50 protein-coding genes (2 of these 50 only partly in view) are annotated in these 57671 nt (G+C 65.5%); 21 read left to right on the forward strand and 29 right to left on the reverse strand.

What is annotated here, in order from left to right; all coding sequences use genetic code 11:
- A protein-coding gene (locus KZX42_RS02685) for a 1-acyl-sn-glycerol-3-phosphate acyltransferase (RefSeq protein WP_248116839.1) crosses the window boundary here: on the forward strand, nt 1–646 show its 3' portion. 107 nt of this gene lie to the left of the window's left edge; only the last 646 of its 753 coding nucleotides appear in the window; its start codon lies beyond the left edge, outside the window; it ends in the stop codon at nt 644–646.
- On the opposite strand, the gene KZX42_RS02690 is transcribed toward KZX42_RS02685, so the two are convergent.
- The 9 genes from KZX42_RS02690 to KZX42_RS02730 are packed head-to-tail and all read right to left on the reverse strand — an operon-like array spanning nt 639 to nt 7861.
- On the reverse strand, nt 639–998 hold the full coding sequence (locus KZX42_RS02690; protein ID WP_248116840.1) for a TfoX/Sxy family protein: 360 nt from the start codon (nt 996–998) through the stop codon (nt 639–641). The two genes, KZX42_RS02685 and KZX42_RS02690, sit on opposite strands and share 8 nt — an antisense overlap.
- 1 nt (nt 999) lies before the next feature.
- Nucleotides 1000–1389, reverse strand: a complete 390-nt coding sequence (locus tag KZX42_RS02695; protein WP_248116841.1) for an iron-sulfur cluster assembly accessory protein — start codon at nt 1387–1389, stop codon at nt 1000–1002.
- Complete coding sequence (locus KZX42_RS02700) at nt 1389–1778, reverse strand: SUF system Fe-S cluster assembly protein (protein ID WP_248116843.1); 390 nt, start codon at nt 1776–1778, stop codon at nt 1389–1391. Before KZX42_RS02700 ends, KZX42_RS02695 begins: the two co-directional genes overlap by 1 nt.
- Nucleotides 1779–1784: 6 nt before the next feature.
- On the reverse strand, nt 1785–3023 hold the full coding sequence (locus KZX42_RS02705) for a cysteine desulfurase (protein WP_248116845.1): 1239 nt from the start codon (nt 3021–3023) through the stop codon (nt 1785–1787).
- Entirely contained in the window at nt 3002–4024 is a 1023-nt protein-coding gene (gene sufD, locus KZX42_RS02710) for a Fe-S cluster assembly protein SufD (RefSeq protein ID WP_248116847.1), read from the reverse strand. The genes KZX42_RS02705 and sufD overlap by 22 nt, the downstream gene beginning before the upstream one ends.
- The gene (sufC, locus tag KZX42_RS02715; RefSeq protein ID WP_248116849.1) at nt 4021–4770 is read right to left on the reverse strand and encodes a Fe-S cluster assembly ATPase SufC; all 750 of its coding nucleotides are present in this window, start codon (nt 4768–4770) and stop codon (nt 4021–4023) included. Before sufC ends, sufD begins: the two co-directional genes overlap by 4 nt.
- A 9-nt stretch (nt 4771–4779) precedes the next feature.
- The gene (sufB, locus tag KZX42_RS02720) at nt 4780–6246 is read right to left on the reverse strand and encodes a Fe-S cluster assembly protein SufB (protein WP_248116851.1); all 1467 of its coding nucleotides are present in this window, start codon (nt 6244–6246) and stop codon (nt 4780–4782) included.
- On the reverse strand, nt 6246–7385 hold the full coding sequence (locus tag KZX42_RS02725) for a cysteine desulfurase family protein (RefSeq protein ID WP_248116854.1): 1140 nt from the start codon (nt 7383–7385) through the stop codon (nt 6246–6248). The genes sufB and KZX42_RS02725 overlap by 1 nt, the downstream gene beginning before the upstream one ends.
- Nucleotides 7382–7861: an Rrf2 family transcriptional regulator gene (locus KZX42_RS02730; protein WP_248116856.1), complete on the reverse strand. Its 480-nt coding sequence runs from the start codon at nt 7859–7861 to the stop codon at nt 7382–7384. The genes KZX42_RS02725 and KZX42_RS02730 overlap by 4 nt, the downstream gene beginning before the upstream one ends.
- A 158-nt stretch (nt 7862–8019) precedes the next feature.
- Between KZX42_RS02730 and KZX42_RS02735 the strand changes: the two genes are divergently transcribed.
- The 3 genes from KZX42_RS02735 to KZX42_RS02745 are packed head-to-tail and all read left to right on the forward strand — an operon-like array spanning nt 8020 to nt 10849.
- Nucleotides 8020–8670, forward strand: a complete 651-nt coding sequence (locus tag KZX42_RS02735) for an alpha/beta hydrolase (RefSeq protein ID WP_248116858.1) — start codon at nt 8020–8022, stop codon at nt 8668–8670.
- A 34-nt stretch (nt 8671–8704) separates the two neighbouring features.
- Entirely contained in the window at nt 8705–9979 is a 1275-nt protein-coding gene (locus KZX42_RS02740; protein ID WP_248116860.1) for an FAD-dependent oxidoreductase, read from the forward strand.
- Between the two features lie 57 nt (nt 9980–10036).
- On the forward strand, nt 10037–10849 hold the full coding sequence (locus tag KZX42_RS02745; protein ID WP_248116862.1) for a transporter: 813 nt from the start codon (nt 10037–10039) through the stop codon (nt 10847–10849).
- Nucleotides 10850–10968: 119 nt separating this feature from the next.
- Here the strand turns inward: KZX42_RS02745 and ahpF are convergent, their stop codons facing one another.
- The 4 genes from ahpF to KZX42_RS02765 all read right to left on the reverse strand — a co-directional run bounded on the left by ahpF (nt 10969) and on the right by KZX42_RS02765 (nt 15166).
- On the reverse strand, nt 10969–12555 hold the full coding sequence (gene ahpF, locus KZX42_RS02750; RefSeq protein ID WP_248116864.1) for an alkyl hydroperoxide reductase subunit F: 1587 nt from the start codon (nt 12553–12555) through the stop codon (nt 10969–10971).
- A 179-nt stretch (nt 12556–12734) separates the two neighbouring features.
- Entirely contained in the window at nt 12735–13298 is a 564-nt protein-coding gene (gene ahpC, locus KZX42_RS02755; RefSeq protein WP_248116866.1) for an alkyl hydroperoxide reductase subunit C, read from the reverse strand.
- Nucleotides 13299–13460: 162 nt separating this feature from the next.
- A complete protein-coding gene (locus tag KZX42_RS02760) occupies nt 13461–14663 on the reverse strand; it encodes a DUF1343 domain-containing protein (RefSeq protein ID WP_248116868.1) in 1203 nt (400 codons plus the stop codon).
- Nucleotides 14660–15166 carry a DOMON-like domain-containing protein gene (locus KZX42_RS02765; protein ID WP_248116870.1) on the reverse strand — a complete coding sequence of 169 codons (507 nt, stop codon included), beginning with the start codon at nt 15164–15166 and terminating at the stop codon, nt 14660–14662. The genes KZX42_RS02760 and KZX42_RS02765 overlap by 4 nt, the downstream gene beginning before the upstream one ends.
- A gap of 351 nt (nt 15167–15517) precedes the next feature.
- Between KZX42_RS02765 and tyrS the strand changes: the two genes are divergently transcribed.
- From tyrS to KZX42_RS02785, 4 genes are all read left to right on the forward strand, one after another.
- A complete protein-coding gene (tyrS, locus tag KZX42_RS02770) occupies nt 15518–16771 on the forward strand; it encodes a tyrosine--tRNA ligase (protein ID WP_248116872.1) in 1254 nt (417 codons plus the stop codon).
- Nucleotides 16772–16846: 75 nt separating this feature from the next.
- Nucleotides 16847–17194 (forward strand): GIY-YIG nuclease family protein, encoded by a 348-nt coding sequence (locus KZX42_RS02775; protein WP_348983608.1) that lies wholly within the window; start codon nt 16847–16849, stop codon nt 17192–17194.
- Nucleotides 17187–17648, forward strand: a complete 462-nt coding sequence (locus tag KZX42_RS02780) for a peroxiredoxin (protein ID WP_248116874.1) — start codon at nt 17187–17189, stop codon at nt 17646–17648. The genes KZX42_RS02775 and KZX42_RS02780 overlap by 8 nt, the downstream gene beginning before the upstream one ends.
- Before the next feature lie 113 nt (nt 17649–17761).
- A complete protein-coding gene (locus KZX42_RS02785) occupies nt 17762–18307 on the forward strand; it encodes a polymer-forming cytoskeletal protein (protein WP_248116875.1) in 546 nt (181 codons plus the stop codon).
- An 84-nt stretch (nt 18308–18391) separates the two neighbouring features.
- Here the strand turns inward: KZX42_RS02785 and prfB are convergent.
- Together prfB and KZX42_RS02795 are read right to left on the reverse strand one after the other, a co-directional pair.
- A protein-coding gene (prfB, locus tag KZX42_RS02790; protein ID WP_248116877.1) for a peptide chain release factor 2 occupies nt 18392–19514 on the reverse strand; the annotation gives its coding sequence in 2 pieces (ribosomal slippage) (nt 18392–19444 and nt 19446–19514; 1122 coding nt in all).
- A gap of 119 nt (nt 19515–19633) precedes the next feature.
- On the reverse strand, nt 19634–22012 hold the full coding sequence (locus KZX42_RS02795) for a penicillin-binding protein 1A (RefSeq protein WP_248117260.1): 2379 nt from the start codon (nt 22010–22012) through the stop codon (nt 19634–19636).
- A gap of 172 nt (nt 22013–22184) precedes the next feature.
- Between KZX42_RS02795 and KZX42_RS02800 the strand changes: the two genes are divergently transcribed.
- Nucleotides 22185–22613 (forward strand): organic hydroperoxide resistance protein, encoded by a 429-nt coding sequence (locus tag KZX42_RS02800; protein WP_248116879.1) that lies wholly within the window; start codon nt 22185–22187, stop codon nt 22611–22613.
- Nucleotides 22614–22672: 59 nt separating this feature from the next.
- Nucleotides 22673–23677 (forward strand): cobaltochelatase subunit CobS, encoded by a 1005-nt coding sequence (gene cobS, locus KZX42_RS02805; protein ID WP_248116881.1) that lies wholly within the window; start codon nt 22673–22675, stop codon nt 23675–23677.
- A 3-nt stretch (nt 23678–23680) separates the two neighbouring features.
- On the opposite strand, the gene KZX42_RS02810 is transcribed toward cobS, so the two are convergent.
- Nucleotides 23681–24040 (reverse strand): phage holin family protein, encoded by a 360-nt coding sequence (locus tag KZX42_RS02810; RefSeq protein ID WP_248116882.1) that lies wholly within the window; start codon nt 24038–24040, stop codon nt 23681–23683.
- Between the two features lie 107 nt (nt 24041–24147).
- On the opposite strand from KZX42_RS02810, the gene KZX42_RS02815 reads away from it, so the two are divergent.
- Entirely contained in the window at nt 24148–24585 is a 438-nt protein-coding gene (locus tag KZX42_RS02815) for an HIT family protein (RefSeq protein WP_248116884.1), read from the forward strand.
- Between the two features lie 4 nt (nt 24586–24589).
- Here the strand turns inward: KZX42_RS02815 and KZX42_RS02820 are convergent, their stop codons facing one another.
- From KZX42_RS02820 to cyoA, 7 genes are read right to left on the reverse strand one after another with little or no spacing between them, the layout of a single operon-like run.
- Complete coding sequence (locus KZX42_RS02820) at nt 24590–25138, reverse strand: response regulator transcription factor (protein ID WP_248116886.1); 549 nt, start codon at nt 25136–25138, stop codon at nt 24590–24592.
- Nucleotides 25135–26454, reverse strand: a complete 1320-nt coding sequence (locus KZX42_RS02825; protein WP_248116888.1) for an ATP-binding protein — start codon at nt 26452–26454, stop codon at nt 25135–25137. The genes KZX42_RS02820 and KZX42_RS02825 overlap by 4 nt, the downstream gene beginning before the upstream one ends.
- A complete protein-coding gene (locus tag KZX42_RS02830) occupies nt 26451–27167 on the reverse strand; it encodes an SURF1 family protein (protein WP_248116890.1) in 717 nt (238 codons plus the stop codon). Before KZX42_RS02830 ends, KZX42_RS02825 begins: the two co-directional genes overlap by 4 nt.
- A gap of 46 nt (nt 27168–27213) precedes the next feature.
- Nucleotides 27214–27609 (reverse strand): cytochrome o ubiquinol oxidase subunit IV, encoded by a 396-nt coding sequence (gene cyoD / locus KZX42_RS02835; RefSeq protein WP_248116892.1) that lies wholly within the window; start codon nt 27607–27609, stop codon nt 27214–27216.
- Nucleotides 27606–28232 (reverse strand): cytochrome o ubiquinol oxidase subunit III, encoded by a 627-nt coding sequence (gene cyoC, locus KZX42_RS02840; RefSeq protein WP_248116894.1) that lies wholly within the window; start codon nt 28230–28232, stop codon nt 27606–27608. The genes cyoD and cyoC overlap by 4 nt, the downstream gene beginning before the upstream one ends.
- A gap of 2 nt (nt 28233–28234) precedes the next feature.
- Complete coding sequence (gene cyoB / locus KZX42_RS02845) at nt 28235–30238, reverse strand: cytochrome o ubiquinol oxidase subunit I (protein ID WP_248116896.1); 2004 nt, start codon at nt 30236–30238, stop codon at nt 28235–28237.
- 13 nt (nt 30239–30251) lie between these two features.
- Nucleotides 30252–31469 carry a ubiquinol oxidase subunit II gene (gene cyoA, locus KZX42_RS02850; RefSeq protein WP_248116898.1) on the reverse strand — a complete coding sequence of 406 codons (1218 nt, stop codon included), beginning with the start codon at nt 31467–31469 and terminating at the stop codon, nt 30252–30254.
- Nucleotides 31470–31683: 214 nt separating this feature from the next.
- On the opposite strand from cyoA, the gene KZX42_RS02855 reads away from it, so the two are divergent.
- Entirely contained in the window at nt 31684–33036 is a 1353-nt protein-coding gene (locus KZX42_RS02855; RefSeq protein WP_248116900.1) for an MFS transporter, read from the forward strand.
- An 82-nt stretch (nt 33037–33118) separates the two neighbouring features.
- Here KZX42_RS02855 and KZX42_RS02860 read toward each other — a convergent pair whose 3' ends face one another.
- The 5 genes from KZX42_RS02860 to KZX42_RS02880 form a co-directional block, all read right to left on the reverse strand.
- Nucleotides 33119–34789: an alkaline phosphatase D family protein gene (locus tag KZX42_RS02860; protein WP_248116902.1), complete on the reverse strand. Its 1671-nt coding sequence runs from the start codon at nt 34787–34789 to the stop codon at nt 33119–33121.
- A gap of 10 nt (nt 34790–34799) precedes the next feature.
- A complete protein-coding gene (locus KZX42_RS02865; protein WP_248116904.1) occupies nt 34800–37322 on the reverse strand; it encodes a TonB-dependent receptor in 2523 nt (840 codons plus the stop codon).
- A gap of 119 nt (nt 37323–37441) precedes the next feature.
- A complete protein-coding gene (locus tag KZX42_RS02870; protein WP_248116906.1) occupies nt 37442–38782 on the reverse strand; it encodes a hypothetical protein in 1341 nt (446 codons plus the stop codon).
- A 14-nt stretch (nt 38783–38796) separates the two neighbouring features.
- Nucleotides 38797–41844 (reverse strand): TonB-dependent receptor, encoded by a 3048-nt coding sequence (locus KZX42_RS02875; RefSeq protein WP_248116908.1) that lies wholly within the window; start codon nt 41842–41844, stop codon nt 38797–38799.
- A 70-nt stretch (nt 41845–41914) separates the two neighbouring features.
- Nucleotides 41915–43267, reverse strand: a complete 1353-nt coding sequence (locus KZX42_RS02880) for a dicarboxylate/amino acid:cation symporter (protein ID WP_292046167.1) — start codon at nt 43265–43267, stop codon at nt 41915–41917.
- A gap of 243 nt (nt 43268–43510) precedes the next feature.
- On the opposite strand from KZX42_RS02880, the gene KZX42_RS02885 reads away from it, so the two are divergent.
- Entirely contained in the window at nt 43511–45340 is a 1830-nt protein-coding gene (locus KZX42_RS02885; protein ID WP_248116910.1) for a cache domain-containing protein, read from the forward strand.
- A complete protein-coding gene (locus KZX42_RS02890; RefSeq protein ID WP_248116912.1) occupies nt 45340–46671 on the forward strand; it encodes a sigma-54 dependent transcriptional regulator in 1332 nt (443 codons plus the stop codon). The genes KZX42_RS02885 and KZX42_RS02890 overlap by 1 nt, the downstream gene beginning before the upstream one ends.
- Before the next feature lie 5 nt (nt 46672–46676).
- Here KZX42_RS02890 and KZX42_RS02895 read toward each other — a convergent pair whose 3' ends face one another.
- On the reverse strand, nt 46677–50102 hold the full coding sequence (locus tag KZX42_RS02895; RefSeq protein WP_248116914.1) for a polysaccharide deacetylase family protein: 3426 nt from the start codon (nt 50100–50102) through the stop codon (nt 46677–46679).
- Between the two features lie 325 nt (nt 50103–50427).
- Here KZX42_RS02895 and KZX42_RS02900 point away from each other — a divergent pair, with 325 nt between their 5' ends.
- The 7 genes from KZX42_RS02900 to KZX42_RS02930 form a co-directional block, all read left to right on the forward strand.
- The gene (locus KZX42_RS02900) at nt 50428–52167 is read left to right on the forward strand and encodes a site-specific integrase (protein ID WP_248116916.1); all 1740 of its coding nucleotides are present in this window, start codon (nt 50428–50430) and stop codon (nt 52165–52167) included.
- Nucleotides 52168–52206: 39 nt separating this feature from the next.
- The gene (locus KZX42_RS02905) at nt 52207–53844 is read left to right on the forward strand and encodes a terminase large subunit (RefSeq protein WP_282438788.1); all 1638 of its coding nucleotides are present in this window, start codon (nt 52207–52209) and stop codon (nt 53842–53844) included.
- 42 nt (nt 53845–53886) lie between these two features.
- On the forward strand, nt 53887–55185 hold the full coding sequence (locus KZX42_RS02910) for a hypothetical protein (protein WP_248116918.1): 1299 nt from the start codon (nt 53887–53889) through the stop codon (nt 55183–55185).
- An 11-nt stretch (nt 55186–55196) separates the two neighbouring features.
- Nucleotides 55197–55550 (forward strand): hypothetical protein, encoded by a 354-nt coding sequence (locus KZX42_RS02915; RefSeq protein WP_248116921.1) that lies wholly within the window; start codon nt 55197–55199, stop codon nt 55548–55550.
- A gap of 70 nt (nt 55551–55620) precedes the next feature.
- Nucleotides 55621–56529: a major capsid protein gene (locus KZX42_RS02920; RefSeq protein ID WP_348983604.1), complete on the forward strand. Its 909-nt coding sequence runs from the start codon at nt 55621–55623 to the stop codon at nt 56527–56529.
- 186 nt (nt 56530–56715) lie between these two features.
- Nucleotides 56716–56877 carry a hypothetical protein gene (locus KZX42_RS02925; protein WP_248116924.1) on the forward strand — a complete coding sequence of 54 codons (162 nt, stop codon included), beginning with the start codon at nt 56716–56718 and terminating at the stop codon, nt 56875–56877.
- 75 nt (nt 56878–56952) lie between these two features.
- Nucleotides 56953–57671, forward strand: partial view of a phage minor head protein gene (locus KZX42_RS02930; RefSeq protein ID WP_248116926.1) — the 5' portion only. 283 nt of this gene lie beyond the right edge of the window; 719 of the gene's 1002 nt are visible here — the first part of the coding sequence; the start codon lies at nt 56953–56955; its stop codon lies off the right edge, out of view.

The raw sequence follows: 57671 nt of genomic DNA on the forward strand, positions 1-57671 counted from the left end.
CATCCGCCGCTATGTAAAGCGCATGGTCCAGGCCATGGCCCTGTTCGCCGGCATCCGCCTGCGGGTGCTGGGCAGGGAGCGACTGCCCGAAGGGGCCTTCATCATCGCCTCCAAGCACCAGAGTTGGGGCGACGGCTTCGCCACCTATGATCAGTTCGACGACCTGGCTTTCGTCACCGGCGACCACCTAGAGAAGTTTCCTTTGCTAGGCGGGGTGCTCAAGAAACTGGGGGCCATCGTCGTCAACTCCTGCGGCGGCCACGAAGCCCGAAAGGCCCTGGCCATGCGCGCCGCCGAAGCCCGCGCCGAAAACCGGAAGATTCTGATCTATCCCGAGGGTCACCTGGCCCCCGTTGGCCAGAAGTTCAAATATCGGTCGGGCGTCTGGCACATGTATCGCGACTTCGACATGCCGGTCGTTCCGCTGGCCACCAACCTCGGCCTGTTCTGGCCTGAGGAGAAGTATGAGAAGCACCCAGGCACGGCCACGCTCGACTTCCTGGAACCGATCCCGACCGGCTTGAAGAAAGAAGAGTTCATGGCTCATCTGGAAGCGGTGATAGAGGCCCGCTCCGCCGAGCTGGTCGCCGAGGCCAGGGGTCAGCCCGTTTCGCCTGCCGTGCTGATCGACACCCCGGCTAGGTAGCGGGTCTCGGCTTCTTCCCCGAGACCTTCTTCAGCGCAACCTCCAACGACCGCCGCGCCCAGGCGACCGCTTCCTCGGGATCGTCCAACGCCGTTTCCGGCAGAGTCCAATAGCTCATGCTCAGGGTCCGACCGTGCTTGGTCGGAAAGGTGAAGGGCCGCGACCCGGCCGCCACGAACGCCTCGCCCAGAGCGTCATCGCCCTTCAGCCAGACCACGCCGTGGTCCAACAGAGCGAAGATCACGCCAGAGGCATAGACCCCCGCGCCGCCGAACATCCGCTTGATCTCCAGCCGCGCCAGGCCGGCGAAATGCTCGCGCACCCATTCGCCGAAGTCCGCATCATAGGCCACGTCAGGCGCTGGCGGCCGGCACGATGGTCACGCTCTCGCCGCAGCCGCAGGCGTCCGTCTGGTTCGGATTATTGAACACGAATTTGGACGAAAGCCGCGTCGTCTCGTAGTCGATCTCGGTGCCGATCAGGAACAGCACGGCCTTGGGCTCGATCAGGATGGTCACGCCCTTGTCCTCGACCACCTCATCCAGCGGCTCGACCGCATCGGCATAGGCGAAGGTGTATTCTTGCCCCGCGCAGCCACCGTTCTTGACGCCGATGCGCAGACCGATGTGGTCATTCTCCGCGTTGTCCAGGATTTCACGCACGCGCTCGGCGGCGGCGTCGGTCAGGGTGACGGCCTTGGGGCGCGGACGACGCGGGCGGGATGTGGCTTGAAGCTCGGTCATCAGAACATATTCAAGGCGAGTTTCGCCTCGTCGCTCATCTTGGAGGAATCCCACGGCGGGTCGAACACCAGATTGGCCTTGGCGCTACGCACGCCCTCGACCTTCTCCACCGCCGTCTCGACCCAGCCCGGCATCTCGCCCGCGACCGGGCAACCGGGCGCCGTCAGGGTCATGTCCACCACCACGTCGCGATCGTCGTTCACGTCCACGCGATAGATCAGGCCCAGCTCATAGATGTCGACCGGGATTTCCGGGTCATAGACGGTCTTCAGCGCCTCGATCAGGTCTTCGGTCAGCTTGTCCAGCTCACCCTGCGACAAGGCGCTCTTCTGGGGTTCGTCCCAGGCGGTCTGGAAGGCGTCGCTGTCTTGAAGGGTCTCGTCGGTCATCGGGCTTTACACAAAGAAGTTCCGCGCCTTGATCAGCGCGTCCACGAAGGCGTCCGTATCCTCCAGGGTGTTATATAGGGCGAAGGAGGCGCGCGTGCTCGACGTCACGCCCAATCTTTTCGCCAGCGGCTCGGCGCAGTGGGTTCCGGCCCGCACGGCGACGCCGTAGCGGTCCATGATCTGGGCCACGTCATGGGCGTGCGCGCCTTCTACGGCGAAGGTTAGAAGTGCGCCCTTGCCCTCGGCCTGGCCCAGAATCCGCAGCCAGTTCTGACCCTGAAGCCGATCCAGCGCATGCTGATACAGGGCATGTTCATGCGCCTGCACCGCCGCGCGGTCATATTGCGCCAGCCAGTCCAGCGCCACGCCCAGACCGATGGCCTCCAGGATCGGCGGCGTGCCGGCCTCGAACCGATGCGGCGGCTTGGCGTATCTGATCTGATCCTGAGCCACCGTCTCGATCATCTCCCCGCCCCCCTGATAGGGCGGTAGAGTCTCCAGCGCCTCGGCCTTGCCATACAGGGCGCCGATGCCGGTGGGCGCAAACAGCTTGTGGCCCGTGATCACATAGAAGTCGCAGCCGATGGCCTGGACATCCGGCGTCGCATGGACCGCGCCCTGACAGCCGTCGATCAGCACCTGCGCACCAGCCGCATGGGCCAGTCGCGTAATCTCGGCGACCGGATTGATGGTGCCCAGCACGTTCGACATATGGGTCACCGCGACCATGCGCGTCCTTGGGCCCAACAGGTCGACGTAGGCCGCCATGTCCAGCGCGCCGTCGTCCTTGATCGGCGCCCATTTCAGCACCGCGCCGTAGCGCTCACGCAGAAAATGCCACGGCACGATGTTGGAGTGGTGCTCCATCTCGGTGACGATGATCTCGTCGCCCGGCTGGATCGACAGGCCCAGCCCGTTGGCCACCAGATTGATCGCCTCAGTCCCGCCCTTGGTCCAGACGATCTGGTCCGAGGTTTCCGCATTCAGGAACCGCGCCACGATCTCGCGCGCCTTCTCGAACGCCTCGGTCGCTTCGTTCGACAGGGTGTGCAGGCCGCGGTGGACGTTGGCGTAGCCGCCCTCCATCGTCGCGACCAGAGCGTCGATCACCGCGCGCGGCTTCTGCGCCGAGGCGGCGTTGTCCAGATAGATCAGCGGCTTGCCGTTCACCTGTCGCGACAGGATCGGAAACTGCGCCCGCACGGCGTAGGGATCGAACGTGGTCACAAGCGCGCCGTCAGCCATTCCCGCGCCACCTCTCTTGCGCCCTCGTGATCAATGCGGTCGATGACCTCGATCAGGAAGGCCTGGGTCAGCAGGGCGCGGGCCTCGTCGGCCGGAATGCCGCGCTGCTGCATGTAGAACAGGGCGCTTTCGTCCAGCGTCCCCACCGTATTGCCGTGCGCGCACTGCACATCGTCGGCATAGATGATCAGTTCCGGCTTGGCGTCGATCTCGGCCCGTTCGGAGGCGATCAGGGCGTGGTGGCCCATCCGCGCATCAGTCCCGTCCGCCCCGCGCTCAACTACGATCTTGCCCTGGAAGACGCCGCGCGCGGTATCGCGCGCCACGCCCTTGATCAACTGGCTCGTCGTGCCGTCGGCGGCCAGATGGCTGACGACCGAGGTCACGTCCGCATGGCGCGAACCGTTCAGCAGATACAGACCGTCGACCTGTGCGTGAGCGCCTTGCGCGAAATGCTTCACGCGCGTTTCCAGCCGCTGCAACTTGGCGCCGGTCGTTAGGACCGTCTGGCGAAACACGCCGCCCGCCTCGACGCGCACATCGGCCTCGGTGATGGAGATGGCGTCCTCGGGCTCCTCGACCAGAACCACGCGCGTCACATCCGCCCCCGCCGCCACATCCAGCTCCAGCCGGTTATGGGCCACATAGGCCGAGCCTGAGCCCTCGTGCGTTTCCAGGAGCAGCAGCCGCGCCCCTGCCCGCGCCGACACCCGCGCGCTGGCAGTATGGCCCGTGCCGACGGCGTCAGACACATAGCGAAGGCGCAGCGTCTGCTCGCCCGAGGCGATGAAGTCGGTCACGCCGATCGCGCGACCGTTGGCGAAGATGATCGCCTCGCCGCCCAGGTCGTCGAACACGCCGGGCGCAGACGCTTCCGCCTGCGGCGACGGCTGCGGCGCTTCGCGAAGATACCGCTTCAGGTCGCTGTACTTCCACGCCTCGACCCGCCTTGTCGGGAAGGTGGAGGCGTCCGTCAGGTCAATCCGGGAAGCGGGCGTCATGCGGCTTCGGGCAGATACTTGTCGTACCCTTCCGCCTCCAACTGCAGCGCCAGTTCCGGCCCGCCCGAGGCCACGATGCGACCGCCGGCCAGCACATGCACCCGGTCGGGTTTGATGTAGTCCAGCAGGCGCTGATAATGGGTGATGACCAGCATGGCGCGGTCGGGCGAGCGCAGCGCGTTCACCCCTTCCGACACGATGCGCAGGGCGTCGATGTCCAGGCCCGAATCCGTCTCGTCCAATATCAGCAGCGACGGCTCCAGCAGGGCCATCTGCAGGATCTCCATCCGCTTCTTCTCGCCGCCGGAGAAGCCGACGTTCAGCGGCCGCTTCAGCATCTCAAAATCCATCTTCAACGCCTTGGACGCCTCGCGCACCAGCTTCAGGAAGGCCGGCGCGGCCACCTCCTCCTCGCCCCGCGCGCGCCGCTGGGCGTTCAGGGCCGTGCGTACAAACGTCAGCGCCGGCACGCCGGGAATCTCGATCGGATACTGGAAGGACAGGAAGACGCCCTTTGCCGCGCGTTCGGCGGGTTCCAGCGCCAGCAGGTCGTCGCCCGCCCATTCGACCGCGCCTTCGGTCGCCTCATAGCCCGGCCGACCCGACAGGGCGTAACCCAGCGTCGACTTGCCCGCCCCGTTCGGCCCCATGATGGCGTGCACCTCGCCCGCTGGAACATCGAGCGTCAGGCCCTTGAGGATCGGCTTTTCGCCGACGGAGACGTGGAGGTTGTTGATCTTCAGCATTGTTCTTCTTTACCCGACCGAGCCTTCAAGGCTGATCGCCACTAGTTTTTGCGCCTCGACGGCGAACTCCATCGGCAGCTTCTGCATGACATCGCGGACGAAGCCGTTGACCAGCAGGGCCACCGCCTCCTCCTGCGACAGGCCGCGTTGCTGGGCGTAGAACAGCTGGTCGTCGGACAACCGAGTCGTCGTCGCCTCGTGCTCCAGCTGAGCCGAGCCGTTGCGGGCCTCGATATAGGGGATGGTGTGCGAGCCGCACTCCTTGCCGATCAGCAAGCTGTCGCACTGGGTGAAGTTGCGTACCCCCGTCGCCTTCGGATGCACCGAGACCAGACCGCGATAGGTCGAGTCCGACCGACCCGCCGACACCGCCTTGGCGATGATCCGCGACTTCGAGTTCTTGCCCAGGTGGATCATCTTGGTGCCGGTGTCCGCCTGCTGATGCCCGTTGGTGATGGCGATGGAATAGAATTCGCCCGAGCTTTCCTCGCCCTTCAGGATGCACGAAGGATACTTCCAGGTTACGGCCGAACCCGTCTCGACCTGGGTCCACGACACCTTGGACCGGTCGCCCCGGCAATCCGCCCGTTTGGTGACGAAGTTGTAGATGCCGCCCTTGCCCTCGGCGTCGCCGGGGTACCAATTCTGGACGGTCGAGTATTTCACCTCGGCGTCGTCCAGCGCCACGATCTCGACCACCGCCGCATGCAGTTGGTTCTCGTCGCGCATCGGCGCGGTGCAGCCCTCTAGGTAGGAGACGTAAGCCCCCTTGTCGGCGATAATCAGCGTCCGCTCGAACTGCCCGGTCTGGCTGGCGTTGATGCGGAAATAGGTCGACAGCTCCATCGGGCATTTCACGCCGGGCGGGATGTAGACGAACGAGCCGTCCGAAAAGACCGCGCTATTCAGGGCCGCGAAATAGTTGTCCGAGACCGGCACCACCGACCCCAGATATTGACGCACCAGATCAGGATATTCGCGCAAGGCCTCGGAAATCGGCATGAAAATCACGCCGACCTTGGCCAGTTCCTCCTTGAAGGTGGTAACCACGGACACGCTGTCGAACACGGCGTCCACGGCGACCTTGGGCGCGCCCTGCACCCCCGCCAGCACCTCCTGCTCCTTCAGCGGAATGCCCAGCTTCTTGTAGACTTCCAGTATCTCGGGATCGACCTCGTCCAGAGACTTCGGGCCTTCCTTCTGCTTGGGCGCCGCATAGTAGAACAGGTCCTGATAATCGACCAGCTCATACTTCACGGCCGCCCAGGTCGGTTCCTCCATCGCCAGCCAGCGCTCATAGGCGGCCAGACGCCATTCCAGCATCCATTCCGGCTCGCCCTTCTTCTCGGAGATGAAACGGACGATGTCGGCGTTCAGGCCACGCGGCGCGAACTCCTGCTCGATGTCGGAGGTAAAGCCGTGCGCGTACTTCTCCAGCGCGGCGACGGCGTCGATGGTTTCCTTGACGGCGGCCATCAGGCGACCTCTCTCACGCGCTCGGCGGCGCGTGTCTTATGCTTGTTGTAGGCGGCGACCCAGGCGTCGGCGAACCTTGCCCAGTCATTTTCACTCGTCCCCCAGCCGCCGGAGACGCGCACGCCCCCGGTCGCCAGGGTGTTCAGGCCCATGGCGCTGATGGTCTTGGACGGCTTGACCTTGCCAGAAGAACAGGCCGAACCCGCCGACACCATGACGCCGGTCATATCAAGAATGATAAGTTGTTGCGGGCTGTCCCAGCCTTCGACCGCCATGAACAGGGTGTTGGGCAGACGCGGAACCGCGCCGCCAATGATGACGGCGCCCGCCGCCACGACCTTGGCCTCGGCTGCATCACGCCAGGCCACGTGCGATTCCATCGCCTCCAGATCACGCGCGGCGCAGTCGGCGGCGACGCCGAACCCCGCTATGCCTGGCACATTCTCGGTTCCGGCGCGCAGGCCCCGCTCCTGTCCGGCGCCATGCAGAATGCGGACGCCCGACACGCCTTCCTTCAGGATCAGCGCGCCCACGCCCTGCGGCCCGCCGAGCTTGTGCGCCGAGAGCGTCAGGCTGTCGGCGTCCAGCACCCGAATATCGACGCCGATCTTGCCCGCCGACTGGATGGCGTCGACGTGCAGCCAGCCGCCGGCCGCCCGCACCAGCGCAGCCGCATGACTAATCGGCTGGATCACGCCGCTTTCATTGTTTGCATGATGGATGGCGACCACGGCCCGGCCCGGACGGCTCAGCGCCTCAGCCAACCACTCCAGATCGACAACGCCATTGGCATCGACCGGCAGCACTTCGACCGGCGCACCCGCGTTCGCCGCCGTCTCGGCCACGCACGGATGCTCCGTCGCCGATACGATCAGACGCTCGCAGCCCGCCGCCAGCGCACTGGCGACGCCCTGGGCGTTGGCTTCGGTGCCGCCGCTGTTGAACACCACCGCCGTCGGGTCCGCCCCGACCAGTTCGCCAACCTGCGCCCGCGCCGTCTCGACCCGCGCCCGCGCGCGGCGGCCCGCCGCATGGACCGCAGAGGGGTTGCCGTTGTCGGCCAGGGCCTTCGCCATAATCTCCAGCACTTCCGGTCGCACCAGGGCTGAGGCGTTGTAATCCAAATAGACGCCGCTCATGCCGCGACCCCCACGGCCGAGGGCTCCACATTGCGCCGGCGCTGGCCCGTGCGGTTCATCACCACATCCTCCAGCGACACGCCGGCCAGATAGCGATGGATCTCGTCGCCCAGGTCTTCCCACAGATTATGCGTAATGCAGCGTTCGCCAGCCAGCATGCAGCCCTTGGGCGAGCCATGCGCCACGCAGCGCGTCGCCCGGATCGGCTCATCGACTGCCAGAACGATTTCCGCCACCACCGTCTCGTGCGCCGCCTTGGCCAGACGGTATCCGCCGCCCGGTCCCCGCACGCTCTTGACCAGTTCGCTTTTGCGCAGCCGGGCGAAAAGCTGCTCCAGATAGCTCAGCGAAATCTCCTGGCGCGCGGCGATTTCGGCCAGCGACACGGCCCGGATTTCGCCGCCCTCGCCGCGTCCGTTCTTGGCCAGATCGGCCATCGCCATCACGGCGTATCGTCCCTTGGTCGACAGACGCATTTCGCACCTTCAAAAATTGCGCGCTTTTCGGGGCTCCTGTGCTAGAACCCGCGCCTTCGCAAAGGCGGCGCGCTTGCGGAGGGACTTATAAAGTCCCACCTCCGCGGTCAAGTATTACGCACTCGCGAAATGACAGTTGAACGGATTCCAGAGCCCCTATGCCTGAAGTCATCCTGCCCGGCGCCTCCGGTCGCATCGAAGGCCGCTATTCTCCCGGCAAGCGCCCGAACGCTCCGATCGCCCTGATTCTGCACCCGCACCCCAAGGCGGGCGGGCATATGAACAACCCGGTCGCGGTCACCCTGCACCAGCTGTTCCAGCAGCGCGGCTTCGCCACCCTGCGCTACAATTCGCGCGGCGTGGGCAAGTCGCAGGGCGAGTTCGATAGCGGCATCGGCGAGCTGGCGGACGCCGCCACTGCGCTGGACTGGCTGCAGTCAAACAACCCCGGCGCCAGCCAGACCTGGGTCGCCGGCTATCAGTTCGGCGCCTATATCGGCATGCAACTGCTGATGCGCCGCCCCGAGACGGATGGCTTCATCTCGGTGTCGCCGCCGTCGAACATGTACGATTTCAGCTTCCTGGCCCCCTGCCCGGCGTCCGGCCTGTTCCTGCACGGCACCGCGGACACGATCGTGCCCCCGGTCGAGGTCGAGCGCGTGGTCAACAAGCTGCGCACCCAGAAGGGCATCGTCATCGACTACGAACTGGAAGAGGGCGCCAGCCACTTCTGGCAGGACCACATGAGCGCGGTCGAAACCCGCGTCGGCGCCTATCTGGACAAGCGCCTGGAAGAAAAGCCCGCCTGACCCTAGATACGCGGTCGCCTTCAGGAGACCCCGTATGCGGCACGACATTGTCATCATCGGCGGCGGCGCGGGCGGGTTGGAGCTTGCCTCCCGTCTGGGTCGCCGGTTTGGCCCGCGTGAGGGGCGCCGCCGCGTCCTGCTGATCGACCGATCCATTTTCCACCTGTGGAAGCCCAGCCTGCACGAGGTCGCGGCCGGATCGCTGGATTCGCACCAGGAGGGTCTGTCCTATCCGGTCTTGGCGCGCCGCAACCATTTCAGCTTCGCTTTCGGCGACCTGACGGGGCTGGACGCCGACGACAAGACCCTGACCCTGGCCGAAATCCGCGACGACGACGGCGAGGTGCTGGTCGCGCCCCGCACCCTCGGCTTCGAGACCCTGGTTCTGGCCATCGGCAGCGGCTCGAACCTGTTCGGGACGACGGGCGCCGCCGAACACGCCCATCTGCTGGAGAATGTCTCCGACGCCGAAGCCTTCAATCGACGCCTGACCTCAGCCTTTCTGGCGACGGCCTATTCGGACGAGCGGACGCTGAACATCGCCATCGTCGGGGCCGGCGCGACGGGGGTGGAGCTGTCCACCGAACTGATCGAGGGTCATGACGAACTGTCCGCCGGCCTGACGTCGGACCAGAAGTTCGATCTGGCCGTCACCCTCGTCGAGGCTGCGCCCCGCATCCTGGGCGGCCTGCCCGAGCGCGTCTCGACAAAGGCAGCCCATGCGCTTCAAGCCAAGGGCGTGCGCCTATTGACCGACGCCAAGGTCAACGCCGTCCATGCCGACCGGCTCGATACCTCGAAGGGCGATGTACCCGCCGACCTCATCGTCTGGGCCGCCGGCGTCAAGGCGGCCGACACCAACCCGGACCTGGGACTGGCGACGGGGCGGCTGAACCAGTTCGTCGTGGACGACCATCTGCGCACCTCGGCGCCGGGCGTATACGCCATGGGCGACTGCGCCGAGGCGCCCGGTCCAGACAGCCGCCCCGTGCCCGCCCGGGCCCAGGCGGCGGCCCAACAGGCCGCCTATCTTGCCAAGGCCCTTTCCCATCCCGGCCGCGATCCCGGCCCCTACGTCTATCGCGACAAGGGTTCGCTGGTGTCGCTGGGCGGGGACAAGGGCGTGGGCGCCTTAATGGGCGGCCTGGGCGGTCAGAACTTCCTGATCGAGGGCCTGGTCGCCAAATGGGCCTATATGGCGCTGCATCTGGATCATCACCGCGCCATTCTGGGGGTGCGCCGCACGATCCTGCTGGCCCTGTCGCGCCTGCTTCATCGCCGCGTTTCCGGGCGGCTGAAACTGCACTGATACGGGCGGTTAAGGCTTGATCGTCATGATCGCGCCGAAACTGTCGCGAGCCGTCCCATGCGTCTGATCCCGCCCACCCTCCTCGTCGGCGCCCTTCTGCTGTCGTCGCCTGTGGCGGCGCAGGATCGGGTGCAGCGCGAATTCTGCGCCGACCGTCCGGGTCAGGGGACGCCCGCCTGTGTCCTGGACCAGGGGCGCTGGCAGGTCGAACTGGGCCTGTTCGACGCCAGCCGCCAGAGCGACGACGGCGCCAGGATCCGCGCATGGGACGCGGGCGACCTGCTGGTCCGTTACGGCCTGACCGGCCTGACCGAACTGCAGATGGGCCTGACCAGTTGGAATCATGAGACCGTCACCGACCGCGCCAGCGGCGCGCGCGAGGTGTCGAAAGGGGTCGGCGACCTGACGCTCGCGCTGCGTCATTCGCTGGCCAATCCCGACGGTTCGGGCGTGTCCGCGGCGGTTCAGGGATTCGTCACCGCACCGACCGGCGCCCGCGACATCCGCGCCGACGGGTTCGAAGGCGGAGTGATCTTGCCCGTTTCGCTGCCGCTCGACGCCGATTGGAGCCTCAGCCTGTCGCCTCAGGTCGGCTGGGTGTCCAATGCGGACGGCGAGGGTCGCCATGCGGCGTACACGATGGTCGCCGGCCTGGGTCGCGACATCGGTCAGTGGAACCTGGGCGCCGAACTCTGGATCAGCCGCGACGACGATCCCGCGCAGCCGACCACCCAGTCCACCTTCGATCTGACCGCCGCCTGGTCGCCCCCCGCCCTGCCCGACGCCCAGTTGGACTTCGGCGTCAACCTGGGCCTGAACGACGATAGCCCCGATGTGGCTTTCGGCGTTGGTGTCGCCCGGCGGTTCTGAGACGATTGCGACAGTTGCGTTCCACGTGACAGATTGTCTTGTCCAAGCCGCAACCATCGCTGGCGGCGTCGTCAATGATCGGCGGGCCGTGCAAAGCCCCTTCGCACGGCCCCGATCGCTTACGCCGCCTCGACGTCCTCTTCGGCCGGGACGGTGCGGATCATATAGTCGAAGGCGGACAGGCCCGCCTTGGAGCCTTCCCCCATGGCGATGACGATCTGCTTGTACGGCACGGTCGTCACATCGCCGGCGGCGAAGACGCCCGGCTGGCTTGTCTCGCCGCGATGGTCGACCTCGATCTCACCGCGCGTCGTCAGGGCGACCGCGCCATGCAGCCATTCGGTGTTCGGAACCAGACCGATCTGCACGAAGACGCCCTCCAGATCGACGTCGTGATGGGCGTCGGCGTTGCGGTCCTTGTAGGACAGGCCCGTCACCTTCTCGCCGTCGCCATGCACTTCGGTCGTCAATGCAGATGTCACGATCCGCACGTTGGGGAGGGTCGCCAGCTTCCGCTGAAGCACCGCATCGGCCCGCAGTTCGCTGTCGTATTCGATCAGGGTCACATGGGCGACGATGCCGGCCAGATCGATGGCCGCCTCGACGCCTGAGTTGCCGCCGCCGATCACCGCCACGCGCTTGCCCTTGAACAGCGGGCCGTCGCAGTGCGGGCAATAGGCCACGCCCTTGTTCTTGTACTGATCCTCGCCCGGCACGTTCATCTGGCGCCAGCGGGCGCCGGTCGACAGGATCACCGTCCGCGACTTCAGCGACGCGCCGTTCTCCAGCACCACCTCATGCAGACCGCCCGGAACCTTGGACGGCGCCAGCTTGGCCGCCTTCTGCAGGTTCATGATGTCCACCTCGTACTCGCGGACGTGCTGCTCCAGATGGGCGGCCAGCTTCGGCCCCTCGGTATGGGGCACCGAGATGAAGTTCTCGATGGCCATGGTGTCCAGCACCTGCCCGCCGAATCGTTCGGCCGCGATGCCCGTGCGGATGCCCTTGCGCGCCGTATAGATGGCCGCCGCCGCGCCGGCGGGACCGCCGCCGATGACCAGCACGTCGAACGGATCCTTCGCCTTGATCTTCTCGGCGGCCTTCGCCTCGGCGCCGGTGTCGATCTTGGCGACGATCTGCTCCAGCTCCATCCGGCCCTGACCGAACAGTTCGCCGTTCAGGAAGACGGTCGGCACGGCCATGACCTTGCGGGCCTCGACCTCGTCCTTGAACAGGCCGCCCTCGATGGCGACGTGCTTGATGCGCGGATTGATGACGCTCATCAGGTTCAGCGCCTGCACCACGTCGGGGCAGTTCTGGCAAGACAGCGAGAAATAGGTCTCGAACAGATAGTCGCCCTCCAGGTCCTTGACCTGTTGGATCACCTCCTGCGCCGCCTTGGACGGATGGCCGCCGACGTGCAGCAGAGCCAGAACCAGCGAGGTGAACTCGTGGCCCAGCGGAATGCCCGCGAACCGCACGCCGATGTCCGTGCCCTTGCGGCGGATCAGGAAGCTGGGCTGCCGTTCGTCGTCATAGTCCCGGCCCATCTCGACCTTGCCGTGCGAGACCGAGACGATGTCCTCCAGCAGGACCTTCAACTCCTGCGACTTGGGTCCCGCGCCCAGCGAGGCGACCAGTTCCACCGGATGGACGATGTTCTTGAGGTAGCCCTCGAGCTGAGATTTCAGATTGGCGTCGAGCATGGGGGTCCTCGTGAATTCTGGGATTGGACGTCGCCCTCAAGCCGCCTCGGCGAGGGCTGGACGCAAAAAGGCCGCAGGGTTGAAACGCTACGCACCCCACGGCCTCTGCGGGCGCCGGATCTTGTCCGGCGCCGATGATCGGCGGCGTTTGAACCGCGCCGCCGATCAAACCTGGGGTCTTAGATCTTGCCGACGAGGTCGAGCGACGGGGCCAGGGTGGCTTCGCCTTCTTCCCACTTCGCCGGGCAGACTTCGCCGGGGTGCGAACGCACATACTGGGCGGCCTTGACCTTGCGCAGCAGTTCCGCGGCGTTGCGGCCGATGCCTTCCGAGGTCGTCTCGGTGAACTGGATCACGCCGTCAGGATCGACCAGGAAGGTGGCGCGGTCGGCCAGGCCCACGCCCGGACGCATGGCGTCGAAGTTGTTGGTCACCACGCCCGAGGGGTCGCCCAGCATGGTGTAGGTGATCTTGCCAATGGCCGGCGACGAATCATGCCACGCCTTGTGCGAGAAGTGGGTGTCGGTCGACACCGAATAGATTTCGACGCCCAGCTTCTGGAACTCGGCATAGTGGTCCGCCAGGTCTTCCAGTTCGGTCGGGCAGACGAAGGTGAAGTCGGCCGGATAGAAGAAGAAGATCGCCCACTTGCCCGCAACATCGGCGTCCGTGACCGTCAGGAACTTGCCGTCCTTATAGGCTTCGGCCGTGAACGGCTTGAGGGTCGTGTTGATGAGGGCCATGCGGAAAATCCAATGCAAGTGGTTGGGAGGCCCCTTCCTACCGCACCGCACCAAATAAGCCCAATCACTTATTTGCAGGTGCGTGATAGATTTTAGTTATACAAAATGATGCGCCCTAACCCGTCATTCTCGGCCTTGCCTCCAGGATGACGAAGACCAGCGTCAATACAGAAGGAACGGCCGCCTGGTCTCCTCCCACGCCCCCTCGTCCGGTTTGGTGGCCGCATCCAGGTCGGCCGGCGTCGCGCCCGCGTCGTCCGCCCATTTCCGCAAACCGGGCCCGCCGTTGATCACGTCGATGGGAAGCTTGCCGAACGCATACTCATACGGAAAATCACGCCACAGATCGTAGTCTGGGTACAGCCGCCGGATCGCCTTGAACCCCAGCGCCTGAACCCGCCACGGCCTGAACGCCGCATGGTCGTAGGCCGGATCGTCGACGTGGATCTGGACGCCGCTGCACAGTTTGCCGACATGCTTATGGAAGGTCGGCTCGAACCACATGGGTCGCAGCACGCAGCCCGCCAGCCAATCCGGCGCCAGCGCCTTCATCTCGGCGATCACCGCCCGCGCGTCGATGTCGGGCGCCCCGAACAACTCCAGCGGCCGCGTCGTACCCCGCCCTTCCGACAGGGTCGCCCCCTCCAGCATCACCGTCCCGGCATAGGCCCGCGCCATCGACAGGTTCGGGGCATTGGGGCTGGGGTTGACCCACGACCGTTCGCCCAGCGGCCAGCCGAAGCCCGGCCCCTGCTCGGGCGCCCAGCCCTGCATCTCGATCACCCGATATTCGACGTCCAGCTTGAAGTGATCGATGAACCACCGTCCCAGTTCGCCCAGGGTCATGCCGTGGCGCATCGGCATCGGCCCGGCGCCGACGAAACTCTCGTATCCCGGCTTCAACGTCAGCCCCTCGACCGGCCGTCCCGCCGGATTGGGCCGATCCAGCACCCAGACCGCCTTGCCGCATTTCGCAGACGCCTCCAGCACATAGAGCAGCGTCGTCACATAGGTGTAGATGCGGCAGCCCAGGTCCTGCAGGTCGATCAGGATGACGTCGAACGTCTCCATCCATTCGTCCTTGGGCCTACGCACCTCTCCATACAGGCTGAAGACAGGAATGCCGTGGACCGGATCGCGATAATCCGGGCTCTCCATCATATTGTCCTGCAGGTCGCCCTTCATCCCGTGCTGGGGTCCGAAGGCGGCGCTCAGCGCGATCTCGGGACAGGCGGCCAGCACATCCACCGCATGGGTCAGGTCCTTCGTCACCGACGCCGGATGCGCCAGCAACGCCACGCGCCGCCCCTTCAACGGCGCCCGCAGCGCAGCGTCGGACAAAAGGCGGTCGAGACCGAAATTCATGTCAGCTCCAGCGCGAACGAGTCGGGATGATGAAAGTCGGGCTTATCCGAAGGATGCGCCAGCGCCCAATAGCCCATCGCCCCGTCCAACCCTTGGATCACCGCCGTCAGCCCCACGGGCTTGGCCGCATCCTCGGGCAACGTCACGTCGGCCGTCAGCACGAACCGCCCCGGCGCCGTCCGCGTGACGATGAAAGGCGCCGACATCTCCAGCGCTTTCATCCCCTCGCGATAGCCGTCGAATCGATAGGCCGCCCACGCCCCCGATGGCGACAGATTGTACTCCACATAGCCATCCGCCGTCCGCACGAACGCCTCGAAACAGGTCGCCCGCCACAGATCGTCGGTCCGCACCCGTTCCGCGCCTTGCGGCCATCGCAGCATTTCGACCGGCCCGGCCAGCACATATTCCAGGCTCAACACTCGCCCCGCCCGCCGCGCCGCGACCTCCAGCGTCAGCCCCGCAGGGCTGGATGTCGGGTGCGGGATCAGGGGCAGGCGCATACCTCTTCGTATCGCAAGCCCGGCGCCGGTCAACGGCGTCTCCATCCCATTGGTCGGCGTCAATCCCTTTGCCCACAAGGCTTTGCGCCCGGCATCATGGCTTTTGGCGCCCGCTTTTCAGGTCCGGTCTATAATGCCGGCTCCCGCCATTTGGAGCGCGCCGCCCAATTACACCTTCTTGCACATTGCACTGTTTTCTACGGTGCAGTGCAATTTCGCCCGACCCGTATTTCAGACTATTCAGACTATTCAGACGGTGTTTTCTCGCCCGACCGTCCGAGCCCCTCGTCTCTCCTAACCCGCCAGCAAAGGGCAGACGCCTGTCGGCATCTTTGCTAACGGAGCTTCGCCATGACCGAACACACTTTCAAATCCGACTTCCTCCGCACCATGCAGGCGCGCGGCTATATCCATCAGATCACCCACCCGTCCGAGCTGGACGAGGCGGCGACCACAGGCGTGGTGATGGGCTATATCGGCTTCGACGCCACGGCGGCGTCGCTGCACGTCGGGCACCTGATCCAGATCATGCTGCTGCGCCGTCTTCAGCAGGCGGGGCACAAACCCATCGTCCTGATGGGCGGCGGCACGACCAAGGTGGGCGACCCCAGCTTCAAGGACACCCAGCGTCCCCTGCTGACCGAGGAGCGGATCGCCGAGAACATCGCCGGCATCAAGGGCGTGTTCGAGAAGTTCCTGACCTTCGGCGACGGCCCGTCCGACGCCACCATGGTCGACAATGACGAGTGGTTGTCCAAGCTGGGCTACCTGGAGTTCCTGCGCGACTACGGCACCCATTTCACCGTGAACCGGATGCTCAGCTTCGATTCCGTCAAGCTGCGCCTGGAGCGCGAGCAGCCGCTGACCTTCCTCGAATTCAACTACATGCTGATGCAGGCCACCGACTTCCTGGAGCTGAACCGCCGCTATGGCTGCACGCTACAGATGGGCGGTTCGGACCAGTGGGGCAATATCATCAACGGCGTCGAACTTACCCGCAAGGTGGACCAAAAGGCGGCCTTCGGCCTGACCACGCCGCTCTTGTCCACGGCCTCGGGCCAGAAGATGGGCAAGACCGTGGGCGGGGCCGTCTGGCTGAACGCCGACGCCCTGTCGCCCTATGACTACTGGCAGTACTGGCGCAACACCGAGGACGGCGACGTAGGCCGCTTCATGCGCCTGTTCACCGACCTGTCGGACGACGAGATCGCGGGATATGAGGCGCTGGAAGGCGCCGCCATCAACGACGCCAAGAAGGCGCTGGCCGACGCCTGCACGACCATGCTGCACGGCGCCGAAGCCGCCGCGACCGCACGCGCCGCCGCCGAAACCGCCTTCGAAAAGGGGCAGGTCTCGGCCGACCTGCCGACCGTCGAACTCTCTGCGTCCGAGGTTTACGGCGCCATGATCGCCGCCGTCGTGACCAAGACCGGCCTGACGGCCTCCAACGGCGAGGCCCGACGCCTGGCCCAGGGCGGCGGCCTTCGTCTGAACGACGCCGCCGTGTCCGACGGCGGCCAGCTGCTTACCGAGGCCGACCTCAAGGACGGCGTCATCAAGCTTGCCGCCGGCAAGAAGAAGATCGTGTTGGTGAAGCCGGTCTGATCCGCTCCCTAATCCCGCTCATCCCCGCGAAAGCGGGGACCCAGAGGGTGTCAAAGCATAGCCTTCTTCACCTACATCGTCGCCAGTCGGCGAAACGGTACCCTTTACACGGGTTCGACCGACGATCTGATCCAGCGCGTGGACCAGCACAAGAACAAGACCTTCGCCGGCTTCACGGCCAAGTACGACGTTAATGTGCTGGTCTGGTTCGAGGTTCACGAGACTCGCGAAGGCGCTTTTCGTCGCGAACGGCAGATCAAGAAGTGGAACCGCAGTTGGAAACTCGAACTGATCGCGAAACAGAATCCAGACTGGCGTGATCTCTTCGACCATGTTCGCCTTGGCGATTTGAAGGACGCTGAAGACTGGGTCCCCGCTTTCGCGGGGATGAGCGGAAATAAAGAAGGCGCTTCCGATGATTGAACAAGGCCTCCTCGCCCCCGCCCTGGACCGGCCCGCCGACAACGGCGGCCACGTCTCCCTCGCCGCCCTCAAGGGCAAGCCCGCCGTCGTCTATTTCTACCCCAAGGACGACACGACCGGCTGCACGCGAGAGGCGCAGGACTTCACCGCCCTAGCCGCCGAGTTCGCCGCCCTGGGCGCGACCGTCATCGGCGTGTCCAAGGACACGGTGAAGAAGCACGACCGCTTCAAGGCCAAATACGACCTGGCAGTCGTCCTGGCCTCCGACGAGGACGGCGCCGCCTGCGAGGCCTGGGGCGTGTGGGTGCAGAAGAAGCTGTACGGTCGCGAGTATATGGGCATCGAGCGCGCGACCTTCCTGGTCGATGCGGATGGCCGGGTGGCCCGCGTCTGGCGCAACGTCAAGGTCGCCGGCCACGCCGCCGAAGTGCTGGAGGCCGTAAAGGCTCTGTGATCGGCGAGCGCCGTTCGGAAGCGGCGCTTGACCTGGGCCGCCCGCCCACGGCCTAGTGGGCCTGAGGGCTATAGGGGCTTGGCCGGCCTTGGCTGGCAGATGCGGAGCGCACCATGTTCACCAAGAGCAAATCCTACGACAACGGATCACAGGGGCTGGGCATCCCCCCGGCGCCAGAGCCCACCCCGGCGCCTGCGCCCGCCCAGACGCCCCTGCCGACGGCGGCGGCGGCCCCGCGCGCGCCAGAGCCTGCACGGACGGCGCCGCGATCCAGCAACCTGTCCACCCTGTCGGCAGGCGTGAAGTACGAAGGCAACATCTCCGGCGCCGGCGAGCTTCAGGTCGACGGCTCGCTGAAGGGCGACGTGCGCGTCTCGCGCGTGGTCATCGGCGAAGGCGGCTCGGTGGAGGGCACGGTCCATGCCGACGTGCTGGACGTGCGCGGCCGCGTCTCGGGCGCCATCGTGGCCAAACAGGTCAAGCTCTACGCCACCGCCCGGGTCGAGGGCGACATCACCCAGGAGCAGTTGGCTATCGACCAAGGCGCCTGGTTCCAGGGCCGCTGCAACCAAGCCAAGCGCGACACCCCCGGCGCCGCCATGCTGGAAGCGCCAAAAACTGAAAAGGCGGACAAGGCCGAGACCAAGTCGCCGGCCTGAACCTGCAATCGACGCGGGCTCAAGCAGGGCCAAAGGCTGGTAGCCTAAAATGAAAGGGGCGGTCCATCGGACCGCCCCTTTTGCCTAATCGACGCTGGATCCTCGCGTCTCGCCGACCCGGGCCGCAAGCGCGGCGCCCATGAAGGCGTCCAGATCGCCGTCCAGCACCCCCTGGGTGTCCGAGGTCTCAACCTCCGTCCGCAGGTCCTTCACCATCTGATACGGCTGCAAGACATAGGATCGGATCTGGTGGCCCCAGCCGATGTCCGTCTTGGCGTCGGCCAGAGCCTGGGCCGCCGCCTCGCGCTTCTGCAACTCCAGCTCGTACAGGCGCGCCCGCAGCATCTTCCAGGCCATTTCGCGGTTCTGGTGCTGCGACCGGCCTGCCTGGCAGGCCACGACGGTGTTGGTCGGGGTGTGCGTCAGGCGCACGGCCGAGTCTGTCTTGTTGATGTGCTGACCGCCCGCGCCGGACGCGCGATAGGTGTCGGTGCGCACGTCCGAGGGGTTGATGTCGATTTCGATGGCGTCGTCCACGACCGGCGACACCCCGATGGACGCGAAGCTGGTGTGGCGCTTGGCCGCCGCGTCGTAGGGGCTGATGCGGACCAGCCGGTGAACGCCCGATTCGGACTTCAGCCAGCCATAGGCGTTCGGCCCCTCGATCAGGATGGTGGCCGACTTGACCCCCGCCTGTTCGCCCTCTTCGTGCGCCTCGATCGTGACCTCATAGCCGTGCGCCTTGGCCCAGCGGGAATACATCCGCAGCAGCATTCCGGCCCAGTCGTTCGACTCGGTGCCGCCGGCGCCGGAGTTCACTTCCAGATAGGCGTCGTTGCCGTCGGCCTCACCGGACAACAGGGCTTCCAGTTCGGCGCGGGCGGCGCGGTCCTTGATGCCGCGCAGCGAAGCACGCGCGTCTTCCAGCGCGCCCTCGTCGCCTTCCTCATCCGCCATCTCGGCCAGCATCACCCCGTCCTCGAGGTCCTGCTCCATCGCCTTGACGGTGTTGATCTTGCCTTCCAGCTGCGAGCGCTCGCGGCTGACGGCCTGGGCCTCGTCGGGCTTGTCCCACAGCGTCGGATCCTCGACCCGCGCGTTCAGCTCATCGAGCTTTCTTAGAGCGACATCCCAGTCAAAGACGCCTCCTGAGCAGAGCAACGCTCTGCTCGATGTCGGCCTTCATGGCCTCGACATCCGGTCTCATCGCAATCTCCGCGACACAACGCCCTCAAGTAGCGAGGCCCGCAGGCCGCGCGATAGGGCAGGATTAATGGAAAACGGCGCGCCACGAGGACGCGCCGTTCGATGGGCCTACCTAGAGCCTCAGTACAATCCGCTCAAGTCCTCTGCCGGCGCCTTCTTCGGCGGCGGCGGGGCCGAGGGAGCGGGCGCAGACGCCGGTGCGCCGCTGGCGGCCTCCTGCTCGCGCCGGATCACGTCATAGTAGTTCTGGGGTCCGACGGGTTGCGCCGGGCCAGTCGGCGCCGATGGCGGGGCCTGACGTTCGGTGCCCGGACGGAAGGCTTCCTCGATGCCGTTCACGGTGCGGAAGATGGCGTTCTTGGGCCGCACGAACGGGCGAGCCGGCCGTTCCTTCAGCGCCGTCTGCATGAAGTCGGTGAACACCGGCACGGCGGCGGACGCCCCGGCTTCGCCGGAACCCAGCGAGCGATTGTCGTCGAAGCCGATGAAGACGCCGACCACGATGTCGGTGGTGAAGCCCACGAACCAGGCCGAGCGATATTCATTGGTCGTGCCCGTCTTGCCCGCGACCCACGGCCCGAGGCCCCGGGCGCTGGCGGCGGTGCCGCGCTGAACCACGCCTTCCAGCATGGAGCTCATCTGATAGGCGGTGATCGGGTCGATCACCTGCGTCCCGCGCTGTTGCAGGCGCGGGGATTCCTGGCCCGAGAAGCCGCGTCCGCACTCGCGGCAGCTACGGTTGTCGGCGCGGAAGATGGTCTCGCCGTCGCGATCCTGCACATAGTCGATCAGATAGGGCGTCACCCGTCGGCCGCCGTTGGCGAAGGCGGAATAGGCGGCCGTGATGTCCAGCGGCGTCACCTCGCCCGCGCCCAGCGACACCGAAAGGTTGGGCGTCATGCCCGGCAGACCCATCCGATCCGCCTGTTCCACGATCTTCTTCATGCCAACCGACTGGGCCAGGCGCACCGTCATCACGTTGCGCGACAGTTCCAGCCCGCGCCGCAGCGTCTGCGGGCCGTAATACTGGCGGCTGTAGTTCTCGGGCGTCCAGCGCTGGCCGTTCGGTCCGCCGGCGAAGCTGATCGGCGCGTCCAGGACGATGGAGGCGGGGGTGAAGTCTCCCTCCAGCGCGGTCGCATAGACGAAGGGCTTGAACGCCGATCCCGGCTGGCGCTTGGCCTGGGTCGCGCGGTTGAAGCTGGACAGGGCATAGGAGTAGCCGCCGACCATCGCCAGCACCCGGCCCGACTGCGGCTCGATCGCCACCAGGGCGCCGTTGACGCGCGGGACCTGTTTCAGAGCGTACTGGCCGCCCTTGGGCTCCACGAAGATCAGTTCGCCGCGTTTCAGTTGGCGATTGGCGTTGGCCCAGGCGGCGTCGGCGGCCAGCAGGGTTCCGGTCTTGTCGGTCTTGGCGGTGCGGATGCGAACGGTGTTGCCGCTGACGCTCTCGATGGCGGCCGCTTCCCAGGAACGGCGCTCGGGCGGGATCTGGCCCCGCAGGGCCTCGGCCTGCCAGCCCGGCTCGAACTCGGTCGTGCCCCAGCCGCCGCGCCAGCCGTGACGCCGGTCATAGTTCTCCAGCCCCTGCATCAGGGCGCGGCGCGCCGCCGTCTGCAGCGTCGGGTCCAGCGTCGTGCGCATATAGAAGCCGCCGGCGCGCAGTTGTTCGCCGAACTGAGGATTGGCGGCCGCCTGACGACGCGCCTCCTCCACGAAGAAGTCGGCGTCCTTGTAGTCTGAACGCTGGGGGGCGTCACGCGTGACCAGCGGCTTGGCGCGCGCCTCGGTCAGTTGCTGCGGGGTCAGCCAGCCGCTCTGCTCCATCTCGCCCAGCACCCAGTCGCGCCGCCCCTTGGCCGCGCCGGGGTGGCGTTTGGGGTGATAGTTGTTCGGCCCCTTGGGCAGCGACGCCAGGAAGGCCGTCTCGTCCGGCGTCAGCTGGGCCAGCGACTTGCCGAAATAGTTGTAGGCCGCAGACGCGATGCCGAACGACCGATATCCCAGGAAGATTTCGTTCAGATAAAGTTCCAGGATCTGCTGCTTGGACAGGGTCGCCTCCAGCCTGTTGGCCAGGATGGCTTCCTTCAGCTTGCGGTTCAGGCTGGATTCGTTGGTCAGCAGGACGTTCTTGGCCACCTGCTGGGTGATGGTCGAACCGCCTTCAAGCCGCCGGCCCGAGGCCAGGTTGAACACGTTCTTCAGCGACGCCCGGCCGATGCCGCCCACGTCGATTCCGCCGTGCTGGAAGAAGTTCCGATCCTCGGCCGCCAGGAAGGCGTGGATCACCGTCTGCGGAATCTGATCGTAGGAGACATAGATTCGGCGCTCGTCCGAAAACTCGCCGATCAGGGTGCCGTCGCCGGCATAGACCCGCGTCGCGGTCGGCGGGCGATAGTCCGCCAGTTCCGAAGCGTCTGGCAGGTCGTGGAACAGCCACGCCGCATAGACGGCGACGACCAACCCCGCCAGGGCGATGGCGCCCAGCAGAACCATGCCCGCCCACACGAACCAGCGTTCGGCAATCTTCACTGCGTACTCCGACGACGCGCCTCGAAAGGCTGCTTTAGCCCGCGTCGCCGGTGGATTGCTAGAGCGGGGATGCAACGCCCCCTTCCCGTCTGCCGTTTGCCCCCTATCTCCAGCCCTCACCCTCTAGGAGCCCACCATGGAAGTTCTGTATCGCGCCCAGTCCACCGCGTCCGGCGGAGGCCGCGAGGACGGCCGTTCCGCCACCGACGACGGCAAGATCGACGTTAAACTGTCCACGCCCAAGGAAATGGGCGGCAAAGGCGGCGACGGGACCAATCCTGAACAGCTGTTCGCCGCAGGTTACGCCGCGTGCTACCTTGGGGCCCTGCGCCTGGTCAGCGGCAAGGCCGGCACACCCGTCAGCCCTGACACCAAGGTCACCGCCGGCGTCGGGTTCGGCAAGAACACCAAGGGTGAAGGCTTCAACCTGGATGTCGATCTGACCGTGACCGATCATGGGCTGGACCAGACCGTCATCGACGACCTGATCGAAAAGGCGCACCAAGTCTGCCCCTACTCCAACGCCACGCGCAACAACGTCGATGTTCGCCTGAGCGCGAAATAACCGACGCCAAGGGCCGCGCGCGTGTTGAGCCGCGCGCGCGGCGCCTCTAGATGAGGTCCATGACCTCCCCGCTCGACGCCTCCCCCGATCCCCTGCTGACGCTCGAACCGCATCGCCGCGTGACCCTGCGCGAAGCCTTCGGCGTGGACAGCGACATGACCGTGCCCGCCTTCGACGAGCGCGACAGCCATGTGCCCGAGATCGACGAGGCCTATCGCTTCGATCCCCAGACCACCATCGCGATCTGCGCCGGCTTCGCCTTCGACCGCCGCGTGATGGTTCAGGGCTATCACGGCACGGGCAAGTCGACCCATATCGAACAGGTCGCCGCCCGCCTGAACTGGCCTTTGGTCCGAGTGAACCTGGACAGCCACGTCAGCCGGATCGACCTGATCGGCAAGGACGCCATCGTCCTGAAGGACGGCAAGCAGATCACCGAGTTCCGCGAGGGCATCCTGCCCTGGTCGCTGCAACGCCCCGTCGCCCTGGTGTTCGACGAATATGACGCCGGTCGTCCTGACGTGATGTTCGTGATCCAGCGCGTGCTGGAGGCGCAGGGTCGCCTGACCCTGCTGGACCAGAACCGCGTCATCCGCCCGAACCGCTATTTCCGCCTGTTCGCCACGACCAACACCATCGGCCTGGGCGACACCACGGGCCTGTATCACGGCGCGCAGCAGATCAATCAGGCCCAGCTGGACCGCTGGAACATCGTCACGACGCTGAACTACCTCGACCATGACGTCGAGGCCGAGATCGTCGCCGCCAAGGTGCCCGAGTGGAAGGACGCCGAAGGCAAGCGCCGCATCGCCGCCATGGTCCGCGTCGCCGACATGACCCGGAACGCCTTCATGAACGGCGACATCTCCACCGTCATGTCGCCCCGCACGGTGATCACCTGGGCCCAGAACGCCATCATCTTCGGCGGCGACCTGGCGCTCAGCTTCCGTCTGACCTTCCTGAACAAGTGCGACGAACTGGAACGCGCCACCATCGCCGAGTTCTACCAGCGCGCCTTCGGCGAAGACCTGCCCGAAGCGGCGACGCGGGTGAAGGTGGGCTGACCTCTATCGGCGCGCCTCTTCGCCGCCGCCGATGAAGGCGCCGGCGATCCAGCTGACGACGCCGGTCACGATGGCCGCGCCGATGCCGGCCCACAGGCCGTCGATCACGAAGCCGCCCAGGAAGACCGACGTCAGGCCGATCATGGCCGCGTTCACGACCAGCAGAAACAGACCCAGGGTCACGACGGTGATCGGGAAGGTCAGCACGACCAGGATCGGCCGCACGAAGGCGTTGACCAGGCCCAAGATGATGGCCGCTGCGACCAGCGAACCGGTGCTGGTGAAGGCCACGCCCGGCACGACCTTGGCCGACAGCCACAGGCCGGCCATGGTGACCAGGGCCTGGATGATGAAACGGATCATGACGTCCCTCGCGGTGTTCAAGCGTGACCATAACACATGACGCAGACGAAGGCTCCCCCTTCGACCTGCCCGCTGCTATCGAAAGCCATACCGCACGGAGACCGCCCATGAGCCTGCACGGCGCCTATGACCCGAACAACATCTTCGCCAAGATCCTACGCGACGAAATCCCCTCGGTGCGAGTGTGGGAGGACGACCACGTTCTGGCCTTCATGGACGTGTTTCCCCAGTCGGAAGGCCATGTTCTGATCATCGCCAAACAGTCCAAGGCGCGCAATCTGCTGGAGGTCGAGCCAGAGGTTCTGACCCGGATGACCGCCGCTCTGCAGCGCACAGCCAAGGCGGTGGAAAAGGCGCTGCAGCCCGAAGGTTTGGCCGTCATGCAGTTCAACGGCGATGCGGGCGGTCAGACGGTCTTCCACCTGCATTTCCACATCGTGCCGCGCTGGGCCGACCGGGAGATGAAGGGCCACGGCCATGCGCCGATGGCCGATGCCACGACCCTGCGCGCCCTGGCCGACCGGATCGCGGCCGAGTTGGACTGACGTCTCAGTTCACGCGGCGCTTTTCCAGCTTCCGGGCCAGGGTGCGGCGATGCATTCCCAGCCGGCGCGCGGCCTCGGAAATGTTGAAGTCGGTCTCGACCAGGGTCTCGTGGATTCGCTCCCACTCCAGGGTCTTGATCGAGGTCGGCCGGGCGCCCAGCGGCGTTTCGGCGTCGCCATCGGCGCGGGCGAATGCGGCCTCGATGTCGTCGGTGCCGGCGGGCTTGGCCAGATAGTGACGCGCGCCCAGCTTGATGGCTTCGACCGCCGTGGCGATGCTGGCGAACCCCGTCAGCACCACGATGTTCATGGCCGGGTCGAAGGCGTGCAGCGCCTCAACGCAGGTCAGGCCCGACGCCCCGCCCAGCTTCAGGTCCACGACCGCATAGCCCGGCCGATGCACCTTCAGCACATCGGCCATCTGATCGGGGTTGGCGGCGCTGACGACCGTATAGCCGCGCCGCTCGAACGACCGCCGCAGAGTGGCTGAAAAGGAATCGTCGTCCTCGACGATCAACAGCAGGCGGTCGTGATTGTCGGCGTCATCGGTCATGGGCGATCCTTTGGCGACAGCGCCGACAGCGGCAGGGTCAGACGCACCTCTGCGCCGCCAGCGGGCGGATTGGAAGCATCGACTTGTCCGCCCAGCGAACGGACCACATTCATCAGCAGAAACAGGCCCAGGCCCGCGCCGGCCCTCGGCTTGGTGGAATTATAGGGTTTGCCCCACGACTTCAGCACGACGGGCGCAAAGCCCGGCCCATCGTCGCGCACGGCGATGACCAGATCGTCGTCGGTTTGGGCGCTGGTGACCAGCACCCGCCTCGCCCCCGCCTCGACCGCATTGTCGAACACCACGCCCAGCACCTGTCTCAGGGCCGGATCGGCGATGATCAACGGGTCGTCGTGCAGTTCGTCGCGAATATCCACCGCCACCCCGTCACGGCTCCAACTGGCCACGACGTCGGCCAGAAAGGTGCGCACGGTCGTGCGCTGGGGCGCCAGCCCCCTCGCCTCGCCGGCCGACAACAGTATGCCGGTCACGATGGCCTTGCAGCGTTCCACCTCGGCCCGCATCGTCTCCATGTCCTGGGTCAGATCGGCGTCCTGCGTCAGGGCCGGCATCCGCTTCCAGTCGCTGAGAATGACCGACAGCGAGGCCAGAGGCGTGCCCAGTTCATGCGCCGCGCCAGAGGCCAACAGGCCCAGGCGAACGATGTGATCATGTTCGGCCGTCTGCTGGCGCATGGCGGCCATGGCGGCGTCGCGGTCGCGCAGGTTCTGGCTGATCCGGGTGACGAACAGCACCAAGAGCACCGCCATCAGCACGAAACAGATCAGGCTGCCCTGCAGATAAAGGCCCAGCAGCGACCCCTCGCGCGCCGACGGCAGGTTCAGCGGCAAGGAATGCAGGCCGAGCCCGGCGAAGCACAGGGTCGTCACCGCGATCAGGGCCCAGGCATAGACCGGCGCCAGCAGCACCGCCCCCAACACCACCTGCAACAGATACAGCGCCGCGAACGGATTGGCGGCCCCGCCGGTCAGGAACAGCAGCCAGGTCAGGGCCGCAACATCGGCCAGCAGGGCGATCATCAGGGCGCGGTCGTCGACCTCCGCCTGCCGCGCCGCTAACGGCGCGCTGACCAGATTGACCAACACCAGACCAGCCGGCGCCGCCAGCAGCCACAGGATGGGCAGCGGAATGCCCATCACATATTCGACCATCATTATGGTCGCCATCTGCCCCGCCACCGCCAGCCAACGCAGCTGGATCAGCAGCAGCATGTTGCGGCGGTTTGCCCCGCCGTGGCTCGCGACCTCGCCGCGCGGCCCGCCCAGACCGAGCAGACGCTGGAGCGAGGTTGTCACGCCTCGCCCCGATCCGCGGACCGCCGCCACTCGCGCCGGAACAGCGCCAGGCCGACCAGGGTCAGCAGCGCCATGCCGAACCAGGTCAGGGCGTAGATCAGATGGCTGTTGGGAAAGCGAATGACGGTCAGTCCGCCCAGCGGCCAACCGCCGGGATTGGGGGTGGCGTCGGCATCGACGAAATAGGGCGCCACGTCGCTCAAGCCCCGCCGCGCCGCGATGGCGCCGACGTCGCGCGACCGCCAGCGGTCGTGCTGAGGATCGTTGGCGCGAAGGAACCCGCCCTTCGGCTCGGTGATCCGGAGCAGTCCCACGACTGTCTGCGGACCGGCGTTCTGACCGTCGGCGCGCGTTTCGGGCGTCTTGCGCCCCGGCGGCGCAAAGCCGCGATTGACCAGAACCGTGAAGCCGCGCGCATCGACCAGCGGCGTCATCACCCAGAAGCCCGCCCCCGCGTCGGTCACGGCCTGAACTAGGGTCTCCTTGTCATGCAGATAACGCCCGCGCAGGACCACGCGGCGGTATTGATCGTCCTGACGGGTGACGGCGGGCCATTGATCCGGTCCCGGCGCAGGGGTCGGCGCGGCATGGACGCGCGCATCGACCTGGGCGATCAGCGCGGTCTTCCAGGCCAGGCGCTGGACCTGCCAGACGCCTAGGGCTGCGAAGCCGGCGAACAGAACCAGCAGAGCGACCGACACGGCCAGCCGCATCGGTCGTCGGGTCTTGTCTGGAGAAAGCGCGCGGATGTCGCCCCCGTCAGCCGATCATCTGCGTCATGTCGTGCGTCGCCGGCATCATGTTGGTGTTGAGGTGGTACATGACCCACAGCGAACCCGACAGGGCGATGACCACCACGATGATGGTGAAGATCAGCGCCAGCATGGTCCAGCCGCCTTCGGACTTGGAGTTCATGTGCAGGAAGTAGATCATGTGGACCACGATCTGCACCACGGCGAACGCCATGACGATCAGCGCCGTCGCCTGGGCCGGCAGGGCGCCGGTCATGACCAGGGCGAACGGAATGGCCGTCAGGATCACCGACAGCACGAAGCCGATCATATAGCTCTTGAACGAGCCGTGATTGTGGGCCTCGTGACCCAGGTGATCGGTCTCGTGCGAGTCCGGGCTGTGGTCGTTCTTGTCAGCGCTCATCGCACCATCCCCAGCAGATAGACGAAGGTGAAGACGCCGATCCAGATGACGTCCAGGAAGTGCCAGAACATCGACAGGCACATCAGCCGGCGCTTGTTGGCGGGGATCAGCCCCTTCATGCCGACCTGCACCATCAGCGTCACCAACCAGATGATGCCGAAGGTGACGTGCAGGCCGTGGGTTCCGACCAGGGTGAAGAAGGCCGACAGGAAGGCGCTGCGTTGGGGCGTGGCGCCCTCATGGATCAGATGCCCGAACTCATAGAGTTCGATGCCCAGGAACGCCAGGCCGAACAGGCCCGTGATGGCCAGCCAGACCAGGGTCTGGCGCGTGTTGTTCCGGTCCATCGCCAGCATGGCGAAGCCGTAGGTGATCGACGAGAACAGCAGCATGGCGGTGTTGACCGCCACCAACTCCAGATCGAACAGCTCCTTGGGCCCAGGCCCGGCGGCGTAGTTGCCGCCCAGCACGCCGAACACGGCGAACAGCATCGCAAAGATGAGGCAGTCGCTCATCAGATAGAGCCAGAAGCCCAGCATGGTGCTGGAGCCTTCCTCGTGGTGCGGCTCCTCTTCCAGGTGGAAGACGGTGGGGTCGTCCAGCTTGATCGCGGTCGCGCTCATGATCAGGCCTCCGTTCCGGCCAGGGCGCGCGTGCGCGCCTCTTCGGTCGCGCGCACCTCATCCGCAGGGATGTAGTAGTCGCGCTTGTAGTTGAAGGTATGGCCGATCGAGACCGCCAGCACGCCGACGAAGCACAGGGCCGCCAGCCACCAGATGTACCAGACCAAGGCCAGGCCCATCACCAGGCAAAGGCCCGAGATGATGATCCCCGCCCCCGTGTTCGACGGCATGTGGATCGCCTTGTAGCCGGTCAGCGGACGCTGATAGCCCTTGTTCTTCATGTCCCACCAGGCGTCGGCGTCATGGACGACCGGCGTGGAGGCGAAGTTGTAGTCCGGCGGCGGCGACGACGTAGCCCACTCCAGGGTGCGGCCGCCCCACGGATCGCCCGTCGTGTCGCGCAGCTTGTCGCGGTTGATGATCGACACGGCGAACTGGATGAACATGGCCGCGATGCCCAGAGCGATCACGCCCGCGCCGATGGCGGCGATCACGAACCAGATCTGCAGCGACGGATCGTCGAACGCCCGCATCCGGCGCGTCACGCCCATCAGGCCCAGGACGTACAGCGGCAGGAAGGCCAGCCAGAAGCCCGGCACCCAGCACCAGAAGCTGACCAGGCCCCACTTCTTGTCCAGCTTGAAGCCGAAGGCCTTGGGCCACCAGAAGTTGATCGCCGCGAACAGGCCGAACAGCACGCCGCCGATAATGACGTTGTGGAAGTGGGCCACCAGGAACAGCGAGTTGTGCAGCACGAAGTCGGCCGGCGGCACCGCCAGCAGCACGCCCGTCATCCCGCCGATCACGAAAGTCAGCATGAAGGCGATCAGCCACATCATCGGCAGTTCGAACCGGATGCGCCCACGATACATCGTGAACAGCCAGTTGAAGATCTTGGCTCCCGTTGGGATCGAGATGATCATCGTCGTGATGCCGAAGAAGCTGTTCACCGAGGCGCCCGACCCCATGGTGAAGAAGTGGTGCAGCCACACCAGGTACGACAGCACGGTGATGACGACCGTGGCGTAGACCATCGAGGTATAGCCGAACAGCTTCTTGCTGGAGAAGGTCGAGGCGATCTCGGAGAAGACGCCGAACAGCGGCAGGATCAGGATGTAGACCTCGGGGTGGCCCCAGATCCAGATCAGGTTCACGTACATCATCGGGTTGCCGCCGAAGTCGTTCGTGAAGAAGTTGGTGCCGACGTAACGGTCCAGCGTCAGCAGGGCCAGGACGGCCGTCAGGACCGGGAAGGACGCCACGATCAGCACGTTGGTGCACAGCGAGGTCCAGGTGAAGACGGGCATCTTCATCATGCCCATGCCCGGCGCGCGCATCTTCACGATGGTGGCGATCAGGTTGATGCCGGACAGGGTCGTCCCCACCCCCGCGATCTGCAGCGCCCATATGTAGTAATCGACCCCAACGCCGGGGCTATAGCCAATGCCCGACAGCGGCGGATAGGCCAGCCAGCCGGTGCGCGCGAACTCGCCCACGAACAGCGAGGCCATGACGATGATCGCGCCGGCCGTGGTCATCCAGAAGCTGAAGTTGTTCAGGAAGGGGAAGGACACGTCGCGCGCGCCGATCTGCAGCGGCACCACATAGTTCATGATGCCCGTCACCAGCGGCATGGCCACGAAGAAGATCATGATCACGCCGTGGGCGGTGAAGATCTGGTCGTAGTGGTGGGCGTTCAGATAGCCCTCGGACCCGCCAAAGGCCATGGCCTGCTGGATTCGCATCATGATGGCGTCTGCGAAGCCACGCACGAACATGATCAGCCCCAGGATCATGTACATGATCCCGATCTTCTTGTGATCGACCGTGGTGAACCACTCTTTCCAGAGATAGCCCCACAGTTTGAAATAGGTCAGCGCGCCCAGCAGGGCGACGCCGCCCAGGGCCACGACGATCATGGTCACGACCAGGATCGGCTCGTGCAGGGGCAGAGCCTCAAGCGTCAGGCGCCCGAAGATCAGCGGAAGGATTTGGTCAGCGTTCATCGAACTCGATCGCTCAGGCGTTGGGTGCGGAGCGGACGCCGGTCGGCGCCGCAGCGAAGGCGCCGGGCGCCACGGGGGTCAGGGCGGCCAGGGAGGCGCGCTTGGGCGACAGCCCCTGCCCGGTAAGCCGATCCAGGCTGGAAGGCGCGACGACCGTGTCCAGCGCGGCGCGGCGAACGCGGTCGGCGGCGGCCGCCTCGGCCTGCAGCGGCGTGCAGATGGTCATGACGTAGCTGTCGTTGGAGCCGAAATAGGCCGGCGACTTACCGCGACCGGCGTATTTGTCATAGACCAGAGGCATGGTGTTGCGCACAGAGGCCATGGTCATGCCGCCCTGTTTGTCGATGGCCATCATCTCGCCCATGCACATCTTGCCCGGCTCGACGCACATGTTCAGGATCGCGTCCCACAGCATCCCGTCGACGCTGGCGAAGTGCATGGCCGGGACCTTCTCGCTGGGCTTTTCCAGCTCCAGATAGCGGTCTCGGTCCAGCGTTTGCGCGCCCTGACGCACGCCGGAAATCCAGCGGTCGAACCCGGCCTGGTCCAGGCCATGGAAGGCGAAGCGCATGTGCGAGAAGCCGTCGCCGGAATAGTTGGCCGAGAAGCCTTCGTATTCGCCCGCGCGGTTGATGACGGCGTGCAGCTTCGTCTCCATGCCCGGCATGGCGTAGATCTGGCCGGCCAGGGCGGGGATGTAGAAGCTGTTCATCACCGAGGACGAGGTGATGTGGAAGCGGATCGGGCGATCCACCGGCGCGGCCAATTCGTTGACCGTCGCGACGCCGTACTGCGGATAGATGAACATCCACTTCCAGTCCAAGGCTACGACATTGACCTGCAGCGGCTCGACGTTCTCGGGGACGGCCTGGCCCGGCTTGATCCGGTCGATGGGACGATAGGGGTCCAGCAGGTGGGTGCCCGCCCAGGTCAGGGCGCCCAGGCAGATGATGATCAGCAGCGGCGCGGCCCAGATCACCAACTCCAGCGATGTCGAGTGATCCCAGTCCGGCTGATACTCGGCATCCTTGTTCGACGCGCGATACTTCCAGGCGAAAAAGACGATCAGCGCCATCACCGGCAGAATGATGATCAGCATCAGCAGGGTGGAGACCATCAGCAGGTCGCCCTGCTGGGCCGCCACGTCGCCGGCGGGTTTCAGGACGACCAGGTCACAGGCCGACAGCAGGGCCACGACGGGCGCGAGCAAAAGTAGGCGCAGACGGCGCAAGGCGGATCCAATCGGAAAGCGTCGGGCAAGGGGGAGGCGCCGCGACGGTTGGCGTTCGAACTGCGCCCGATAGTCAGCTTCGATCTGGAACGACATTGGACAATCTGTCCTATCCTCTTGAGGCCGCTTTCATCGCAAAGGGCGCCCGTTCATAATGCGGCGATCCGCCGTACGCCTTTCCAAGCCTACTGTCTCACACGGAGCGACCAAGCCCATGTCCGCCTCGACGACCCCTTCGTCCGAGTCGCTGGAACGCGACGCCGCAGCCCTTCACACGGGCCACGGCAAGGTTGACGCCGGCGAGATCGCCATCGGCGTCATTATCGGCCGAACGTCGGAGTTTTTCGACTTCTTTGTTTACGCCATCGCCTCGGTGGTCGTTTTCCCGCAATTGATCTTCCCCTACGCTGGCGCCGTGGGCGGCACGCTGCTGTCGTTCGCCATCTTCGCCCTGGCCTTCCTGTTCCGTCCGCTGGGGACGGTGCTGTTCATCGCCATCGACCAGAAGTTCGGTCGCGGCGCAAAGCTGACGACCGCCCTTCTGCTGCTGGGCACCTCTACCGTTTCGGTGGCCTTCATCCCCAGTTACGATAGCATCGGCATATGGGCGCCGATCCTTCTGGCCTTGACCCGCATCGGCCAGGGCGTGGCGCTGGGCGGCACCTGGGATGGTCTGGCCTCGCTGCTGGCCTTGAATGCGCCGGAGAAGAAGCGCGGCTGGTACGCCATGATTCCGCAACTGGGCGCGCCCATCGGCCTGCTGGTCGCCTCGGCCCTGTTCGCCTTCTTCCTGAACACCCTGTCGGCGCCCGACTTCTTGGACTGGGGCTGGCGCTATCCGTTCTTCGTGGCCTTCGCCATCAATGTGGTGGCCCTGTTCGCCCGTCTTCGCATCGTTGTGACGCCCGCCTTCCAGAACCTGTTCGAGACGCGCGAACTGCAGCCGACGCCCGTCGGCCAAGCCATCCGCGCCGAAGGGCCCAAGATCGCCATCGGCGCCTTCGCCCCCCTGGCCAGCTTCGCCATGTTCCACATGGTCACCGTCTTCCCGCTGTCCTGGGTGTTCCTTTTCACCAATGAGACCCCCGTCCGCTTCCTGCTGATCGAGATGGTCGGCGCCGTGTTCGGCCTGATGGCCATCCTGGCGTCGGGGGTTCTGGCCGACCGTTACGGCCGCCGCACCCTGCTGGCCATCACCGCCGCCGGCATCGCCGCCTTCTCGGGCTTTGCGCCGCAACTGCTGGATGGCGGCGCCGTCGGTGAACTGGTCTTCATGATCTCGGGCTTCATCCTGCTGGGCCTGTCCTTCGGCCAGGCCTCGGGTCCGGTGGCGTCCAGCTTCAGCCTGACCAACCGTTACACCTCCTCGGCCTTGACGTCGGACCTGGCTTGGCTGTTCGGCGCCGGTTTCGCCCCGCTGGCGGCCCTGTGGATCTCCAGTCAGTTCGGCCTGATCGCGGCCGGCGCCTATCTGCTGTCTGGCGCGATCTGCACCCTTATCGCCCTGTGGCTGAACCGCGAGCTGGCGCGCAGCTCTTCGGACAAGACCCGCGCCAAGCCGGTCTGATCCCGGTTCAGACGCCACGCAAAAAAGAACAGGGCCCGCAACGACTGCGGGCCCTGTTTTCGTTTCGGGGTCGTCGCCTTGGTCAGGCTTCGGTCAGATCGCCGTCCGGCGTGACGACGAAGGTCTTCAGCCGCTTCAGCTCATAGGGTTTGGCCATGATGGTGGACACGGCCCATAGCTCGCCCGTCATCCGCTCGCGCGTGACGGTCAGCAGCACATAGCCCTTGGCCGTCTGGTCGCAGAACTTGACCTCCGGGTTGGCCGCCGACAGCGCTGCGCCCAGCGGCAGACCGCCGACATGATCGCCCGGCGAAGGGCTTGAGATCGAGGAGGTTCCGAACTCGATCGCGCGACGCGCGCCGGCCCTGTCGTGCAGTTCGTTGACCCAGAAGGCGTGACTGTCGCCCGCCAGCACGACCGGCGAGACGCCCGCCGCCGCAAACGTTTCGTACAGGCGCTCACGTCCGGCCGGATAGCCGTCCCAACTGTCCAGATTGAACGGCAGGCCCAGTTTGAACAGCTGGATCGCCGCCTCGACCTGGGGCCGCACATCGGCGGGCAGGGTCGCCACCATCTGCTGCACCTGTTCGGCCGGCATCATGCGCGAGATATCCGGCCCCTTGACCCGCGCCATGATCACCTGATTGCCGATGATCTGCCACGGACGACCGGCAGCCTTGGACCGGCTCAGCGTCTCGCCGACCCAGCGCCGCTGCGCCTCGCCCAGCAGGTCGCGATCCGGCGCCTGACGCAAGGCCTCGAACGCTGCGACATCCGGCGCACCCTCGGCGGTCTTGGGAATATCGGCGAAGGTCATCTGCTGGCCGCGCGCCAGCAGCCGTGTCTCGACCATCGTCAGACTGGCCAGATCGCCGAAGTCGAAGCTGCGGTTGATCGCCTCCTTCAGCGTGCCCGCCTTGGGCTCGCGGATCGGCATCCATTCGTAATAGGCGCGAAGCGCGGCGGCCTTGCGCGTGGCGAAGTCGCCTTCGGTCGCGGGTTGATGGTTTTCCGCGCCCGTCATCCAGGTGTCGTTGGCGACCTCGTGATCGTCCCAAACGCAGATGAAGGGCGCACGGGCGTGGGCGGCCTGCAGGTCGGGATCGGTCTTGTACTGGGCGTGACGGGTCCGGTAGTCGGCCAGGGTCACGATCTCATGCGGCGGCTGGGGCGCGCGGTCCAGCGCCGCCCCGGACGTCATGCCGTAATCATCGGCCGCCGCACCGTACTCATAGATGTAGTCGCCCAGGTGAACGACCGCGTCCAGCCGCTCCAGTTTCGACAAGGCGTCATAGGCGTTGAACAGCCCGCCCGGATACAGCTGGCACGACACCACGCCCAGCGTCAGATCGGCCGTCGCCCCTTCCCGCAGGGTCCGCACCCGGCCGACCGGCGAGACGACCTCGCCCGCGACGAAGCGGTAGAAGTAGTCCTGGCCCGGCGCCAGTCCGTGCCCGTCCAGGTCATGTTTGACGGTGAAATCCCGCTCGGCCGAGGCTTTCAGACCCGATGCCCGGCGAACGACATCGCGGAAATCCGCATCGCGCGCGACCTCCAGCACCACCGCCACCTCGCCGCTCGACGCATCAGCGGGGGTGACGCGCGTCCAGAAGACGGCGGAGCGGGTGTCGGGATCGCCGCTGGCCACCCCGTGCAGAAAGGCGACCCGGCCTGTGGCGGCGGCTTGGGCCAGGGCGGGCGTCGCGGCCCCCGCCCCCATCAGGCCCAGAAGACTGCGGCGATCCAGTTTCATCGTCACGCCCTCAGAGCTTCAGCTTGAACGTCAGGCCGTACGACGCCGGCCGTCCGGCGATGAAGGTCGGCATGCCCAGGCCGTCGCCGGTGTTGCCGGCGTCCTTGATGTATTTCTCGTCGAGGATGTTGTCGCCAAAGGCCTCCACGCCCCAGTTGGCGCCGTTCGGCGTGTAGCGAACGCGCAGGTTCAGCAGGCCGTAGGCGCCCTGATATTCGTCCTGGATCAGGTCGGCGACGATCGACCCACTGGCCACGGTCTGCAGGTCCGGGCGGTCGTTGTCGTCGTCGAAGAAGATCTTGGACTGCCACGTATAGGTCGGCTGAACCTCGATCTCGCCGCCGGCCGTGGGCAGGCGCCAGGTCGCGCCGATGGAAGCGGCATGGTCGGGCGACAGGCGGAACTGATTGCCGTCATATATGCCGTTCTCGAACCGCGAATGGTTGTAGGCATAGGTGGCGAACAGGTCGAACGTGGGCGACAGGGCGAAGTTGGCCTGGCCTTCAAAGCCGTAGGACTTGGCCTCGCCGGCGTTGGTGGTCACGAAGGTCGTGCCCTGCTGCACAGTCGTCTGGAAGTTCTCGTAGTTGTAGAGGAAGACCGCCCCGTCCAGCCGTAGCCGCCCGTCCATCAGGGCTGACTTGGCGCCGACCTCGTAGCTGTCGACCGTCTCGGCGTCGACCGGGGTGAAGCGCGCAGCCCCGCCGGGCGCGGACGGCGGACCGGCGCTGATCACCTCCGGCCGGCGACCCCGCGCATAGTTGGCGTAGACGTTAGTGGCGTCGGTCAGGGCGTATCGCGCCGTGACGCGCCAGGTCACGCCGTCGTCCTTGGAGTTGAAATAGCCGAAGTCGCCGTTGTTCGTCGTCGGTTGGGAGGTAAGGCCGAACAACGGGAACAGGTTGGCCGGCAGGGCCAGATAGGCCGGATTGGCCAACGCTCCCAAGAAGGCCGGAACCTGCGCCGCCGGAATGGCGCCCGCCTGAAGCGCTAGCATACCGCCCAGGGTCGAGCGGCTCTGCACCGAACTGGCGAAGCCGGTCGTCTTGTCGTCGCGGGTATAGCGCACGCCCGCCGACATCTCGAACCGGTCGGTGAAGGCGTAGGTCACGTCGGCGAAGACGTCATAGGACGTCAGTTCCGAGCTGTTGATCGGCGTCTCGATGTGTGCGGGCTTCAGATTGGCGGCGATAGGGCCTGCGAAGGCGCCGGCGCCCAGCGGCGTCAACAGACCACCCAGCGCGGCCTGGGCGATGCCCGGATAGAGGGACAGCGGCAGGGTGCGATCTCCGACCGTCGTGGCCGAGCCGTCCAGCAAACCGGCCAGCTGGACCAGCAGCAGCCGTTCATCGAACTGCGTCGGCGCGCGCTGATAGCCCTTTTCATGGAACCAACCCGCGCCGACGAAGCCGCTGAGCCGCCCGCCATTGTCGAAGCCCAGGCGCAAGTCCTGGCTCCACTGTTCGCCATGCGTGTCCTCGGCCGCCGTCAGGATCGGCAGGGAGACGCCGTCCGCGTCGAAGGTCTCGTAGTTGGTGAACTCGCGATAGGCGGTGGTCGAGTTCAGCGTCCAGTCGGCGTTGAGATTGAAGCGCGCCAGCCCCGTCACGCCCCAGACCTCGCGGTCCAGACCCAGCGCCTTGCCGCCGTCGAAGGCCGCGCCCGGCGTCAGGGCCGCCCCTTCCCACGGCGCCTTGCCGCCCAGGATCGCGCCGGTGTTCGGATCGGCCGGAGCATAGGCGATGGATTTGAACGAGGTGCCGGAGGCATTGTCCTTCTGATAGTTGCCGATCACGTCGAACCGCGTGGCGTCGGACGGCGCCCAGGCGCCCGATAGACGCAAGCCGCGGGTCTCGATGGCGTTATAGTCCTCGCCGCCCAACAGATTGTCGACCGAGCCGTCGCGGGTCTTCAGTCGCGTGGCCAGACGCAGGCCCGCGGTCTCGCCGACCGGCAGGTTCAGGGCGCCCTCCACCATGCGATAGCCTTCGTTGCCGGCCTCGATATTGGCGTAGGCGTCGGTCACGCCGGGCCGCGCGCGGTTCTGAACCAGGTTGACGGCCCCGATCAGAGCGCCACGTCCGTACAAGGTCGATTGCGGCCCCTTGGCCACCTCGACCCGCTCCAGATCGAACAGTTCGACGTAAGAGCCGCGCGACTTGGAGATCGATACGCCATCCTGGAAAACCGACACGCGCGGCTCGGCGGTGGCCGATCCCGAGTCGGAGGTGATGCCGCGCATCACGAACCCCGGATTGTTCGGCGACTGGTTCTGCACCAGGAAGCCCGGCACGAAGGCCGACAACTGATCGAACTCCTGAATGCCCAGGTTCTCCAGGAACTGACCGGAATAGGCGGTCAGGGCGAAGGGCACGTCGATGGTCTTCTGTTCGCGCAGCTGGGCGGTGACGATCACCTCGTCCACGGTGCTGACCGGTGCGGCCTCCTGCGCCCAGGCGGCGGTTCCGCCCATCATGGCGCCCGTCAGGGTCGCGGCGGCCAGCAGGCGCGCCTTCAGCGTGGTCTTGAACATTGGATTCCCCAGATTCGGCTAAGCTGGGGCCGTGCCTACGCGCCGGCCATGTCGGCCGAACGACGCCGCCGCGTCGTCTTCGCAACGTGGCGAAGACACATCGGCGACGATTGATCCGCCTACCGACGAGGCGACGCGACGTCCGTGGAGGGATGGAAGTCCGGGTCGAAGTGGCAGCCGCCATCATAACGCGGCGCCGCCGCCTGACACAGGACCGCGACGCTGGCCGGCGTCGGCTTCGCCCCATCGTCCAGCCAACGCATCATGGCTTGGAACAGGCCGACATATTCCGGGGTCGCCAGACGGCTGTGCTGATCCTCGTCGGTGAAGGTCTGAACCAGCAGGTCGGACCGACCTGCGGCGGCGACCGTATCGCGATAAAGCGCCTCGTTCGACACAAAGGCCGTCGGGTCGTTCTTGGCGTGGATTGTCAGGGTCGGCGCCGCGATCAGACCGCTGAGATCGGCGTCATAAGCCAGGCGCGCAACGCCCATCGGATCGGCCATGAATCGCGTCACCCCGGCGTTCAGCGCCGCGTCGTCATGCGAGCCCTGATAGACTGTCCGGCTGTTGTCGAACGGGTTCAGCCCGTCCAGCCGGCGTTGCACCATGTCGCGGAACAGGAAGGTGGCCCAGGCCAGGTGCGCGACCAACTGGTCCTCGCGGATGCCGGTCACGTCCAGGATGTCGGCCAGATTGCGTTTCTGCTCGGCGGTGCGCCGGGCTTCCGGCAGGCCGACGCCCGTGCAGGTCCGGACCCGCTCGGCCAGTTGCGCGCGGGTCATGTTGCTGTCCGCCGGCAGGCCCTGCCACAGAGGATATTGCATTTCGTCCGGGCGCGGATGGTTGCGGCAGTAGAACTGATAGACGGCCCTCAGATCGGCGCGGAACCGATAGGTGCGCGTGCCCCCGCCGATCACGCCGTTGGTAAGGACCACGCCGTCCCAGACCCCCCGCCCCTCGGCGTCGCGGGCATAGAGTTCAGCCGCCTTAGCCGCGACATTTCCGCCCCAGGACTGACCGTGGAGCAGGGTGCGGCGCGGCCGGCCGAAGGCGTCCCAGAAGATCTGGCGCAGATCGTCCGTGTCCTCGGCCGCCATCCGCACGCCATAGCCGCCGCGACGATAGGTCGATCCAGCCCAGGCGAAGCCTTCCTGAACGGTCATGGAGAACCGCTCCAGATCCTCCAGCGGATCGTTCGCTTCCGGGGCACCGGTGCGCGGCCCGCCGTGAGCGTGAACGATCAGGGCGCCGTTCCAGGTCTTGGGAACGGCGATCCAGTAAAAGCCCCCCTTGGCCGCCCTGCCCGTCCAACACCGCGTTTCGGCGGGCAGGAAGTCGGGACAGGTCGCCGTCGTCGGCACGGGATCGGCGGCGACGGACGCCGCCAGCGACGACGTGGCCGGCGCGACGACTGCGGCGACCAGGGCCGCCAGGGTCCGAACAGCAAGAACCTTCATCGCGCCGACCTTCCTCAGAACGTCTTGGAGACGTTGACGTACCAGTAGCGGCCCCACGGGCTGTGCACCGTGCCGCGATAGCCGTTGTCGGCCAGCGGCGGACCTTCATTGGTCAGGTCGCGTGCGCCCAGACGGACACGTGTCTCATCGGGGAAGGCGTAGTCGACATAGCCGTTGATCGTCTGGCGGCCGTCGACCTCCCACGGCGAGCCGGAGCGTCCCAGCAGGCTGGCCTGTTCAAACCCGCTGACATACTGACTGGATGCGCCCGCACGCCACGGGCCCTTGCGCCAGGTCAGGCTGGCGTTGACCCGCCATTCGGGCCTCCCGTTCTGCCCGATCAGCTGGCTGGGGTCCGGCAGGGTCGTACCGGCGTTGATCGTGCCGGCGGCGCGCGCGGCGAACAGCTCGTTGACGATGTCGCCGGGGTCGCGCGTGAATTTCTCGAGCTTGGAGGCGTTCACATTGACGATGAAAGTGCCGTAGCGCGTGCGGCGCAGCGACCAGTTCATCGCCAGGTCCAGACCGCTGACCGTTTGCGGTTGCAGGTTTATGAAGCGGTCGTTGATCGAGACCACATCGCCTGCGGGCGCCAGGCCGGTGCCATCGAACAGCTGGATATCCTCCAGCGACGGCGCACGGCGGTTCACCAGAGGATTGGTCTGGCCCTGCACACGGTACAGATAGTCCAGCGCGACGGCTGTCTGGGCGCCCAGGAGGCCGACGATCTTCTGCTGCTCGATCCGCCAGCGATCGATGGTGAAGGTGAACTCACCGAAGCGGCGCGGGATGAAATGCGGCTGCAGCACAAGCCCGTACGATGAGTTGGTGCTCTCTTCCGGCTCCAGATCCGGGTTGCCCGCGACCAGAAGCGAGACGCTGGACAACGGCCGCGAACAATCCGCGAAGTTGTTGATGCGTCCCGCGCGCAGATCGGCTTCGCAGCGCACATAGTCCACGCCGCTGGCCAGACGGCCATACTCGGTGGCGTTGGTCTGTTCCAGGTTCGGCGCGCGGAAGCCCTGCGAATAGGACCCGCGAACACGCACGCCGTCGATCACATCCCAGGCCGCGGCGATCTTGGGTTTGGCGACCGAGCCGAAGTCCGAATAGTGTTCATAGCGACCGGCCAGTTGCAGATCGACGCGCTGGACCAGCGGGATGTTCATCTCGGGCGAGATGACAGGCACCGCGAACTCGATATAGGTCGAAAAGACGTTGCGGCTGCCCTTCGTGTCCGGGTTGGGGCTGACGGCCGAGACATTCGATGCGTTCTTCTCGCCCGTCACCATATCGGTGAAGGTATAGGTTCCGTCCAGATTCGCGTCGCGGTCGTCGCTCTGGGTCTCGCGACGCGCTTCAAGCCCGAAGGCCATGCCCACCGGCCCGGCGGGCAGGTTGAACAGATCGCCGCGCGACAGCTTGAAGTCGGCCAGGCTCAGGGTGGTCTTGGACACACGGCGCATGTCGAAGACGATGGCGTCGATCGCCGCCTGCGAACTGGGCGAGCAATCTCCATAGCTAGTGGTGGTCACGCAACCGCCGCCGAACGGATTGTAGGCGTCCGGGGTGGACAGGGCCAACTGCTTCTGCAGCGCCGTCATATTGATGTTGGGCGAACTGTCGGTCGCCTTGGCTTCAGAATACAGCAACGCCGTCTCCCAGTCGAAGCCGCGCCACTCGCCGCGCAGCCCGCCCAACAGGCGCGCCTGATAGTTGTCGACCTTGACGATCTGGAATCCGGTGTCGACGAACCGATAGTTGGTCAGCAGGACGGGCAGGCCGCCCGTCGGCACGCCCGTCAGGCCGGGCAGACGATTGGGATTCAGCGCGCCATCGGCGAAGCGAACAGGACCGAACGGGTTGTAGTAGTTGCTGGCGGGAATCCAGATCTGGTTCAGATTCACCACCGGCGGCTGCACCGCGCGGCTGCTGGCGCTGTAGTACCCGATCTCGCCAAAGGCCTCGACGTCAGGCGTGATGTCGTAACGCCCCGTCAGGAAGACGTTCATCCGTTCGACGGATGGCCGCACCGTGGTGCCGACGCGGGTGTCGTAGCGCATATCGCGGTTGGTGGTGTTGAACGCATGGTTCCCGCTGGCGATGCAGATGTCGTTGCCGACGCTGACGCCGCAGCCGAAGCTGGTCGGCTGATAGCGGAAGGCGCCCTGCGCATTTGTCACCGCCGCCCCGTTCGAACGGATCGCAGATCGCGCCCCAACCGACAGGCGCGCCCACGGGGTGTTCGATGATCGACCATCGAGCGTCTGCACACCCGCGAAATCAGGATAGCCCGCGAACAGGTCGCGAATGTCGTCAGAGCGGGTGAAGTCCTGATCCGACGCCCACAGCGCAGAGCGCGAGGCATAGTTGGCGAAGATCGAGAGGTTGCCGCGATCGAAATTCTTGCCCGCGAACAGGTTGGTTTCGAAGTCGCGCATCTGCGTGCCCTCGGCGCCGCCGTAACGGGCGCTGATGGACAGCCCGTCGATGTTGTCGCGCAGCACGGTGTTGACCACGCCCGCCACGGCGTCCGCGCCATAGATGGCGGCGGCGCCGTCCAGCAGCACCTCCAGACGCTCCAGACCTGCAACCGGAATGGCGTTGGAGTTGTAGCTGAGGACCGGCACCGTGCCGGTGTCGGACGTGCCCTGGCTGGTGGGGTGCTGCACCACGCGGCGGCCGTTCAACAGGACCAGAGTGTTGCCCACGCCCAGCGAGCGCAGATTGACCGAGTTCACGTCGCCACGGGCCGAGTTGGAGGTCTGGGCGCCGCTGGAGCTGTCGAACTGAACATCCCCCATCTGCGGAATGGTGCGCAGCAGTTCGTCGCCTGTCGAGGCGCCGGTGGCCTCGATCTGCTCGCGGTCCGCGACCACCACCGGCAGGGCCGCCATGGTGCGGGCGCCGCGGATGTTGGTGCCGACGACGACGATGTCATCGACCTGAGCAGGCCCTTCGGCGGCGATCGGTTCGGCCTGCGCCCAGGCGCCGCCAGCGGCCATCAGCGTCACAGCCGAAGCCGTGGTCGCCAGCAGGGCGAATTTCGAGTGTCTGGTCATTCCTGTTTCCTCCTCCTGGGCCGTCGTTGATCGACGGTCCCGTCTCCTGTTGGTTGTCGTCCTCGCGCCTTTAGTCCTTGGCGAGGACCAGATCGTCTCCCGGCCCGGCCGCCGGATCGGGGCCGACGGCGATGGGTTGGGGTTGTCCATTCAGCGCCGCGGCCAGGGCGTCGCGATCCAGCGCGTTCTCCCAGCGGGCCACCACGATGGTGGCCACGGCGTTGCCGATGAAGTTGGTCAGGGCCCGGCACTCGCTCATGAAACGGTCGATGCCCAGGATCAGCGCCATGCCGGCGACCGGCACGTCCGGCACGACCGACAGGGTCGCCGCCAAGGTGATGAAGCCGGCGCCCGTGATACCCGCCGCACCCTTCGAGCTGAGCATGGCGACCAGCAGAAGCGTGATCTGCTGCCAGATGGTCAGGTCGATGTTCAGCGCCTGGGCGATAAACAGGGCCGCCATCGTCATATAGATGTTGGTGCCGTCCAGATTGAACGAATAGCCGGTGGGGACCACCAGGCCGACGACAGACTTGGCAGCGCCCGCGCGCTCCATCTTCGAGATCAGGCTGGGCAGGGCGGCCTCGGAGCTGGACGTGCCCAGAACCAGCAGCAGTTCTTCCTTCAGATACCGGATCAGCTTCAGGATCGAGAATCCGTTGGCGATGCCCACCAGCCCCAGCACGCCGACGACGAAGATGATGGCCGTGACGTAGAAGGTCACGATCAGCGCCGCCAGATTGGCGATGGAGGCGATGCCATAGGCCCCGATGGTGAAGGCGAACGCCCCGAACGCCCCGATGGGCGCCGCCTTCATGACGATGGCCACCAGTTTGAACACCGCCACGCTCAGCGTCTCGAACAGGTCGAGCACCGGCTGGGCGCGCTCGCCGATCAGCGCCAGGGAGACGCCGAACAGGATGGAGACGAACAACACCTGCAGGATGTTGCCGGTTGAAAAGGCGCTGACCAGGGTGTCGGGAATGACGCCCATCAGGAAGCCGACGATGGTGCTCTCATGGGCGGCGGCGGCGTATTGTTCGACCGCGCCCGCGTTCAGCGTCGCCGGATCGATGTTCAGCCCTTGGCCGGGACGCACGATGTTGGCGATGATCAGGCCCACGATCAGGGCCAGGGTCGAAAAGACCAGGAAATAGGCGAAGGCCTTGGCCGCCACGCGCCCGACGCTGCCGAGGTCGCGCATCCCGGCGATGCCGGTCACGATGGTCAGGAAAATCACCGGTGCGATGACCATCTTCACAAGCTTGATGAAGCCGTCGCCCAACGGTTTCAGCCTCTCGCCGAACTCGGGCCAGAAATGGCCGATCAGCGCACCCAATGCGATGGCGATCAGCACCTGGAAGTACAGATGCCGATAGAACGGCCGGCGCACGACCGGCGCGGTCTCTGATGGGACTGGGATCACGAATGGCTCCTGATGTGCGGCCAGGCCGCAGTCTCCTCGATGGGCGCGATCTTCGCCGCGCTCCGGTCCGCCAGACCATTCCCCATGCCGCCATCGATGCAAAGCTGCACGATGATGATGGGCCATTTTGTTGTTTTTATTGAGCTATAAGGCGAAGCCCACGACAGTGTCACCGGCTATCGTGCGATATTTCGCGCGGACGACTAGCATCACAGTGCGATTATCCGCACAGTCGCCATCATGACGTCCTCAGCCTCAGTTGGTGTGGAATGCCGCAAGCGCTCACGAAAGCCTCTTCGGCTGGCGCTGGCCGCATGGCTGGCGGCCGCCGTCTTCGCCGCGTTGGCGACAGGCGAAGCGGCGCGTCGTGGCGCGCAGGCGGAGTTGGCGCGTCAGGCGCAGTCGGCGGCGGCGCTTCATGCCGCCGTGCTCCGTAGCGAACTGGAGAAGCACCGCTCCCTGCCACTAGCCCTGTCCGGCGATCCGGACATAGCGAACCTGCTAAGATCGCGCGCGAACGCCGCCGATCCGGTCAATGCGAAGCTGGAGGGTCTGGCGCGTCAGACCCGTGCGGCGGCGATCTATGTCATCGACGCAGGCGGGCGCACGCGCGCGGCCAGCAACTGGCGCCTGGCGACCAGTTTCGTCGGCGCCGACTACGGCTTCCGGCCCTATTTCATCAATGCGATGAGAAGCGGCCAGGCCGAATTCTTCGCCCTGGGCACCGTGTCCGGCCGGCCGGGTCTTTATCTGGCCCGGCGCGTGGACGCCGCCGATGGCCGGCCGCTGGGCGTCGTTGTTGTGAAGGTGGAGTTCGACGCGCTGGAGGCCGAATGGCGTGCGTCGGGCGAACCGGCCTATGTCGTCGATCCAGCCGGCGTCGTCCTGATCACCAGCGTCCCGGACTGGCGGTTCAGAACGCTCGACCCTCTGGATGAGACGCGCCGTCGCCTGACCCTGACCGGCCAGACGCTTCGCGCCGAGGCGCTGCGTCCCCTGCCCTTCGATACGCCGCCGGACGACCAGCCGCGTCTGATGCGGACAGCGCCCATCGGCGGAGAGCAGCGCTGGATGCACGCCGCCGTCGGGACCGACACGCCGGGCTGGACCCTGCACCTGCTTTCGCCCAGTCGCGGCGCGGTCGAAGCCGCCGTAGCCAGCGCCCGCGCCCTGGCGGCCCTGATTGTGACCCTGCTGGCGGGGCTGATCGCGTTCCTGCTGCGCCGACGTCACCAGGCCCTGGTCCGGGCCCGCGCCGAGGAGGACGCCCGGCACGAGCTTGAGCGGCGCATCGACGAACGCACCCGCGAACTCAGCGACGCCAACGTCGCCCTCAGCGGCCAGATCGAGGAACGCCGACGCGCCGAGGCGGCTCGCGAACTGCTGCGCGACGAACTGGTGCAGGCCAGCAAACTGGCCGCCCTTGGCCAGATCGTGGCCAGCGTGGCCCATGAAATCAACCAGCCGGTCGCCGCCATCCAGACCCAGGCTGAAACCGCCGCCATCCTGCTGGATCGTCAGGACGCGGCCACGGCGCGCACCGCCCTGTCGCGCATCGGCGATTTGACCCAGCGGATCGGGTCGATCACCGAGAACCTGCGCACCTTCTCGCGCAAGACCGACCCCAAGATCGGCGTGGTGCGGTTGGAGGACGCCATCCACGGGGCCCTGCTGCTGACGCGCGGCCGCCTGGACGAGGGCGGCGTCGTTCTGGTTCGCGAAGGCGACGCCGACGTGGCCGTGCGCGCCGACCGCTTCCGCCTGGAGCAGGTCATCGTCAATCTGGTCAAGAACGCCGCCGAGGCGTTGGAGGGGCGTCCCGGCGCCCGGTTGACGCTGCGGGTGGAGCGATCGGAGGATCGCGTGCGCCTGATCGTGGCCGACAACGGGCCGGGCGTGCCCGCCGAGGTTCGCGCCCAATTGTTCACCCCCTTCATCACCACCCGCGCCAACGGCCTGGGCCTGGGTCTGGTCATCTGCCGCGATCTGGTCGCCGGGTTCGGCGGCGAACTGGATCTGGCCGACACCAGCGAAGGCGCCGCCTTCGTCGCCACCCTGAGGATCGCCTGATGCAGTTCGCCCGCCTGACCGCCGTCGCCCTGATCGAGGACGACGCCGATTTCCGCCAGGCCCTGGTCGGGCGGCTGACGCTGGAGGGTCTGGACGTCCATGCCTTCGCCAGCGCCGAAGCGGCGTTGAAGGCTGTCGATGCGGACTTTCCAGGCGTGGTCGTGACCGACCTGCGGATGCCCGGTCTTGACGGGCGGCAGCTGCTGGATCGGCTTCAGGCGCTGGACGCGGCCCTTCCGGTCATCATGATCACGGGCCATGGCGACGTCGCCGATGCGGTCGCGGCCATGCAGGCCGGCGCCTATGACTTCGTGGCCAAGCCCTTTCCCTTCGAACGGCTGCAGGACAGCCTGAACCGGGCGCTGGAGAAGCGGGGCCTGGTGTTGGAGAACCGCCGCCTCCTGGCCATGGCCTCCGACAGCGGTCAGGAGTTGCCGCTGGCCGGGGCCTCGCGCGCCATCACCGCCCTGCGCGCCACCATCGCCCAGATCGCCGACGCCCGCATGGACGTGCTGATCGAGGGCGAGACCGGCACGGGCAAGGAGGCCGTCGCCCGCGCCCTCCACAACGGCGGGCGGCGTCGGCTGGCGCCCTTCGTCGCCGTCAACTGCGGCGCCCTGCCCGACGGCCTGATCGAAAGCGAGCTGTTCGGCCATGAGCTGGGCGCCTTCGCCGGAGCCCTGCGTCGCCGTGTCGGCCATGTGGAACGCGCCCACAACGGCTCGCTGTTTCTGGACGAGGTCGAGAGCATGCCGCTGGCCGTCCAAGTTAAGATGTTGCGGGTGCTGGAGGAGCGCGAGGTCCATCCCATCGGCGCCAACGAGCCGCGCGCCCTGGATCTGCGCGTGCTGGCTTCGTCAAAGATCGACCTGGAGGCCGGCGCGCGCGCCGGGACCTTCCGCGAAGACCTCTATTACCGGCTGAACGTGGTGCGACTGCGCGTGCCGCCGCTGCGCGAACGGCGCGAGGATATTCCCCTGCTGTTCGCCCACTTCCTGCGCCGCGCCGCCGACCGTCATGGGATCGAGCCGCCCGCCGTCTCGGACAGCGTGCGTCGTCGCCTGGTCGAGGCCGACTGGCCCGGAAACATCCGCGAACTGGCCCATTTCGCCGAGCGGGTCGCCCTGTCGCTGGACGACGCCGCGCGCCCGGCCGACGACGGCCTCAGCCTGCCCGACCGCCTCAACCGGTTCGAAGCGGAACTGTTGCGCGACGCCCTACAGACCCACCAGGGCGACATCGCCGCCGTCCTGGCCGAGATGCGTGTTCCGCGGAAGACGCTTTACGACAAGCTGGCCCGCCACGGCCTGAAGCCGGCCGCCTTCCGCTAGCACCTTCAGCCGGCCGGCGCCTGAACGTCTCCGGTGCGCTTCAGCTTGCCCCAGGTCTGGCCCAGGCCGGACAGGGCCCGCTCCAACGCGCGCCAGACGACCACATACATGATCTGGCGATAGACAAACCGCTGGGTGGGCAGCAGCCACAGGTCGCCGCGCTTTTCCCGATCAAAGCCAAAGGCGACCCAGCCCGCCGCCAGCTCCAGCAGGGTGAAGGCGACATAGACACCCAGGGTGAACCACAGGGTCGGATTGGGCGCCGCGTCCACATCGGCGTGCTGCGCCGCCGCCAGCCAGGCCAGGCCCTGCATCAAGATCGCCGCCGCCAGCTGCAGGTCGATCAGCGGCGCCAGCACCTGGCCAACGATCTGGAACAGCCACAGGCTGGGCAAGGCCAGCCCGCCGAACCAGCCGTGCCGGAACGTCGAGCGCCGGTGTTTCCACAGGCATTGCAGGGTGCCGAAGCTCCAGCGGAAGCGCTGCTTCAAAAGACCGCCTAGCGACGACGGCGCCTCTGTGAAGGCCAGGGCGGTCGGCTCGTTGGCGATGACCCAGCCCGCCTCGCGCACCCGCCAGGTCAGGTCCATGTCCTCGGCCAGGGTATCGGAGCGGTAGCCGCCCAGGCTTCGCAACGCCTCGGCGCGCCAGGCCCCGATGGCGCCCGGCACCACAGTCACCGCATTAAGCAGGGCCAGCGCCCGCCTGTCGATGTTCTGGCTTGTGATGTATTCGATGGATTGCCAGCGCGTGACCAGGTTGCTGCGGTTGCCGACCTTCACATTGCCCGCAACGGCCCCAACCTTGGGATCGGCGAACCAGGCGGCCAGTTTCGCCAGGGCGTCGCCGGACAGCTGGGTGTCGGCGTCGACGCCCACCACCACCGGGGCCGCGGCCTCCGTCAGCGCCAGGTTCAGGGCCGAGGCCTTGCCGCCGTTTGGCTTCCGCTTCAGCCGAACGCGCGGATCGTCGCCGAAGGCCGCCTTCACCACATCATAGGTGCCGTCGCTGGAACCGTCGTCGACCACGATGACCGATACGTCGACGTCGCGGCTGGACAACAGGCTGTCTATGGTCCGACGGATCACCGTGGCCTCGTTGTAGGCGGCGACCAGCACGTCCACGCGCGGCCTTGGCGCGGCCAGATCCAGCGGCTCTGCCCGGCGCCTGCGCCGCGACGCCAGCGCCAGCATCAGCACGATCCGGGCCAGGCCCAGGCCGATGGCCAGGTTGAAGCCGACGAACAGCACAACCCCGACCGCGTGCGAGAAGCCGAACGCCGCCGAATCCGCCGCGATCAGCGACCGCTCGCCCTTCGGCAGGGCCGGCATGGTCTGATCCGGGGTGCGCCCGACCAGGCCGCCGATGGTCGTCAGGCGATAGCCGCGCGCGCGCAGGGCGTCGATCAGCACCGGCAGGGCCTTGACCGTGGCGGACCGGTCGCCCCCGGCGTCGTGCAGCAGGATGGCGTGGCCTGCATCGGCCTGGGCCAGCACGTCCGCCACGATCTCGTCGGGCCGCAGGCGGTGCGTGCCGCCATCGGGGTTGGGGCGGCTCAGGTTCCAGTCGTTCGGGTCGATGGACTCGCCGGCCGTCGTATAGCCCAGCTTGGACGCCACCGCGATCGGCAGGATTTCGCCATAGGACTCCGGCTCTGAGTCGGCGTTGTAGGGAGGGCGGAACAGGGTGACCTGACGCCCCAGAATGCTTTCCAGCGCCCGGTCCGTCGCCGTCAGCTCCAGCCGCACCCGCTCCTCGTCCACATGGGCCATGTTGGGGTGGGTGAAGGAGTGGTTGCCGATCTCATGGCCCTCGTCACGCACACGCCGAACAAGGGCGGGGTTGGCCGCCGCATTGCCGCCGATCATGAAAAAGGTCGCCTTTACGCCCTTGGCCTTCAGGACATCCAGGATTTCGGGCGTCCATTCGGGATCGGGGCCATCGTCGAATGTCAGGGCCAGGGTGCGGTCGGGCGCCCCGGTGCGACGCACGGTCCAGGCCGAGGGCCAACGGGTCCAGACCTCGTCGCTGATCAGGCCGCTGACCGGGTCGACGGCGATGCGCCGTTCGCCCGCATGGGGGGTGTCGATCACGTTCAGCAGTTCACCCTGGCCGGTGAAGGCGATCTGCTGGGTCAGGGCCACGTGCTCCAGCGCGGGGATCACCTTGATCGCAGGCGCGGCCTGACGCCCAAACACCTTCCAACTGGCGGGATCTTCCTCTCCCAGGGCCCACAGGGCTGCACCGCGCAGCCCCCTGCCCCGGCCCATCGTCATGGCGTTGGCGACCGAGGCGGCGTCCTGCATCCAGACCTCGTGCGCGCGGCCCTGATCGTCGGTGTAGCGGAAGGTCGGCTGCAGAGCCTGGGGGTCGAAATCGACCACATTGGCGGGATTGTCCTCGGGCCGATAGCCGCGCGCCGTCGCCAGCGCCGCCGTCGTGGTCAGGGATTCGGCTGAACGGTCGCCATCGCGCCAGTCATAGGAATAGGCCCCGATCCCCAGGATCAGCTTGTCCGCAGGCACAAGCTGGGTGAAGCGCGTCAACGCCTTGTCCACAAACAGGGCCGAAGAGATCGGGCCCGGCAGGCTGTCTTCCCCGTGTTCGTCATAGGCCATGATGGCGGCGTAATCGACGACGCTGGACAGGGCGCGGATGTCGTGATCGCTCAGCCCCACTTCCAGTGCGATGGACAACTCGCCCCCCTGGGCGTGCAGCCGCTGGCGCAACTGCGCCAGCCATGGCGTCAGCCGTTCGATCTGCTGCGGCGTCACCTGTTCGAAGTCGATCTGCAGACCGGCGAAGCCGTTGGCCTGAACGAAGCCGACCAGCTGATCCATGACGTGTTGTGCGTTGGCCGGCGACAGCATGCGGTCGATACGGCCGGCGTCGAAACGCCCTTCCGTGGCGTTGCCGACCACCGGCACGATCTTGACCCCATGCGCGCGAGCCGCCGCGATCAGCGGCTTGGTGGTGGGGTTGCGCGTCGGATCCCAGTCCTTGGTCAGGATATCGCCGCCGTCGTCACGCAGCTCGATCCAGGTCGGATAGACATGGGTCAGATCACCCGCATGGCGCGCGAAGGAATCCAGCGCTCCGTCCTCCCACGGCGCGAACCAGGCGCCGGCGATGGGCGCGCCATTGGTCGAGGCCGCGCGGCTCGCCGGCCGCTGTCGGTGGGCGATGTAGTTCAACAGGGCGCGCTCGGCCCCATGGGTGCGATGGGCTGCCGCCGACGCAGCAGGCGACACGACCGACAGACCCGTCAGACTGGGCAGGATCATCAGACTGGCCACGAATCCCGCCAGCACGACCCCCGCGACGATCGCCGCCGCCAGCGCGGCCATCCGCATCCGCCGCGCCCGACGCCCCGTCGCGTCCAGAAACACCGCCGGCCCGTCGCCCTGCGGTTTAGAAGCGTCCGACGTCATCTCAGCCCAACCCCGTCGCGGCCAATCCCGCGTCACGTCGTCGCATATCGATCAAGAACGGCGGGATATGGGCGAAGCTGCGCCCGGGACGGGGCCTGCGGAATTTCACGTCGCAGTTGTCCAGACAGATCGCGAGGGCGCGATTGTGGACGCGGCCCTGCGTCGGCAATGCTGTCTGTCCATTTTTTTGAAAGAGAGAAAAAATGGCGGAGACGGAGGGATTCTCCGCTGTGTGACAAATCCAGCATTGAATCGTAAAGATTATTGGTTTCGCTAACCTTTTCAGCTTGCCGTGTCACACATTTTGTCACACACCTCCCCTGAAATGAGCAGCGTTCCGTCCCACCTGATCACCCGAAATGGCGTCTATAACTACCGGCGTCGCGTCCCCTTGGAGCTTCGTGATCGTCCGGAGTTTGGCGGTCGTGACGTGTATCAAGTGTCGCTAGGGGTCCGCACATTAAGCCGCGCGCGTCAGCGCATTCAGGAACTCGGGCTAGATGAAAAGTTTGAGGTTCACCACGCCCCAGCCGCCCCAATAGAAGGCGGCGCGACCCTCACCCCTTCCCTACTTACCCACATCGTTCGCCGTCGCTACGAGCAGGGAATGGTGTCGCTCCAAAGCGAACGGCTGGACGCTTCGAACGACCATCGTGATATGCGCGACGAACTAGCTGTTCAGGAAGTCGCGGCCCTCAATGACCCGGCCTATTCGGACATAGCTCGCGAACGACTTCGCCGCGAACTCGCCCCGGTGATCCGCGTGAGCGCGGAGGGGACTGCAAAGCGTCTAGGTCTCGATAACGAACACGACATCCAGCGCATTGAGGCCGCGCTATTCGAAGCTGAACTCAGCCTGACCCGATCACGGGTCGAGTTGGCCGAAGGCCGCTCATTGCCGACATCGTTGGTGGCGACAACATCTACGAACGACGCCCGTATGCAGCGGGAAGCGCATTGGACGTTCAAAAAGCTCTCCGAAGATGCCCTACGCCAGCATCCCAAAGGGGGTAGCTGGGAGCATAAGGTCAAGGTCGCCGCAGCCTTGTTCGACGACTACTCCGGGTCGGCACCGATCTACAAAATCGATAAGCGGATGGTGCGGAACTTTGTGAACGACCTCCACCATATGCCTGACCGTATGGTGATGCGTTTTCCGAAGATGGGCCTCAAAGACGCTATCGCGGCCAACGAAGCGCGAGAGAAGCCCTTCGCGCCGATCTCACCCAACACCGTGCGCGACGGCTATTTCTCGGTCGTCCGATGGGTGTTCGGCCACGCCGTCGAACTTGAAGCCGTCCCGATGAATCCCTGCACCGGGATCAAAATCCGTGGCGCGACGAAGGGCGATGGTCGTCGCACTAGAAACCCGTTCCGGGCCGACGAACTCAACGCCCTGTTCCGCCTCCCCCTCTTCGCTGGGTGCTTATCGGAGGATCGCACGAACATCCCCGGCAACTACCGGATCGACGACCATCGCAAGTGGACGCCGCTTCTCATGTTGTTCACAGGGGCCAGACCTAGCGAGATCGCTCAGCTTGCAGTCAGCGATATCAAGAGCGACGGGAAGCATCCCTACATTTCGATCCTGACCGAATACGATCCAAACGACCCGGACGATGATCGGGATTTCGTCGTATCCCATAAGACTGAAAACGCCAGACGCGACATCCCGCTACACCCGGAACTGATCGACCTGGGCCTGCTAGAATACGTCGGTAAGCGTCGCCGTGCTGGCGATGTCCGCCTGTTCCCGGATTGGAAACTCCCGGCCAACGGTCGCAAGCTGTATTCGTCGGCGTCGTGGATCAGAAACATCAATGAGCGTCTGATACCAAAGATCACGTCCCGGCGTCCGAAGCCGACGCTCTACAGCTTTCGTCATACATGGAAAACACAGATGGCGCTTTTCCAAGTGCCGACGCAGTATCAGAACCAAATCCTTGGCCATGCTCAACAAGGAATGGACGATCACTATCTAGGACGGCTGGATATACAGCACACCTATGACGCCATCAAACCAATCGCCTTCTCTGATTTAGATTTAAGCCACCTGAAAAGCTGACCATTCCGTGATATAATTGGCACCATGTCTTATTCAGCGATGGTGTCTCGATGGCAGAACGGTTCTAGCGGCTTCTTCAACTTCCTCGACGATGTAAAACCCGTCGTCAGGTCTTCGAAGGGCGGATTCATTCCCTTCGTCCCCGGCCCGCGAGAGCGAGCGGAGATCGTCAAAGCGTTGGACGGCGACTATGCGACGGTCGTGATAAGTTGGCCACGTAGGCACGGCAAGACTCTCACATCGTCGATGATAGTCCTGTGGAGGTTTCTGTCCCGGCGAACAGAAAACATCGCCATGGTCGCCAACTCCGAGAAGCAGACAATCGATACGGCTTTCCGCGCCGTCCGCGATGCTTTTGACAACACGCCGATGCTGAAGGCGCTGGCGAGCGCCGGGACGGTCGAGGTCGGTGTAGATGCGGTGCGTTTCCCCGCCACCGGGTCCGTCATCCAAGCCTACTCTTCGAACCCAGCCGCGTTGTGGGGGAAGAAGCTGACGGCGGCTCAACTCAGTGAACTCCACGCCTCGAAAGGGTCCGCCGTCCTAGAGGTTCTGACCGGCTCGCTTCTCGACAGCGAAGGGTCGATGATGCTGATCGACTCCACGGTCGGCCCCATGTCCTCGCCGCTGTATGCGCTCTATGAGGCGCACATCGCTGGCGACGACCCGAGCCTGTTCTTCAGTCACATCCAATACGCAGACCTCGACGACGCCTGCGCCAACGGCCCGTCGTGGATCGACCCGGTAAAGCTCCGGGCCGCATCAAGGCGGATGCTACCTCAGACCTTCAACCTCATGCACTTGAACCGCTGGGGCGATGCGTCCGGGCTGCTGATCGACAGCGAAACCCTCTCGAAATGCACAGAGGTCAGCTACCTCCCCGACCCGAAGGCTATCGCAGCGGGCGCAAGCTACGTCGTAAGCGGAGGGCTGGACCGCGCGTTTGGCGGATCGAAGCATGGCGACTCCACCATCACGACGGCCATCGTCATGACCGTCCACGACGACGAGGAACAGTATTTCGTCTTAGATTCGGATGCGGTGCTGTTCTCGCGGCTTGGCGGCATCAAGGCCAACTTCCGGCGCTACCACAAAGAATGGGGCATGAGCCGGTGTGGCCTCGAAACCTACGGCGCTCAGGATGTCTATGACTGGGCGCAAACGGAGCCGTTCGCAGACGGGACCGAACTCTTCACGCCTAGCCGGAAGGCTCAGTATCAAGCCTTCACGTTGATGGCGACCGCCGCCGCCGAGGGCCGTCTTCACATCGACCCCCGGTTCACGCGCCTGATCGACGAACTCCGCACGTTCGAGATCGTGGACGACGGCAAAGAGACGGTCGGAAACGAGGCAATCCCGAAGTTCGGCCATCCGCGCGGGAAGCATGACGACGCCGTTTATTCCTTGGCCTGGGCGATGTTCGCCACACGGGAGATAACGCTCAACCCTTACGAACTTCCGGGCGTCCGTTGCACAGATACCGGCCCGACGCGGCATATGTGCGCCCTGAATGGCGGGGCCGCGATCCCAATGTGCGCGAAGTCGTGTCGATCCATGCGGCGGGCGTTCGACCTGTTCGACCAATACAGCGCCCGCAGCCCCCGTAATAACCTCCCCATCGAAGCCTTCATTGCCGACAAGCTGAAAAACGTCGGAAGTCACACGATAGCCCGATAAAGCCAGTTGCCAGAAAGCAACACCCCGTGATATACTTATGTCATGTTGGGATTAAGCGATGAAAGGAAATCGTTCCTAGATTTGGTTAGAAAGTCGGAGCCGCGAAAACTTCGCGCTGCCGAGGCTTTAGCCTTCTTCGACGACAAGCAGGACGATACGACGCTCGCGCTGATCAAGCGCCGCTTCGCAAACCCGGAGTCCTTCCGGGTTTTCCAAGTGAATATTCTGAAGAAGATCATCAGCCGTCGCGCCACGGCATACCAGACGCCGCCAATCCGGACGTTCCAAGGCTGGGACCAAACAGCCGCCCTCGACCTATACCAGTCCGCCAACATCGACGCGGTTCTGAAGCGCGCCAGCAAACTCACCAAGCTGCTGAAGACGACCGCCCTGCAAGTCGTGTGGACGGAACCGCACGGCCTTCAGGTGCGCGTGTTGACCCCGAACATCCTAGACGCCGAATGGTCCGATCCGGAGCATCCGGAGCGCCTAGTTGTCACCCATGCGGCCAGCAACCCGGCCAATACGACCTACGCTGATTGGACGGCGACGACCTATCAGCGCCGAAACGCCAACGGCCACCCCATCCCCACACCCGGCAATGCTGGTGCGATGAACCCCTACGGCGTGTTGCCGTTCGTGCCGTTATTCGACCGCCTTCCCGATGCCGATTTCTTCCTTCCGGGCGGCGATGACCTCATTGGCGCTCAGAAGGCGCTCAACGTCGGCCTGACGAATCTGTGGCGGGCTGTTGAGCTTCAGAGCCACGGTCAGGCCGTCGCGAAAGGGCTTCCGATTGGCGACCCCATCGCCACCGGCCCCGACAAGGTGATCCTGCTCCCAAAGGACGGCGAGTTTGCCTACGCGGCCCCGAACACGCCTATCCCCGACATTCTCGAAGCCTTGGAGTTCCTGATGCGCTCCACGGCCTCGACGAACGATTGCACCGCCGACGTTCTGGACCTCTCGAAAACCGCCGAGTCAGGTTCCGCTCGCGCCGCTCAACGGATCGACCTGAAAGAGGCCCGTCTGGACGATATCGCCCTATGGCGTGGCTATGAGCGTCGCCTGTTCGAGGTGATCAAGCGCGTCGTCAACACGCACCGTCCCGGCACGATCCCGGAGGCTGCTACCGTCCGGGCCGACTTCACCGAGCTTCAGGACAACCTCACGGAATCCGAAGTCCTCGCCAATCTCAAAGAACGCGCGGAGATCGGCATTTCATCCCCGGTGGACGCACTCATGACGCTTAACCCGGACGGCTACGCCACACGCGAAGACGCCTATCGCGCCTTGCTTTCTCGTAAACAAGAAACGGAAGAACTGACGCTAGGGCTTTGAAAGGAAATCATATGACTGACACCACTGAAACACCGCCCATCGACCTCACGGAAGACCTGGCTCAACTGAAAGCCGATCTTCAAACGCTTCGTGAACAGACCGACACCATGCGCGCCGACAGCGACGTGGACGGCCTGATCGGCAATCTGACGGCCCTGATCCCCGAAGCCGACCGCGCCGCCCTCCCGACCGAGGGGACCGCCTTCAACCGTCTGTTCGCCCATGTCACCGCCGCGCTGAAGGCGACAAAGACGCCCGCCGTTCCGACAACGGACACGACCCGCCCGCCGACCACTCCCGGTCCCGACGATTTCACCAAACTGCCCGCTCATGCCCGGATGGCTCTCGGCTACGCCCAAGCCTAACCGCGTCTTTTCCCCACCAACACCCACCGCTGGCCGCGCCAGCAGAAAGGATTTTCAAGTCGATATTTGAATGCTGACACAAGTCGAATGGAGCAAACTAAACCCGAACCCCCTGCAATCTGGCGTCGTTGAGGTCTTCGCTCGCGAAAACCCCGTCATCGCGCTCATGCCCTTCGCTAATGTGGCGGGCAACGCCGACACCTACAACGTCGAGGACACCCTGCCCGGCGTCGAGTTCCGGGGATACAATGAGGGCTATTCGGAAAGCACGGGCGTCATCAACCCCCAAACCGAACGCCTGACAATCATCGGTGGCGACAGCGACTTTGACGTCGCTCAAATCGCTCAACAGACCGGCGACAATGACACCCGAGCAATCCACGACGCCATGAAGGCCAAGGCCCTGTCGTTGAAGTGGCTTCAGACGTTTTTCGATGGCGACACCGCCACGAACCCGAAAGCGTTCGACGGTATCAAGAAGCGCCTGACAGGCAACCAGATCCTCAGCGCCGGCACGAATGGCGGCGCACTGGCTCTCGATATGTTGGATGAGCTGGTGGATGCCGTTCAAGGCCAACCGTCCGCCATCTTCGCCCGGAAGTCAGTGATCCGCGCCTATCGCAATCTGTTGCGTTCTTCCGGTGGCACGACGCCCGAGTCCATCATGATCCCGAACTTCGGGCGTCCGGTCATCGCTCACAACGGCGTCCCGTTGCTACCGATCGAGCTGGACACGCAGGGCCGCGAAATCCTGGCTGGCGACGAGAGCCACGGCACGAACAACAAGACGACCTCGATCTACGCCGTCCGGTTCGATCTCGACGCTCTGCACGGCATCCAAACCGCGCCCATCAGCGTCCGCGATCTAGGCGAAGTGGACGACAAGCCCGCCTACCGGACCCGGATTGAGCATTACAGCGGCATCGTTCTGAAATCCGGTCGATGCGCCGCCCGCCTTAAGGGTCTGACGAACGTCTGACCCCTCCCGCAAACGTCATCGGGTTTCCTTTCTCTCCCCGATGACGACGGACGCCCTCTCGTAACTCAGCAAAGGCACGAGAGGGCGTCCCCACACGGCGACCGCGCCCAACACGCGAGACGCCAACAAAGCAGGCGGGCCGGGAAGGCAGCCCGGTCCGCCTTTGCTGACTCTGGAACTCACAGCATGGAATACTACAGCTACGATCTTTCCCCCGACGACAGCCTGATCACGCTTCAGGCCGCAGACATCATCCTCGCGACGAGCCTTCATGGCCGCGAATGGACGGCCCGCGTCGGCAATCGTGAACGGCATCGCGAGCGCCACACCGAAAAACTCATCAGTTGATCGAGACGACATCGCCTCGAAATCGAAGATGCGCCCCGCCGCCCGTCGATGCCCGTTTGGCTTCGGAGGTCGCTCATGATCGCCCTGGACGCATTCGACCAACGAGCCGCAGTCTTTGAAGCAGAGTTTCTAGAAGCCCTCGCACAGGCCTACGGCGGCGCGATGGATGCCGTCGATATAAACGCCGTGATCGCAGCTCTTGAAGCTGGCGATGAAGCCGCCCTAGCCAATGCGCTGAACATTGATGAGGGGGTTCACTCTGGCCTCACCGTGGCGCTCAGCAGCGGGCTTTTCTATGCGCTGCTGGGAAACATCGTGATCGCGATGAAGGGCTTCGCCAGCCGCCACAAGTCCCGCGTGAACCCAAGCGCCGATATCGCAAGGCTCCGGGAGGATATCGAACGTAGCATCCTGCAACCAATGGCCCGACGTTCCTATGAGGCAATCACGACGGCCCATCGCGAACTTCAGAAGGGCGACATGACGCCCCGCGACAAGGCCACCCTGATCATAAGGTCAATCGCCATGGCCCCCGATCAGGCCAGATCAGCAGCCCACTTCGCCCGCGCGCTCCACGAGTCCATGACCGCGAAAGATCGAAGCATTCAGGATGGGAAGACATACGTCACCCCGGCGACCGCCAAACTGATCATCCAGCGGCATATGAAACACCTCAACGCCGCCCAACGATCAGCCCTGCGAACCGCCTTTGCAAACGGCCTGACAGGGGACGGCGCTACGACCCTTCAACACAAACATGACCGCGCGCTGATCAAATACCGGCAATCTGTCAT

The sequence above is a fragment of the Brevundimonas sp. EYE_349 genome (assembly GCF_023147505.1).
Taxonomy (GTDB): Bacteria; Pseudomonadota; Alphaproteobacteria; order Caulobacterales; family Caulobacteraceae; genus Brevundimonas.

Bases quoted from the DNA above. Each gene is read 5' to 3' on its own strand.
- KZX42_RS02695 (WP_248116841.1), bottom strand. From the start codon at position 1,389: ATGACCGAGCTTCAAGCCACATCCCGCCCGCGTCGTCCGCGCCCCAAG.
- KZX42_RS02700 (WP_248116843.1), bottom strand. From the start codon at position 1,778: ATGACCGACGAGACCCTTCAAGACAGCGACGCCTTCCAGACCGCCTGG.
- KZX42_RS02705 (WP_248116845.1), bottom strand. From the start codon at position 3,023: ATGGCTGACGGCGCGCTTGTGACCACGTTCGATCCCTACGCCGTGCGG.
- sufD (WP_248116847.1), bottom strand. From the start codon at position 4,024: ATGACGCCCGCTTCCCGGATTGACCTGACGGACGCCTCCACCTTCCCG.
- sufC (WP_248116849.1), bottom strand. From the start codon at position 4,770: ATGCTGAAGATCAACAACCTCCACGTCTCCGTCGGCGAAAAGCCGATC.
- sufB (WP_248116851.1), bottom strand. From the start codon at position 6,246: ATGGCCGCCGTCAAGGAAACCATCGACGCCGTCGCCGCGCTGGAGAAG.
- KZX42_RS02725 (WP_248116854.1), bottom strand. From the start codon at position 7,385: ATGAGCGGCGTCTATTTGGATTACAACGCCTCAGCCCTGGTGCGACCG.
- KZX42_RS02730 (WP_248116856.1), bottom strand. From the start codon at position 7,861: ATGCGTCTGTCGACCAAGGGACGATACGCCGTGATGGCGATGGCCGAT.
- KZX42_RS02735 (WP_248116858.1), top strand. From the start codon at position 8,020: ATGCCTGAAGTCATCCTGCCCGGCGCCTCCGGTCGCATCGAAGGCCGC.
- KZX42_RS02740 (WP_248116860.1), top strand. From the start codon at position 8,705: ATGCGGCACGACATTGTCATCATCGGCGGCGGCGCGGGCGGGTTGGAG.
- KZX42_RS02745 (WP_248116862.1), top strand. From the start codon at position 10,037: ATGCGTCTGATCCCGCCCACCCTCCTCGTCGGCGCCCTTCTGCTGTCG.
- ahpF (WP_248116864.1), bottom strand. From the start codon at position 12,555: ATGCTCGACGCCAATCTGAAATCTCAGCTCGAGGGCTACCTCAAGAAC.
- ahpC (WP_248116866.1), bottom strand. From the start codon at position 13,298: ATGGCCCTCATCAACACGACCCTCAAGCCGTTCACGGCCGAAGCCTAT.
- KZX42_RS02760 (WP_248116868.1), bottom strand. From the start codon at position 14,663: ATGAATTTCGGTCTCGACCGCCTTTTGTCCGACGCTGCGCTGCGGGCG.
- KZX42_RS02765 (WP_248116870.1), bottom strand. From the start codon at position 15,166: ATGCGCCTGCCCCTGATCCCGCACCCGACATCCAGCCCTGCGGGGCTG.
- tyrS (WP_248116872.1), top strand. From the start codon at position 15,518: ATGACCGAACACACTTTCAAATCCGACTTCCTCCGCACCATGCAGGCG.
- KZX42_RS02780 (WP_248116874.1), top strand. From the start codon at position 17,187: ATGATTGAACAAGGCCTCCTCGCCCCCGCCCTGGACCGGCCCGCCGAC.
- KZX42_RS02785 (WP_248116875.1), top strand. From the start codon at position 17,762: ATGTTCACCAAGAGCAAATCCTACGACAACGGATCACAGGGGCTGGGC.
- KZX42_RS02795 (WP_248117260.1), bottom strand. From the start codon at position 22,012: ATGGTTCTGCTGGGCGCCATCGCCCTGGCGGGGTTGGTCGTCGCCGTC.
- KZX42_RS02800 (WP_248116879.1), top strand. From the start codon at position 22,185: ATGGAAGTTCTGTATCGCGCCCAGTCCACCGCGTCCGGCGGAGGCCGC.
- cobS (WP_248116881.1), top strand. From the start codon at position 22,673: ATGACCTCCCCGCTCGACGCCTCCCCCGATCCCCTGCTGACGCTCGAA.
- KZX42_RS02810 (WP_248116882.1), bottom strand. From the start codon at position 24,040: ATGATCCGTTTCATCATCCAGGCCCTGGTCACCATGGCCGGCCTGTGG.
- KZX42_RS02815 (WP_248116884.1), top strand. From the start codon at position 24,148: ATGAGCCTGCACGGCGCCTATGACCCGAACAACATCTTCGCCAAGATC.
- KZX42_RS02820 (WP_248116886.1), bottom strand. From the start codon at position 25,138: ATGACCGATGACGCCGACAATCACGACCGCCTGCTGTTGATCGTCGAG.
- KZX42_RS02830 (WP_248116890.1), bottom strand. From the start codon at position 27,167: ATGCGGCTGGCCGTGTCGGTCGCTCTGCTGGTTCTGTTCGCCGGCTTC.
- cyoD (WP_248116892.1), bottom strand. From the start codon at position 27,609: ATGAGCGCTGACAAGAACGACCACAGCCCGGACTCGCACGAGACCGAT.
- cyoC (WP_248116894.1), bottom strand. From the start codon at position 28,232: ATGAGCGCGACCGCGATCAAGCTGGACGACCCCACCGTCTTCCACCTG.
- cyoB (WP_248116896.1), bottom strand. From the start codon at position 30,238: ATGAACGCTGACCAAATCCTTCCGCTGATCTTCGGGCGCCTGACGCTT.
- KZX42_RS02855 (WP_248116900.1), top strand. From the start codon at position 31,684: ATGTCCGCCTCGACGACCCCTTCGTCCGAGTCGCTGGAACGCGACGCC.
- KZX42_RS02860 (WP_248116902.1), bottom strand. From the start codon at position 34,789: ATGAAACTGGATCGCCGCAGTCTTCTGGGCCTGATGGGGGCGGGGGCC.
- KZX42_RS02865 (WP_248116904.1), bottom strand. From the start codon at position 37,322: ATGTTCAAGACCACGCTGAAGGCGCGCCTGCTGGCCGCCGCGACCCTG.
- KZX42_RS02870 (WP_248116906.1), bottom strand. From the start codon at position 38,782: ATGAAGGTTCTTGCTGTTCGGACCCTGGCGGCCCTGGTCGCCGCAGTC.
- KZX42_RS02875 (WP_248116908.1), bottom strand. From the start codon at position 41,844: ATGACCAGACACTCGAAATTCGCCCTGCTGGCGACCACGGCTTCGGCT.
- KZX42_RS02885 (WP_248116910.1), top strand. From the start codon at position 43,511: ATGACGTCCTCAGCCTCAGTTGGTGTGGAATGCCGCAAGCGCTCACGA.
- KZX42_RS02890 (WP_248116912.1), top strand. From the start codon at position 45,340: ATGCAGTTCGCCCGCCTGACCGCCGTCGCCCTGATCGAGGACGACGCC.
- KZX42_RS02895 (WP_248116914.1), bottom strand. From the start codon at position 50,102: ATGACGTCGGACGCTTCTAAACCGCAGGGCGACGGGCCGGCGGTGTTT.
- KZX42_RS02900 (WP_248116916.1), top strand. From the start codon at position 50,428: ATGAGCAGCGTTCCGTCCCACCTGATCACCCGAAATGGCGTCTATAAC.
- KZX42_RS02905 (WP_282438788.1), top strand. From the start codon at position 52,207: ATGGTGTCTCGATGGCAGAACGGTTCTAGCGGCTTCTTCAACTTCCTC.
- KZX42_RS02910 (WP_248116918.1), top strand. From the start codon at position 53,887: ATGTTGGGATTAAGCGATGAAAGGAAATCGTTCCTAGATTTGGTTAGA.
- KZX42_RS02915 (WP_248116921.1), top strand. From the start codon at position 55,197: ATGACTGACACCACTGAAACACCGCCCATCGACCTCACGGAAGACCTG.
- KZX42_RS02920 (WP_348983604.1), top strand. From the start codon at position 55,621: ATGCTGACACAAGTCGAATGGAGCAAACTAAACCCGAACCCCCTGCAA.
- KZX42_RS02925 (WP_248116924.1), top strand. From the start codon at position 56,716: ATGGAATACTACAGCTACGATCTTTCCCCCGACGACAGCCTGATCACG.